The organism is Flavobacterium hibernum (assembly GCF_000832125.1).
Lineage (GTDB): Bacteria > Bacteroidota > Bacteroidia > Flavobacteriales > Flavobacteriaceae > Flavobacterium > Flavobacterium hibernum.
Window position 1 is genome coordinate 1 of record NZ_JPRK01000010.1, and the last position, 57,671, is coordinate 57,671.

Here is a 57,671-nt window from a genome sequence, read left to right on the forward strand (position 1 = left end):
ATTATCAATTGTTAATTAAAAAAGTTACCTCAAGTAACAACGACCTTAAGGTGGTTATTGCGGCGGGGCTCACCTCTTCCCATCCCGAACAGAGTAGTTAAGCCCGCCTGCGCAGATGGTACTGCAGTTATGTGGGAGAGTATGTCGTCGCCTTTCTTTTCAAAAACCCTATCTAATCGGATAGGGTTTTTTTGTTTTTATAGGTTGTTGGGAATATCATCGATAGTTTTCTGTATTTTAAATCAACAATGAAATTTTGCAAGCTTATTATGTACTTCGTGAGAATTCCATATTTGAAAATAAGTAATACTTAATCTCACTGAAGCGATTCTCAGCAAAGTACTATTAAGTGATTTTTTTGGTTTTCATAAATTACACTTACGGCTCAATTTGCTTTTTATAGTATATTTGCTTTTATATTCTCTAATTGGCTTATAGATCATGAAAAATATTTTCCTTAAAAAAGATTCTACTGAAATTATAAATCGCATAAATGATCTTAAAACCGACTCAACAGCAGTTTGGGGTAGTATGAGTGTTGCTCAAATGTTAGCACATTGCAACGTTACCTATGAAATGGTTTATGATAATATTCATCCAAAACCTAATGGTTTCATGAGATTTATTTTGAAATCATTTATAAAAAATGGAGTGGTTAATGAAAAACCATACCCTAAAAACAGTAGAACTGCTCCACAGTTTATTGTTAAAGGCGATCGTGATTTTGAACTTGAAAAAAATCGATTAATTTCTTACATCCTGCAAACTCAAGAATTTGGCGAAAAAGAATTTGAGGGCAAGGAATCTCTATCTTTTGGGAAATTGACTGCAAAAGAGTGGAATAATATGTTTGCTAAACATTTAGATCACCATCTGACTCAGTTTGGAGTTTAATTTTAAAAAGTATTTTATGAAAGTAGTTTTTTTATTTGTCTTCTTTTTGTTTGGATTGAATTGTAATGCACAAAAACAAGATGTTCAAAGAAGTATTGAGATTTTTTTTGAAGGATTTCATCAAAAAGATACAAGTCTAATAAAGTCTGTTTGTGCTGATAAAATGATTTTACAATCGATTAGTGAGAATTCTGTTAAAGGAAATAAATTGTCCGTTGAAACTCCTAATGAGTTTTATAAATCAATTGCTTCAATTCCTTCAACGATGAAGTTTAGGGAGAAGATTTTAAGTTATAACATTCAAATAGATGGATCGATGGCGCATGTTTGGGCGCCATACGAATTTTATTTGAATGATAAATTAAGTCATTCGGGAGTGAATACTTTTACGCTATTTAAAGAAAAAGATAAATGGCAAATTATTTATTTAATCGATACCCGAAGAAAATAATTTCTAAATGACCTCTGTTATATAATAATGACAAGAATCTGCAATCAGGCATTCTTCGCATTTGGGTTTTGGCCTACAAGTTTCTCTACCTAAAAAAGATATTGCCATTCCAATTTCTGACCAAATATTTTTTGGCAGAACTTGCATTAGGTCTTTCTCCACTTTATTACCATCCTTACTTTCTTTAATAATTCCAATTCTTGGCGCTACTCTAATTACGTGTAAATCGGCAATAATGCCTTCTGCAGGTTTGCTGGTTTCTCTTAGTATTACATTGGCAGATTTTCTCCCAATTCCTTTTAAAGCAGTTAATCCTTGCATTGTTAAAGGAATATCTTTGTCATTTTTGATTGTTTTAGCAATTTCTAAAATCCATTGCGCTTTTGTTGGATAGTTGCGAACTTTGCTAATATAAGGAATAAACGTTTCAAGATCTGACTCAGATAAGCTTTTTAGAGTTGGATATTTCTCAAATAAAGGCGGAGTAATCTTATTGATATTGGCATCAGAATCTTGTGCGGATAAAATTACCATAACCAATAATTGGTAGGTGTTTTGATAATCTAGAGGATGTTTCCTTCCTTTATACTTATCCAAAATTGGTTTCAATTTCTCCTCCCAATTTATTGTTTCTCCAAATAAATCCATGTTTCCTATTTTTAGAAGTAAATTTTTAAAATGTAACCATCACAAAATTAGTTACTTTTAATGAAATCTAATATCTTCTTAATGACATTTTGATTTCCTAATATTTTCCTGTGTCCTAATCCTTCTGTTAGATATAAAGTCCCATTTTTGAGGTTCTCATGAATGTGTATACCAGCTTTTACAGGAACTTCGGGATCATTATTGTCATGAATTACCAAAACTGGAATTTTTACTTCTTGAGCAGCTATGTAAGCTGAGAAATCGTTCATCTTTACTTGATATTTCTCTTCAAAACGTTCACGTAAACGCTCGCTAATTTCTGGTTTTAGTCCAAGTTTTGCTATAAAATCGTCTAGAATATCCTGAACAATATCTCCGCTGCCAATGACTATGGCTTTATTTACCTGAAAGCCATCTTTTATCGCATTTAGAACTGACATGCCTCCTAATGAATGTCCAATTGCAAAGTCAAATGGACCAAATTGTTTTTCAATTTCTAATATCGAAGCAATAAATTCGGACATTATGGTAGATTTTCCACTAGATTTTCCATGAGCAGGAGCATCAAAACTTACAGTCGAATATCCGTTTTTTATTAGTTCATCTGCTATTTTAAATAATTGTGTTCCTCGGCCTGACCATCCGTGAACTAATAGTATTTTCTGCTCACTTTTTCCATATTCATATGTTGCAATATTTTTATCAATTGACGGAACATAGATTGTCTTTTGAATACTTTTTTGATCCATATCAAACTCACGTTTAGGGATCTTATGTTTTATAGGTGTTGTGAATAGTTTTGCCACGTATGATGTAACAAGTTTAGTAGAAATAAAAGCACATACTTTACTGGATACAATTATAAACTGCGGAATTTTTAATGAGTCAGTAGGATTAGTTGCCTTTTTTGTCATATTGATAAATTTTATTTGAGGGCTTAATTTTACTTATTTTTTCCTAAATTTAAAAAACATAAAAGTAGCGTTTTAATAAATGTTTACTGAAAAAAATAATTCAGAAATTTTATTTAATTGGTTTATAAAATCGTAGCATGGAAATATTTCACATTAGCGCAGAATGTTACCCAATGGCAAAAGTTGGAGGGTTGGCAGATGTTGTTGGCGCATTACCAAAATATCAGACAAATGCTGGACATAAAGTTCGAGTTGTAGTTCCGTGCTATAGTACGAAGTTTAGAAAAGAGAATGACTTTGAATGTGTTCATTGGGGAAGTGTGAAGTTAGGGAATTTCGATTTTCCTTTTAGCGTTCTTAAAGAAACTACTAACAAACTTGGATATGAATTATATTTAATTGAAATTAATGAATTATTTGATCGTCCAAATGTATACGGTTATGAAGACGATATTGAGCGTTTTTTGGCTTTTCAGATTGCGAGCTTAGATTGGATTTTAATGCGGGAAGATGTTCCTAATATAATCAATTGTCATGATCATCATACAGGATTGATTCCGTTTTTGGTAAAGTACGCTTATAAATATGAAAAATTAAGAAGTATAAGAACGGTCATTACAATTCACAATGGTTTGTATCAAGGCTGGTTTGGTTTTGATAAAATTCATTATTTACCTGAATTTGATTTGATTCATGTTGGTTTTTTAGAATGGAATAATTCTTTAAACTCGTTGGCGGTTGGTATTAAATGTGCGCATGCAGTTACAACTGTCTCTCCAAGTTACTTAAATGAAATAAATATTGCTGCAAATGGACTGGAAACATTGTTTAACTCCGTTCGCAATAAATCAAAAGGAATTTTAAATGGGATTGACTTTGAAGTTTGGGATCCGTCAAAAGATCAAATGCTTGCACATAATTACTCGATTGATACTTTTGAAATTGGTAAACAGAAGAATAAGGAAAAGCTTTGCGAGGAATTTGAATTAGATCCAACAAAACCATTATTTAGTTTTATTGGCCGTTTATTTGAAGAGAAAGGCGGCGATTTATTACCTCAAGCTTCGGCTTTAGCTTTATCTGAAAATTTTGAGAATATAAACATCTTGATTTTAGGTTCTGGAAATTCAGTAATAGAAGAGCAGTTAGTACAATTGCGAAATGATTATAAGGGCAATTACAATGTTTTTATTGGTTATAATGAGGAATTAGCGCATTTGATTTACGCAGGTTCAGATTATATTTTAATGCCTTCCAGAGTCGAACCATGTGGCTTAAACCAAATGTATGCATTGCGCTACGGAACTGTACCAATTGTTAGAAGAACCGGCGGACTTCGTGATACCGTAATTGATTTTGGTGATAATGGAAACGGAATCTGTCATGATCAGGCTTCAGTTGGGGATATATGTTATTCTATAAACCGTGCAGTAAGATTGTACGAGGACAAGTTAAATTTTAATAAAATTATAAAAATTGGAATGGCAACAGATCATTCCTGGGAAAGAGTTTGCCAAGAATACATTGAGATATACAACCTAATAATTGAGAAAAATGAAGTTTAAAAAGAAAAGCGTTATTGCTATTATTTTAGGAGGAGGACAAGGATCCCGTTTATTTCCATTAACAGAAACAAGATCAAAACCCGCAGTTCCGATTGGTGGAAAATACAGGTTGGTGGATATACCCATTTCAAACTGTATCAATTCAGATATTTTTAAAATATTTGTTTTGACGCAATTTAATTCTGCGTCTTTAAATGCCCACATCAAAAACACCTTTAATTTTAGTATATTAAGTCAGTCTTTTGTCGATATTTTGGCGGCAGAACAAACACCGGATAATCCAACGTGGTTTCAGGGAACTGCAGATGCTGTGCGACAATGTATGTCGCATTTCTTAAAACATGATTTTGATTATGCTTTAATTTTATCTGGAGATCAATTGTATCAAATGGATTTTAACGAAATGTTAGAAGCTCATATTGCTGCTGATGCCGAAATTTCTATTGCAACATTACCTGTAAATGCTAAGGATGCACCAGAATTTGGAATTCTGAAAACCAATCATGAAAACTGCGTAGAATCGTTTATCGAGAAACCCGATGCTTCACTTTTGCCTGAATGGGAATCTGAAGTAAGCGAACAAATGCAAGAAAAAGGCAAAAAGTATCTTGCCTCAATGGGAATCTATATTTTCAATAAACCATTATTAGAGGAATTAATGGGGAATCCGGATACCAAAGATTTCGGAAAAGAGATTATCCCGCAAGCAGTTGGAAAACATAAAATACTAAGTTATCAATACGAGGGTTATTGGACAGATATTGGAAATATTGAATCATTTTTTGAAGCCAATATTGGTTTAACAGCTGATATTCCTGAGTTTAATTTATTCGATAATGAAAACAAAATTTTTACGAGACCAAGATTATTGCCTCCGTCAAAATTTAGAAATTCAAATATCAATCAATCCTTAATTTCTGAAGGTTGTATTATTAATGCTAAAGAAATTAAAACTTCTGTTATTGGAATTCGTTCAAGAATTGGCGAAGGTACTGTGCTTGAAAATTGCTACGTTATGGGTAACGATTTTTATCAGGACCTGGATGAATTAAATCATGAAGCAAGTATTAATAAAATTCATATAGGGATTGGAGAGAATTGTTTTATACAAAATGCTTTAATCGATAAAAATGTACGTATAGGAAACAATGTACATATTAGCGGAGGAAAGCATTTAGACAATTTTACCAACGAATTATACAGTATAAAAGACGGAATTGTTGTTATTAAAAAAGGAGTTATTTTATCAGACAATTTTAGAATTGAATAAAATATCAAAAGTTAATTATTGCCATAAAAACCAAATATGTCTAAAGTAATCACGCATTCTTTATTTACTGATTTTGATATTGATTTATTCAAAGCCGGAAAACACTTCAAATTATACGAAAAATTAGGAGCCCATTTAGTTGAAGTTAATGGAGTAAAAGGCGTGTATTTTGCGGTTTGGGCACCAACCGCAGCAACGGTTTCTGTTGTGGGCGACTTTAATTATTGGACACAAGGAGAACATCTTTTGCAAGTTCGTTGGGATTCTTCCGGAATATGGGAAGGATTCATTCCAGATCTTGCAAAAGGTGTACTTTATAAGTATAAAATTCAATCGAATATTGATGGAATTGTTACTGAAAAAGCCGATCCATTTGCTTTATATTGCGAAAAACCTCCACACACGGCTTCGGTTGTTTGGGATTTAGATTATAAGTGGAAGGATGAAAATTGGATGCATTCTCGCAAGGAAAATAATGCGCTGGATAAACCATATTCCGTTTACGAAGTACATTTAGGTTCATGGAAACGCGGAAATAATAATAAGTTTTTAACGTATTTAGAACTGGCCGATGACTTAGTTTCTTACGTAAAAGAAACTGGTTTTACTCACGTCGAATTTATGCCAATTATGGAGTATCCTTATGATCCTTCATGGGGATATCAATTGACAGGATATTTTGCACCAACTTCTCGTTTTGGAAAACCACAGGATTTTATGGTTTTAGTCGATAAACTGCATCAGGCTGGAATTGGAGTAATTTTAGACTGGGTCCCGTCACATTTTCCTGATGACGCACATGGATTAGGGTATTTTGATGGCTCTCATTTATACGAACATCCAGATCGCAGAAAAGGGTATCATCCGGATTGGAAAAGCTTAGTTTTTAATTACGGACGCAACGAAGTGAGAGCATTTTTAATTAGTAATGCTGTCTTTTGGCTTCAACATTATCATGTCGATGGATTAAGAGTTGATGCTGTTGCCTCAATGCTTTATTTGGATTATTCGAGAAAGGAATGGGAGTGGGAACCAAATATTTATGGTGGAAGAGAAAATCTGGATACTATTAGTTTTCTTAAAGAGTTTAATGAAGTTGTCTATGCTAATTTTGATGGAGTTCAGACTATTGCCGAAGAAAGTACTTCTTTTCCTATGGTTTCAAGACCAACTTTTACAGGAGGTTTAGGTTTTGGAATGAAATGGATGATGGGCTGGATGCACGACACCTTAAAATACTTTCAAAAAGAAACTGTTTATCGTAAATACCACCAGAATGATTTAACTTTTTCGATGACTTATGCTTTTACTGAAAATTTTATGTTGCCGTTTTCTCATGACGAAGTGGTTTATGGGAAAAAATCAATTGCTAATAAAATGCCAGGAGACGAATGGCAAAAATTTGCAAATTTAAGATTGCTTTACGGTTACATGTTTACACATCCCGGAACTAAATTATTGTTTATGGGATCTGAATTTGGACAGAGTGATGAATGGAATTTCGAGAATAGTTTAGATTGGCATTTATTGCAATACGATTACCATTCCGGAACAAAAAAGTTAATTACAGATCTAAATCAATTATATAAATCTCGTCCAGCATTGTATGAAAAACAATTTAGTGGCGAAGGTTTCGAATGGATAAACTATTCTGACCATCAAAACGCTGTTTTGTCTTATATCCGAAAAGGAAATAATCCTGACGAAAATGTAATTGTTGTTTGTAATTTTACACAAGTTGTTAGAGAAAATTACAGAATTGGTGTTCCGAAAAAAGGTAAACTAGAAGAAATTTTTAATAGTGATGCCAGTATTTATGGAGGTAGCGGAATAGAAAATCCTAAAACTCTAAAAACAGAAGCAGTATCATATGATGGAAGAGAAGATTCGATCGAATTAATTTTACCTCCATTAAGTGTAACAGTTTATTCTTTTATTTAAAAAACTGCAATTATTTTTTAGTAATACCAATTTATCAATTTAGTGATCTTAAATTATCGATTTATCGGTTTTTTAAGGCGTAATTTAGCACTCATTCAAAAAAAACGTTTTCGTGAATAATCCGTTTATTCATAGCGGTTTACTTAGTTTTTTTGTAAGTTTGAAAGAGAGTTATAATTAGAATAATTAATTTATTAGCGGCATGATTACAAATACATCATTAGAATATAAAGGCGATTTATATCCATCAAAAATCGTGTCATATGAGCAAGAAGGTGACTCTATCTTTTTTAATACAGACAATAAAGTTATTTTAAGAGTCACTATTCTTAGAGACAGTTTAATTCGATTTCGTTTTACAACCAAAGGTTATTTTAGCAACGATTTTTCGTATGCAATAGATAAAACACAGCTTCACGGCTATAATTTTCTGGAACTTACTGAAGAAGAAACCTATTTCTTGATAAAAACCAGTAAAGTAAAATGTAAAATTCAAAAAGCAGATCTTCGCTTATCGATTTACGATTTAAACGATCTTTTAATACTTGAAGATGAACTTGGATTTCATTGGGAAGAAAGTTACGAGTATGGCGGAAATATCGTAAAAATGAGTAAATCCTCTAAAGATGGAGAGTGTTTTTACGGTTTAGGAGATAAAGCCACACAAATGAATTTAAAAGGCAAAAGATTAGAAAATTTTGCTACAGATCAATATGCTTATCAAAAAGAGCAAGACCCTTTATACAAAGTAGTTCCGTTTTATATTGGTTTACACAACAAACAATCTTACGGAATTTTCTTCGATAATACTTTTAGAACTTTCTTTGATTTTTGTCAGGAAAGAAGAAACGTAACCAGTTTTTGGGCTGAAGGTGGCGAAATGAATTATTACTTCATTTATGGCCCACAAATGCAAGATGTTGTAACTACTTATACAGATTTAACGGGTAAACCAGAATTACCGCCATTATGGGTTTTAGGATATCATCAGTGTAAATGGAGTTATTATCCAGAAAGCAAAGTAAAAGAAATCACATCAAAATTTAGAGAACTTAAAATTCCGTGCGATGCCATTTATTTGGATATTGATTATATGGAAGGTTTTCGATGTTTTACGTGGAGTAAAGAATATTTTCCTGACCCCAAACGAATGGTTGCCGAACTGGCAGAAGATGGTTTTAAAACTGTTGTAATCATCGATCCGGGAATTAAAATTGATAAAGATTATTGGGTTTATAAAGAAGCCTTAGAAAAAGATTATTTCTGCAAAAGAGCCGATGGTCCTTATATGAAAGGAAAAGTTTGGCCTGGCGAATGTAATTTTCCAGATTACACAAATCCCGTTGTAAGAGAATGGTGGGCAGGATTATTTAAAGAATTAATTTCAGATATTGGAGTTAAAGGTGTTTGGAACGATATGAATGAACCTGCTGTTATGGAAGTTCCAAATAAAACTTTCCCAATGGATGTTCGACACGTTTACGACGGAAATCCTTGCAGTCATAGAAAGGCTCATAATATTTACGGTACACAAATGGCGAGAGCCACTTATCATGGTGTAAAACGCTTTGCTTATCCAAAACGTCCTTTTGTAATTACAAGGTCAGCTTATTCTGGGGCGCAGCGTTATACATCGTCATGGACTGGAGATAATGTAGCAACGTGGGAACATTTGTGGATTGCCAACATTCAAGTACAAAGAATGTGCATTTCCGGAATGGGATTTACAGGTTCTGATATTGGAGGTTTTGCGGAACAGCCAACAGGCGAATTGTATGCAAGATGGATTCAGTTAGGAGTTTTTCATCCGTTTTGTAGAACGCATTCTTCTGGAGATCATGGCAATCAAGAACCTTGGGCTTTTGATGAAGAAGTTATCAATATTACCAGAAAGTTTGTAAGTCTTCGTTACCAATTATTACCGTATTTATATACCATGTTTTGGCAATATATTGAAGAAGGAATTCCAATGTTAAAACCACTGGTGTATTATGACCAAGATGATACTCAAACGCATTATCGCAATGATGAATTTATCTTTGGAAACCAAATTTTAGTATGTCCAATTCTTGAACCTAATGCTGTAGGTAGACGCATGTATATACCAAGAGGCGAGTGGTATAACTACTGGACAAATGAGTTTTCGATAGGAGGAAGAGAAGTTTGGGTTGATACTAAATTTGATGAAATCCCTGTGTTTGTAAAAGCCGGAGCAATAATTCCAAAATACCCAGTTCAGCAATATGTTGGAGAATTGGAGTTTGACGAATTAACACTTGATTTATATTTCAAAATTGGAAAAGAAAAATCTGTTGTTTATGAAGATGCTCAAGATGGTTATGATTATAAAAAAGGACGTTACAGCTTTCTGTCTTTTAGAACAATTGGAAAAGAAAAGGAATTGATTATTCAGTTGCATAAAGAGGGAAAATACGATACACCTTATACTAAATACAAGATTAATTTAATTGGATTGCCATTTAAAGTAACTGAAATTGAAATTGATAATGAAAAAGTCGAATTTAATAAAATAGAGTTCGAAGCAAACCATTTTTTAATAGTTGATAAAGAATTTAGTGAACTTCATATTACTGGAGAATAAGTAAAAATTATGATATTTTTATAATTAATTATGTAAGAATCTTATTAAGAGTATTTGTATTTTTACCACATATTAATCTATGTTATCATGAAGAATCATTTACTTTTAGCAATTTCTACAGGCCTTCTGGTTAGTGCTTGTGCAACAAATCCAATTACAGGAAAGCAAACTTTAAATTTTGTTTCAAACAGCGAGTTGTTTCCTACATCTTTTCAGCAATACAACACATTTTTGACTGAAAATAAAGTAATTACCGGAACTGCAGATGCAAAAAGAGTTGAAAATGTGGGAATGAAAATTAAAGCTGCCGCCGAGAAGTATTTAGCATACTTAGGGCAGTCGCAATACTTAAAAGATTATCGCTGGGAATACAAATTAGTAGAAAATAAAGAAGTGAATGCTTGGTGTATGCCAGGTGGTAAAATTGTTGTCTATTCGGGTATTTTACCAATAACTCAGGACGAAGCAGGTTTGGCAACAGTTATGGGACACGAAGTATCGCATGCATTAGCAAATCACGGTGCGCAACGTATGAGTGCAGCACAATTGCAACAAATTGGAAGCGCAGCATTAGATGCAGCAACAAGTAATAAATCTGACGCAACCAGACAAATATTCGCGCAAGCTTATGGCGTTGGTTCAGAAGTAGGAGTAATGCTTCCGTTTAGCCGAAGTAATGAAACAGAAGCTGATAAAATAGGATTAACGCTTATGGCAATTGCAGGTTATAATCCAGATGATGCAATTTCATTTTGGACAAGAATGTCTGCCAAATCGGGAGCAGCAGGAACACCTGAGTTTATGAGTACGCACCCGTCTGATGCTACGAGAATTGCTAATTTAAAATCATTGATTCCAGAGGCAAAAGCAACTGCTCTTAAAGTTGGAGTTATTAGATAAGATTTAAATGTAATTTTATAGAATATAAAAGCCGCTCTTTTAAGAGTGGCTTTTTTTGTGGGATTTGCTTTTGAGAATTCTTTAATAATTTAATAATACACGATTTAGATAAAATCTATTTGATTATAATAAAAATTGGATAAATTCGTAACCTGTTAACAAAACCATTTTTATGAAAAACCTACAAAAAGGAGATAAAAAATTATTAAATGCCTGGGCATTTTATGATTGGGCCAATTCAGTTTATACACTTACAATTGCCTCGGCAGTATTTCCTATTTTTTATGAAGCTTTATTCTCAAAACGTGATCACTATATTGATGTTTTTGGTTTACACCTAAAAAATTCTGCCTTAATTAGTTTTATCACAGCTTTTGCTTTTTTGGTAGTTTCGTTTATTTCGCCACTATTATCCGGAATTGCTGATTATGTAGGTAATAAAAAAGCGTTCATGAAATTCTTCTGTTATTTGGGTGCCATCTCTTGCATGGGATTATATTGGTTTAATCTTGATAACATTTATATAGGTTTAGGATTTTATTTCCTTGGATTAATTGGATATTGGGGAAGTTTAGTTTTTTATAATTCGTATTTACCAGATATTGCTTTTGAAGAACAACAGGACAGTATAAGTGCTAAAGGTTATTCATTAGGCTATATAGGAAGTGTTATTTTACTCGTACTTAATTTAGCCATGATTATGAAGCCGGATTGGTTTAGTATTCAAGGAACAGCTACAGAAAGTGCTTCAGATATTGCTATGCGCTATTCGTTTGTAATGGTGGGAGTTTGGTGGGTTTTATTCAGTCAATATACCTATTATTATTTACCAAAAGGAAGCAAGGATACAGACGAAAAATTAACAAAATCTGTTATTTTTAATGGTTTCAAAGAACTAAAAAAAGTTTGGGGATTATTAAAAGAGAATGTTGCTTTAAAACGTTATTTAGGAGGTTTTTTTGTTTCGAGCATGGCAGTGCAAACGGTAATGCTTGTTGCTACCTATTTTGGAGCTCAGGAAATAAAATGGTCATCAAAAGAAGAAGGTACGATTGGACTAATTACTTGTATTTTAATTATTCAATTAGTTGCTGTTGTAGGCGCAGTTTTAACATCTAAAGCTTCTTCAAAATTTGGAAATATACCAACCCTTATTTTTATTAATTGTATTTGGGCAGTTTCGTGCGGATTTGCTTTTTTGATTACTTTACCAATGCATTTTTATATAATGGCAACAGTTGCGGGATTTGTAATGGGAGGAATTCAGGCTTTGTCACGTTCGACATATTCAAAATTATTGCCCGAAACTCTTGATACAGCATCGTTTTTTAGTTTCTATGACGTTGCCGAAAAAATAGGAATTGTTATTGGTATGTGCATATACGGAATTATTGATCAAAGAACCGGAAGTCCGCGTTCAGCTTTTATAGTTTTAGGAGTTTTCTTTGTGATCGCAATTTTTCTATTAAGAAGAGTGCCAAAAAAAGACACCTTAAAAGTGTCTTAAATTAGCAAGATTACTTAAGTAGAAGCTGTGTATTGATTTTGGAAATCATCTGCTTTGCATTATCATTTTGAGGATTAAGTTCTAATGATTTTTGATAGTTTTGTTTGGCAATTTCTAGTTTTCCAATAGTTTCAAATACTTCGCCTAAGCTATCGTAAGCATTTGCAGATTCAGGATATTCAGAACAATTAAGAGAGAAAATTTGAATAGAAAGATTAATTTGTTTTTTATTAAAAACACTATATCCTAAATTATTCAAATTTTCTTCAAAGTTGTATGTTGGATACTTCAACTTTAATTTTTTAAATTGATTTACAGCTATTTCAAAACTATTTTCGCTAAAAATCTCCATTAACTGAGTTTGCGGTGTCCTTATTTTATCTAGAGAAAGTTTTAATTTTTTGTCCGTGTAATCTGGGCGAGAAATAGCTAATCCGTTAAGTTTATTTTTTGCCAAATTAAACTCAATTATATTTGGATAATTTTCAACTTTAAAGCTATTGTTTCCTATATAGTACATTTCATTTTTTTCTACATTAAAACTATCTTTTAAATACGGCGAATTAAGATACAAGAGGTTATTTTCTTCAAATATTTTAGTAACTCCTAATCTGTTGTAGCCATAAAGAATTTCAGTATAATATCCTTTGATAGCTTTTTTTAATGTTGGCGGAGCCGGTTGCAAAGCTGCTTTATTAAAGGGTTTGTTCCAATGTAATTTAGTAATAATTTCATTTTCAATAAAAGACATCACAGGCAAACGGTTGGGTTTGTCACCATTGGCTAAAATTGCAATTCCATTACCATTTTTCATAGTCGCTAACAAATCGCCTCCAGTTCCAGTATTTGATCCGTCATGCGAAAACCATTCCACATTTCCAAAACCTAAACTTCGTTGCCAGCCATAACTCCAGCCACGTGGCCCATTCATTGTAACAATTTTCGTTACTTTTTTTGCAACCGTAGTCGAAATTATCTTATTTCCATTTCCCAAAAGAGCTTTTTGCATTTCGATAGCAATTAATGCTAAATCACTAGGAGTAGACCATAAACCAGATGGTGCAACTTGTGGTGTAATTGGTATTCCTGTTCTAATAATTTCACCTTTACTATTATGAACTTTTGCAATATTGGTTAAAAATCCTTGTTCATTTGGCTGAATCATTGTTGAATTTTGCAATTGTAAAGGATCAAGAAGATTTTCTTTTACAATTTGTGCCAATGGTTTATTAAAGTGATCTTCAAGCGCACATTGAATAATGACATATCCACCGCCACTATATTCCCAATTAGCTCCCGGTTTAAATATAAATTCGATTGGTTTTTTAGATCTCGGCAATAGTTTTCCCTGTAAACTTTGTACAATAGTTGGGATAGAATCTCCCAAATAATAATCTTCAAATCCGCCTTGACTTGTTCCCGCAGTGTGAGATAAAAGTTGTTTCCAGGTTACTTTTGTATCTTTAGTGAAAGTGCTTTCCGGAAGTTTCCATCTTTCAAGATAATTCTCAATTGGGTCATCTAGATTTATTAAACCTTTTTCTTCGAGCATTGCACAAACAATTGCTGTTATTGGTTTTGAAATAGATGCTGTAGAAAAAGCTGTATTTAGATCGATTTTTTCGGAAGAATCAGCAGCTTTAATTCCCCATTGATTTGTCCATATAGTTTTATAATTTTCAAACACAGCAACACTTAAACCTTTTAAATTATATTTTAACATCATTTCTGATGTACTTTTTTTAAGTTCTTCAAAAACGTTAATCTTATTTGTATCTCTCTTTTTTTGCGCAAAAGATAAGGCACAAGAAAAACTCAGAAGGATAATTAATACTGTCCGTCTCATTTTATATAGAATTTTTTAGATTGTTTTTCTGAAGCAGAACTTTTAGTTGTTATTTCTGCTTTAATTCATTCAATAAATTATTGACTGCTGTCTCAAGATAAGTTCCTGAATTTTTATCGCTTTGGTTCATGAGAATTACAAAGCCAAAATTAGATTCAGGGAATATTTTTAAAATGTTTTGAGTTCCAATTGAGCCGCCATCTTTTGCGTAAATAGTGTTGCCATCAATATCAGTTTGAATCTCCCAGAAATAGCCCATATCAGGATTTAATGCAATTTTTCGATGTGATTCTAGTACTATTTTGTTATTTCGATCTAGTTCAAATTTGATGAATTTTGTCAAATCATTAATTGTTGATTTAAGCATTTTTGAAGCGCCCCAAAGATTGCTTGAAAGTGGTGTCATCAATAACTCACTTTCATTGTACCCATTTGCGACTATATCATTTTTATTAAGTTTAATTCTTGTTGAATTCATCTTTAACTTATCAAAAATCACCTGATGCAATTGATCTTCGTAGCTTTCTTTATAAACATTTTCTAAAATATGAGCGCATAATTCAGGTCCAAGCGCACCATATTTAAAGGTTTTTCCTGGTAATGTATCGACTTTCACTTTTCTTAAAGCAATAAAAAAATCACTTTTAGTATATGATTTATCAAGCCTGTTTTTATGAACTAAAAAACTATCAGGACTATATTTTTGACGAATTTCTTTTGTATCAGGAAAAGGAGTTAATATACCAGTTCTATGTGTTAGTAAATCTTTAATTCTAATTGGATTTCCTTTAAAATTTAAATTAGAAAAAGGCTCATTTAAGTATTTTCTGATATCATCATCCAAATTTATTTTTCCTTCAAGAACAGCATTTGCCATTAAGGTTCCAGTAAAAACTTTGGTTACTGATGCTATTTCAAATAGAGTGTTACTATTGGCTTTTCCTTCTTTTCCTTTTTCTAAGATACCAAAATGTCTGATATATGATTTGCCATCTTTTACGATAGCAATAGAAACAGAATTTGCCTTTGAATCTTTTAATAAATTGTTAGCAGTTTTTGTAATTGCTTCAATAATTTCTTTCTTAGAAAAGTTATTTCCTTTTTGCTGACTGTAAAGAGTAAAATTAAAGCTCAATAATAAAAGAAGAATTATTCTGTTCATTTTTTGATATTTGATTAGATGATTTTTATGTAATCTCGTATTATTGAGCTTTAAATACAATTATGCTTTTGAAATACTACCCGAACCAGAAACCTTTACATCCCGTTTCTCAGGGTTTCCAGTATATTTAATATCACCAGATCCTGAAACTCTAGCAGTTAAACTTCCACTACAGTTTACTTTAGTATCTCCAGATCCTGAAACATTAACATCAACATTTTTTGACTTTAAATTTCCAGCGTCAATATCACCGGATCCCGAAAGTTTAGTAGTAAAATTATCAGCTACACCTTTTAAATTTACATCTCCAGATCCGCTTAAATTAAGCTCTAAAGTACTGGATTCAATGGCTAAATTAAAATTGCCTGAACCTGAAAGTTTTGCTAAGAATTTATCATTTTTAATAACGTCTTTTGATTTAATGTCTCCAGAACCAGCCAAGTTTAATTCTGAAATTTTCTCAAACGGAACTGTTATGTGAACTTTTTTACCAAAACTAGAACGGATATTAGTGCTTTTCTTTACATAAATTTTCAAGGTATTATCTTCAACTTCAACAACAATTACTTGTAGAATGTTTTCTTCACCTTTTAAAATAATTTTACCTTCTTTTCCTGCCACTAAATCCACATCAAAAGATCCTGCAATTTTTATAGCATTATATTCTCCGGTTGTTCTGGTATCTGTTGTTACTTTTCCGTTTCCACTAATTTTATTCGATTGTGCATTACCTACAAAACTCACTAAAAACGCACCACAAACTACTAATTGTATTAATTTTTTCATTGCTTTATTTTTTTAAGATTACTGTTTTTTATTTAATGATACGTTTCCATAATTCGAAGTTATAATTACTTTATTTTGACCTTTCTTTTTATTGAAACCACTAAGCCTTTTGCTGGTGTTTTTACTTTCGTTTACTGAAACATCCAAAGAGCTGTCAGTTCTAATACTTCCGTATTTCGTATTAATATCAAAATCAAAAGCATAATTCATGTCATATCCTAACGAAACATCAGAGTAACCCGAAGTGATATTTACGTTATTTGCTTTTTCTTTGATAACACCAACATAAAACTTACTGTAATTAGTATCTAAATTAATACTATTAGAAAGTTCGGCAATCGAAATCGTAAGGTAATTTCCTGATCCTGAGAACGAGTTTACTTTCTGGAATTTTAAGGTTCCGTAATTGCAGTCATATTTAATATTTTGAGTATCAGAAACTGTTAAATCTGTATAATTAGTATCAAGATTTAAGTTACCAGAATCATTAATTTTTAATCCTGAATATCGCGCTTCGATAGTTCCGTTTTTAATATAATCTATAGAAGAACTTTGGCAATATTCAATCTGAATTCGATTATTCGAATTGTTTAATTTTCCCAAATTCACTTTCCCGTATTTACAAGCAATATCTGCTGTTCCTTCTAAACTAAGAACTGAAATGTTTCCATACTTGTTGACCAATTTCACAGTTCCGTTTTTCGGAATTTTTATCACATAATTAATTTCAAAACTATTGCTGCTTCCTTTACTTTTTAAAGATGAAGTTCCTAGTTTAGTAATTGCTGTAACCATCGATTTTAATGCTGTAATGTCAACATCAATACTGTTTAGTTTTTCATTAACCCAGTTTTCATTTCCGCCCGAAACTTTAATCGTGATGTCTAGATCAATTTTATCTTCATCCCAAGTACTTACTGAGATATTTCCGTATCTGTTATCAATGTCAATTCCGGCATTAGAATTAACGATATACGTTTTTTTAATGTTTTTTTGCTTAGTTACGTAAGTATCATCGTTTGAAAATCCCAAAAAAGGAATCAAAAGGAATAAGATTAGTATATTATAATGTTTTTTCATCAGTAGTGTTTTTAAATTTTTCGTTTTCTTCAATGCGCTGTAAAACCGTTTGTAAAAAAGAGATTCTGGTTTGTAAATTGCTAATCATGGCATAAATAATTTGTTTGTTTTCGCCATTCTTTTGCAACTCTGCAATGATTTTTGCGTAATCGGCATCAAAAACTTTCATTTGTTTTAATGCATCATTAATAATTTGTTCGTTTTCAGGAGAACTTTTTTCTTTTAATTTAATCAATTCGTTATCAATTAAAATACTGAAAATAGAATCGGTTCTTTTAGTTTCTTTAGATGCAAATTTGAGTTCTTTAGGTTTCTGTGTATTGTTGTAAAAAAGCGATACACCAAGAAGCACCAAAATTGAAGCAGCAATTGCCCAAACAGCATAATTCTTTTTCTTAGGTTGTTTTTTATTTAGTTTGTTAAAAAAATCAAGCTGATGATCAGAACTCATTTCCTGTACATCCCATTGATTTTCAAATTTTTCAAATAATTGATCTAAATTGTCATTTTCCTTTTTCATATATCCAAAATTTATTTTTTAGAGGTGATATATGGTATCGCCTTTTTATTTATTGGTGTTTGTTTGCACAAACTTTGCTTTAGTGGCGATTTCATATATCTTCTAATTTTTTACGTAAACCTTCTTTTGCTCTGCTCAGCGTAGTCCGGCAGTTTGCATAACTTATATTTAAAATTTCGCTAATTTCTTCCTGGTCGTAGCCCTCAATATAAAAAAGCGTCAATACCATGCGATAATTATCCTTTAAGCTTAAAATGGTATCTAAAACTTGTTTTACCTTTAGTGAATTCAAATCAATATTTTCTGAAAAAAAGCCGTCATTTTCTTCCAGTTTATAGAGTGTTTTGCTTAAATCCTCGACCTGAAATGCATTATTCTTTTTATAAAAATCAATACTATAATTGATAATTATTTTTTTTAACCACGCACCAAACGCTACTTCTTGTTTGTAATCATTGATTTTTGTAAAAGCCTTTAAAAATCCTTCTTGCATGACGTCTTGTGCAAAATGTTCATCTTTAACAATGCGGTAAGCCACATTGTACATCGCTTTACTGTAACGATTGTAAACTTCGAATTGAGCTTTTTGGTTGTTCTCCTTACAAAGTGTGATTAATTCTTCGATATTTTGGTTAGTTATACTCAAGTAGTGGTTGCTTGTTTTTTATAATGACTTTGCTTTTTGGGGTTTGTTACACTTTTGATAAAATTAATTGTAATTTTTTTGAAAATAGACCTTTTTATTATGTTAATTGCCCTTGACATCTCAATTTCAAAACTGCCTTTTTTGGTTTTGGCATAATGATTGTCTATTTTTACGGCCTATCCTGTAAGTGAAACACTTTTACTGTTTTTAGTAAAAACTACAAAAGGTGAACTTATATTTACAGTTAGTATTAAATTTTTAATGACAAAACGACTTATATATTATTATGTCAAACCATAAAATACTTACAATTGACAATCTGTCACTTCAAGAATTTGATTCAGAAGCAGAATTGATTCCATTATTAACTCCAGAAGACGAAGAGGAAATGAATAACGAAGAGCTTCCGCTTTCGTTACCAATTTTACCTTTACGTAATACCGTTTTATTCCCTGGAGTAGTAATACCGATTTCGGCAGGAAGAGATAAATCAATAAAACTAATAAACGATGCCAATGCAGGCGGAAAAATCATTGGAGTAGTTTCTCAAATTAACGAAGAGGACGAAGATCCATCTAAAGATGATATTCATAAAATTGGTACTGTTGCCAGAATTCTGCGTGTTTTAAAAATGCCCGACGGAAACGTTACAGTAATCCTCCAAGGAAAAAAACGTTTTGAAATTGACGAAGTCGTTTCAGAAGAGCCTTATATTACAGCAACTATCAAAGAAGTTTCAGAAGAACGACCTGACGAAAATGACAGCGAGTTTACTGCAATTTTAGATTCAGTTAAAGAATTGGCAATTCAAATTATAAAAGAAAGTCCAAACATTCCATCAGAAGCAACTTTTGCGATTAAGAACATTGAAAGTCAATCGTTCCTGATCAATTTTGTTTCTTCTAATATGAATTTGTCGGTAAAAGAAAAACAAGGTCTTTTGTCTATAAACGGTTTAAAAGATCGCGCGTTAGAGACTTTACGATATATGAACATCGAGCTTCAAAAATTAGAATTGAAAAATGATATTCAGTCAAAAGTTCGTTTTGATCTTGATCAGCAGCAACGTGAATATTTCTTGCACCAGCAAATGAAAACCATTCAGGAAGAATTGGGTGGCGTTTCGCAAGAAGAAGAAATGGACGAAATGGGTCTGAAAGCGAAAACTAAAAAATGGGACGAAAAAACGCAAAAGCATTTCGAAAAAGAATTGTCTAAAATGCGCAGAATGAATCCGCAATCGCCAGATTTTGGAATTCAACGCAATTATTTAGAATTGTTTTTAGAGTTACCTTGGGGGGAATATTCTAAAGATAAATTCGATTTAAAACATGCTCAAAAAATATTAGATAAAGATCATTTTGGACTTGAGGAAGTTAAGAAAAGAATGATTGAACACTTGGCAGTATTGAAACTTCGTAACGATATGAAGTCTCCAATTATTTGTTTAACAGGACCTCCAGGAGTTGGTAAAACATCTATTGGGCGATCTGTTGCCGAGGCTTTAGGTCGTGAATATGTGCGTATCTCATTAGGTGGATTACGTGACGAAGCCGAAATTCGCGGACATAGAAAAACTTATATTGGTGCAATGCCTGGTAGAATTATTCAAAGTTTAAAGAAAGCAGGAACGTCAAATCCAGTATTTATTTTAGACGAAATTGATAAATTATCAAGCGGAAATAGTGGAGATCCATCATCAGCTTTATTAGAAGTTTTAGATCCGGAGCAAAACAATGCTTTTTATGATAATTTCCTGGAAATGGGTTATGATTTATCTAAAGTCATGTTTATTGCAACATCAAACAATATGGCATCTATTCAGCCTGCTTTGCGTGACAGAATGGAAGTGATCAAAATGTCAGGTTATACAATTGAAGAAAAAGTAGAGATTGCAAAAAGACACTTGTTTCCAAAACAATTAGAAGCGCACGGATTAACTTCAAAAGATTTAACAATTGGTAAAAAACAATTAGAGAAAATTGTTGAAGGTTATACACGTGAATCTGGTGTTCGTAATCTAGAAACTAAAATAGCTCAGGTTATTCGTAATGCTGCAAAATCTGTGGCAATGGAAGAGGAGTACAATAAAAAAGTAACTGACGAAGATATTATAAAAGTATTAGGCGTGCCAAGATTAGAGCGCGATAAATACGAAAACAATGATATTGCAGGAGTTGTTACAGGTCTTGCCTGGACAAGTGTTGGTGGAGATATTTTATTTATTGAATCATTAATTTCCGAAGGAAAAGGTTCATTGACAATTACAGGAAATCTTGGAAATGTCATGAAAGAATCAGCTACAATTGCTTTAGAATACATTAAAGCAAATGCTAAAAAACTAGGATTAAGTGTAGAGTTATTCCAAAAATATAATATTCATTTACACGTTCCGGAAGGAGCAACGCCAAAAGACGGACCAAGCGCCGGTATTGCAATGCTGACCTCTTTGGTTTCTTTATTAACACAAAAGAAAGTAAAGAAAAGTTTAGCAATGACAGGTGAAATTACGCTTCGCGGAAAAGTTTTACCAGTTGGTGGAATTAAAGAAAAAATACTTGCAGCTAAAAGAGCAGGAATTAAAGAAATTATTCTATGTCACGAAAACAAAAGTGATATTGATGAAATCAAAGCAGAGTATTTAGAAGGTTTAACTTTTCATTACGTAAAAGAAATGAGTGAAGTTTTAGCTTTGGCTCTTACAGATCAAAGTGTTAAAAATGCGAAAGTATTGAAATAAATTTCAATAGAAATCCCAATATTTTAAAATCCAAATTCCAGGCTGTTAGTTCAGTTTTGGAGTTTGGATTTTTTTTTATGAGAATATGGATATCATTTATTTGATTGGAATTTGGAGTTTAAAACATTGGAGTTTTCCTTTCAAATTAGAGTTTGGAAATTTTTTATTGGAATTTAAATATATTTATTTTTTATAACTTATATAATTTTATCTTCGCATTTGCGTTATTCCCACATAGGAATCGCCCCAAAAGCATGTTAAAACGATTTGTTTTACTTTTTTTTAGTTTGGTTTGTTCGGTTTCATTCGGGCAAATTGGGGGACGTTACACCTATCAATTTCTAAATTTAACAACGTCACCAAGGCAGGCAGCGTTGGGAGGAAAAACAATAACGATTTACGATGAAGACGTCAACCAAGCGATGTCTAATCCAGCAGCTTTAAAAGAAGATATGGACAATCACCTTGCTATGAATTATGGTAATTATTATGGAGAAGCTTCTTATGGAACTGCTTCATATGCTTATACATACGATAGACACGTTCAAACTTTTTATGCAGGGATAAGTTATGTAAATTATGGTTCATTTGAAGGTTATGACGAAAATGGTCAGTCAACATCAAGTTTTACAGGAAGCGAAGGTGCGTTATCCTTAGGATATGCTTACAATGTTCCTTATACAGACCTGCATATTGGTGTAAATGCAAAGCTAATAACTTCGACTTTAGAAAGTTATAATTCAATAGGTGGTGCAATTGATGTGGGAATTATGTATCAAATTGAGAAAAATGATGTAAATTTGGCATTAGTAATCCGTAATATTGGAACACAGTTTACAACCTATTCCGGAATAAAAGAGAATTTACCATTTGAAATCGTTGCTGGGGTTTCGCAAGAATTAGAACACGTTCCTCTTCGTTGGCATCTTTCGTTAGAAAATTTACAACAATGGAATCTTTCTTTTTCGAATCCTGTTCGTGGAGAAACCAACATTGACGGAACAACAAGTGATGAAAAAGTTTCGTTTGTAAATAATGCTTTACGACATGTTGTTTTTGGTGTAGAGCTATTTCCTAAAAAAGCATTTAATGTACGTTTAGGATATAATTTTAGAAGAGGAGAAGAATTAAGAGTTAATGAACAACGTAATTTTTCAGGTGTTTCGTTAGGTTTTGGTTTAAAAGTAAATAAGTTAAAGTTTAATTACTCGTATTCGAGATATACATTGGCAGCAAACACAAGTCTTTTTGGTTTAATTTTAAATTTTCAATAGTTATATGAAAATATTCAGTTTATTTTTGTTCGTAACTGTAGGCTTTTTTTCGGGTTCAAAATCCTACTTAAAAAAGGAAACTACCACAACCAATTTAGAAATAGATAGGATTAACAGTAGAATCGACGATATAAAAGATATGATTTGTGCTGATTCTAAGTACAATACCAAAATTGCTTTTTTCGTTGATATGAGAATACCTTCGGGTAAAAATCGTTTTTTTGTTTACGATCTTGTAAATAATAAAATTATCGATCAAGGTTTGGTAGCTCACGGTTCAGGGTCTGAAACTGGAGCAAAAGGCAATTTGAAATTTAGCAACGAACCAAACTCAAACTGTACTGCATTAGGAAGATATGCTATCGAAAAATGCTATAAGGGTTCTTTTGGAAAATCGTATAAACTAAATGGTTTAGATGAAACTAATAACAATGCTTTAAAAAGAGCTATTGTTTTGCATTATTACTCTGCAGTACCTTATGAAGAACAGGATTATTATATTAGTAATAGTCACGGTTGTCCAATGGTTAATGAGCAGTTCTTTAAACGAATCGAAAAACTAATCGATACCTCAAAATCTAAGATTATTTTAGACGTTTATTATTAAATAAAATTTTATTCTCTAAATTTTAATAAAAATATTATTACTGTTGTACGTTTGTCAACGGTAATTTTTTTTGCCTTTTTTTATTTTTCACTTTAATTTATCAAATCAATTAAGCGGTTATTTATGAAGAAGATTTTTTTTGCTTCTCTTTTGTTACTGTTGTTTTTTATTGGCTATAAGATTGTTGTAAAACGTTATGAGTCATCATCTCTAGAAAAGGAAACATCATTGCTAGCTGATAAAAAAGTTGATCAAACGCAAGTAAAAGAGGTTAAGAGAATAATAAAGTCTAATAAAAAATACAACGAGAAAATTGCATTTTTTATCGATATGAAAATACCCTCAGGTAAGAATCGCTTTTTTGTCTATGATCTAGTAAATAATCAAATTCTAGATCAAGGTTTAGTAGCTCATGGTTCTGGCTCTGAAACTAATATTAAAGGAAAACTTAAATTTAGTAATGTTCCTAACTCATTAAGTACTTCATTAGGAAAGTATTCCATCGGGAAACATTATAACGGAAAGTTCGGAAAAGCTTATAAATTGTACGGATTAGATAAAACAAATAGTAATGCATTTGTGCGGGATATTGTTTTTCATTACTATTATGATGTTCCATATAACGAGCAAAATGGATATATTTGCAACAGTTATGGCTGTCCAATGGTAAATAAAAAGTACTTTGAAAGAATGGCTAAAATAATAGATACTTCTAAATCAGATATTTTGATGAGTATTTACTATTAAATTCATTTGGAAGCTGTAAAGAAATTAAAATTTAAAAAATAAAAAATTGAAAAAAATTACCATTGCAATTGATGGATTCTCATCAACAGGAAAAAGCACTTTAGCCAAACAATTAGCAAAAGAGTTAGGATATGTTTATGTAGATACTGGAGCAATGTATCGCGCTATAACATATTTTGCAATGCAAAAGCAGCTTATAAAAACAGATTTTTTTGATAAAAAATCATTGACAGAAGTTCTGCCTAAAATTCAATTAGAATTTAAGTTTAATGCTGATTTGGGTTTTGCTGAGATGTATTTGAATGATGAAAATGTTGAGAAACAGATTAGAACTATTGAAGTTTCAAATTTTGTTAGCAAAGTAGCCGAAGTTTCTGAAGTGCGATCTAAATTGGTAGAGCAGCAAAAAGAAATGGGAAAAAATAAAGCTATAGTTATGGATGGTAGAGATATTGGAACTGTAGTTTTTCCAGATGCCGAACTTAAAATTTTCATGACAGCCAGTGCTGAAACCCGTGCTCAAAGACGTTTTGATGAGTTACAACAAAAAGGTGATGATGTATCGTATGAAGATGTTTTGAAAAATGTAGTAGAAAGAGATTATATTGATACACACCGTGAAGATTCTCCTTTGGTTATTGCCGATGATGCAATAGAAATAGATAATTCCTACTTAAATAAAGAAGAGCAATTTGCAGCTGTCTTAGATTTGGTAAATGATGTTGTTAAAACGAATTAATTTTTTGTAGATATTATTTTTAATGGTAGTTTTACCGCTTCATTTTTATTAAAAAGACAATTTCATCATATGGGAATTAAAAACAGGTTGATTATAATGAGCTTTCTTCAATTTTTTGTTTGGGGAGCCTGGCTTATAACAATTGGAAATTATTGGTTTGGAACTAAAAATTGGGAAGGAACTCAGTTTGGTCTTGTTTTCGGAACCATGGGAATTGCTTCTTTATTCATGCCAACCTTAACGGGAATTATTGCTGACAGATGGATAAATGCTGAAAAATTATATGGTTTTTTACATATAGTTTATGCTTTAGTTTTATTTGGTATTGCGCATGTAACTACGCCGGATAATTTTATTTATGTAATGTTTGCTGCAATGTGTTGTTATATGCCAACAATTGCGTTGAGTAACTCTATTTCGTACACTTCATTAAAATTAAACAATAAAAACATTGTAAAAGATTTTCCCCCAATTCGTGTTTGGGGAACTATTGGTTTTATTGCGGCAATGTGGATTACGAATTTAAGTGGAAGTAAAGCAACAGAATATCAATTTTATATCGCTGGTGTTGGAGCCTTAATTCTAGGGATTTATGCCTTTACTTTACCAAAATGTGAACCACAGCGTTTGACTAAAGAAGACGCAACCTTGACTGAAACTCTTGGTTTAGAGGCTTTCAAATTGTTTGGAAATTATAAAATGGCTTTGTTTTTTGTGTTTTCTATGTTTTTAGGAGGAGCATTACAATTAACAAACGCTTACGGAGATGTGTTTTTGGATGAATTTAAGCATTTTCCAAAATATGCCGATTCTTTCGTGATTAAATATTCGACTATTATTATGTCGATTTCTCAAGTATCAGAAACTTTGTTTATCTTGGCAATTCCGTTTTTCTTAAGACGTTTTGGAATCAAACAAGTAATGTTAATTAGTATGTTGGCTTGGGTTTTACGTTTCGGATTATTTGCTTTTGGAGATCCTGTTGGAGGTTTATGGATGATCATTATGTCTTGTGTAGTTTACGGAATGGCATTCGACTTCTTTAATATTTCAGGTTCTTTATTTGTAGAAAGTAATACTGATTCAAAAATACGTTCATCTGCACAAGGATTATTTATGATGATGACCAACGGGGTAGGTGCAGTTCTGGGAAGTTTAACTTCTGGTTGGGCAATTGACCGTTTCTTTACAAAATCATTCAGCAATACAACTGAATTAGCTGGATTTTTACAAACAGATACAACAAACTCTAAGATGTTAGAATTTGTAAAAGGACAGGGGAATTCTGTTTCTACTGACGGAATTTTTACCAATCCAATTTTAATGAAAGATTGGCATACAATCTGGTTATCATTTGCTGCTTATGCATTAGTTATCGCAATTGCATTTGCCGTTTTGTTTAAACATAAACATGATCCAAAGGAAATTGAGAATTTGAGTCATTAAAAAAAGATTGGATCAATTATGGTTTAGTTTTTTTAATAACGAATAATAAGCAATATTATAACACCACAAAAGTTTCTTGATTTAGAAGTTTTTGTGGTGTTTTTATTTAAATTCTGTATTGTGAAAAAAGTTAATAAAACGAATAATTATGTTTTTTAAATTCAAAAAAATAATATTGTTTACTGCTAAAGAATTTGTTTTAAGGCCTGATTTAACTTTTAATGAAGTCTATACGAATCTTGAAAGGGATATTGATTTTGTTGATAATTCGGTTTTTAGGCATGGACTCTTTGCTAAAATTAGAAATCAAAAATTTGAAGGAGAACTTACAAAAGAAGATTTTAGGATTCAGAGGATAACTGACTACAGAAATGGATTGGCACCAATAATTAATGGATATTTTGAAACAGAAAACTCTAAACCTGTTATCTATGTTGAAATTAAATCTGGGCTAGCTATTGTTGTAATATTTTATATCTTATTATTTAGTATTGTTTTTACCATTCTCAAGTATTCTATTTTTGTTTTGGATGTCAATATATTAGTACCATCAATTTTTGCAATGATTTTTATGATTTATGGTGTCCTAATGTATCATAATGAATGTGATAAAGCAATCGAAGAATTAAAGGAGATTCTAGAAATAGAAGACTTACAATAAGTATAATTTCAATTGAAAGTAATGAACCAATCCTGTTAAATTTACGCCTGTAATTTTTTGAAAACCTTGCAACAGATTAGTAGAAGTTTGGCAGAAAACCATGATTTTACGTACTTGATGACAATTGACTGATAATCATTTGGAATTGTTTTGCTATTACAAATAAATGTATTAATTTTGCAAACCTTTTGGCAGAGAAGAGTTTCCATTAGGTATCAACTATTTATGTAAAACAACTTCTGTTTTTTCTATCGCTTTGAGAAACTCAAGAAAAACAGAATACAAATTTTTTATCAGCATGTCTGAACAATTAAAATCACAAGAAGAGTTTTTAGCAAATTTTAACTGGCATAACTTCCAAGAAGGAATTGATGCAGTTGATGAGAAAAACTTACAAGAGTTTGAAGAACTAGTATCTAAAACTTTCATCGCTACAGATCAAGAAGAAGTAGTTGAAGGAGTTGTTGTTAGAATTACAGATAGAGACGTTATCGTTGATATCAATGCTAAATCTGAAGGTGTTATTTCTTTAAACGAATTCCGTTACAACCCAAACTTAAAAGTAGGTGACAAAGTAGAAGTATTAATCGACATCCGTGAGGACAAAACAGGTCAATTAGTATTATCTCACAGAAAAGCACGTACTATTAAATCATGGGATAGAGTTATTTCTGCAAACGAAACAGGAGAAATCGTTAATGGTTTTGTAAAATGCAGAACTAAAGGTGGTATGATCGTTGACGTTTTCGGAATTGAAGCTTTCTTACCAGGATCTCAAATTGACGTTAAGCCAATTAGAGACTACGATGTATATGTAAACAAAATGATGGAATTCAAAGTGGTAAAAATTAACCACGAATTCAAAAACGTTGTTGTATCTCATAAAGCGCTTATCGAAGCTGATATCGAAGTACAGAAAAAAGAAATCATCGGTCAATTACAAAAAGGACAAGTATTAGAAGGTGTTGTTAAAAACATTACTTCTTATGGTGTGTTCATTGACTTAGGTGGTGTTGACGGATTAATTCACATTACTGACCTTTCTTGGAGTAGAATCAACCACCCAAGTGAAGTTCTTGAATTAGACCAAAAATTAAACGTTGTAATTCTTGATTTCGATGATGAGAAAACAAGAATTCAATTAGGATTGAAACAATTAAACGCTCACCCATGGGATGCTTTAGATGCTAATTTAACTATTGGTGATAAAGTAAAAGGTAAAGTAGTTGTAATCGCTGATTACGGTGCATTTATCGAAGTTGCTGAAGGTGTTGAAGGTTTAATCCACGTTTCTGAAATGTCATGGTCTACTCATTTACGTTCTGCACAAGATTTCGTAAAAGTTGGAGATGTTGTCGAGGCTGTTATCTTAACTTTAGATAGAGATGACCGTAAAATGTCATTAGGTATCAAACAATTGACTCAAGATCCATGGACTGATATTACTTCTAAATACCCAGTAGGTTCTAAACATACAGGTATCGTTAGAAACTTTACAAACTTTGGTATTTTCGTAGAATTAGAAGAAGGAATTGATGGATTAATCTACATTTCTGACCTTTCTTGGACTAAGAAAATCAAACACCCATCTGAATTTGTAAATGTTGGTGAAAAACTTGATGTAGTTGTATTAGAATTAGATGTTGAAGGACGTAAATTATCTTTAGGTCACAAACAAACTACTGCTAATCCTTGGGATCAATACGAAGATTCTTTCGCTGTAGGAACTATCCACAATGGTGAAATTTCTGAAATCGTTGACAAAGGAGCTACTGTAGAATTCGGAGATGATATCGTTGCTTTCATTCCTACTCGTCACCTTGAAAAAGAAGACGGAAAGAAATTGAAAAAAGGTGATACTGCTGATTTCAAAGTAATCGAATTCAACAAAGAATTCAAAAGAGTAGTTGCTTCTCACACTGCTATCTTCCGTGAAGAAGAAGAGAAAAACGTGAAAGCTGCAACTGAAAATACTTCATCTAACTCTTCTACTAATGCACCAGCTGCAACTTTAGGAGATAATAATGATGTATTAGCTGCATTAAAAGCTAAAATGGAAAAAACTGAGAAAAAATAATTCTTAGTTTCCTTTAAATAGAAAGTCCCACAGCAATGTGGGACTTTTTTTTATCACTTATTTTTTGTTTCGAGTTTCATGACTTACGTTTGTCAGTTCAAGTGGAGTCGAGAACTTGTATACATTTCAACTTCGCTCAATGTGACAACCAAGCTTGATAAGTATACTATTTTTAAAAGTGATGAAGTCGAACGATAAAAATTATGGAAAAATCATTGTTAATTTTCAGCCACCAATTTTGATTCTTCTGGAGTAAATTCATTTACGATTGTGTATGTGTCTATTTTTGCAATTGCCATTTCATCTAAAATATCAACCAAATTTTTAAAGTTGGTTTTTTTACTTGGTTTTATAATTACAATCGCTCCTCGATTTGACCTTCCAAATTTTGCAGAATACTCTAAAATAGTTTTATTTCTATTGAATAACTCTTGGCGAATTCCATTTTTGCCATATTTGATTTCTTTTGGACTATCAGATTCAAATCCTAGAAGTCCGTGATAAAGTATTATTTTATCATTATCACCTAATAAAACGGTTATAATACGGTCACTCATGCCAACTCCACAGGTAATAACACCTGCTATTTCGTAGTCTTTATTAGGCAAGCTTAAATCTATAACTTTAGGCTTAGATAATTCACCAACAACCATAAAAAATATAATCAACAAAAACGAAATACTAACCATTGCTGTTAAATCTACTCTTGCGTTCAACTTTTTACTTCTGATTTTTTTAGGTAAATTTTGCATGTTAGTAAGTTTTAATTTTTTAAAGAAATTTTAATTAGAAGCCAATAATTTTTCTTCCTCAGGTGTAAATTCATTTACGATTGTGTATGCTTCAATATTTGCAAGTCTCATTTCTTCAATAATATCGACTAAATCACCATACGTACTTTTTTCAGATGGTTTTATAAATACAATAGCACCTCGATTAGGTTTACCAATAGCGGTTGAATATTCTAGTATTCTTTTATTAGTAAATCTTAAATTGGCACGAAATTCATTTTTATTATAATTATTCTTTTTTATTGGAGTATACAAACCATCATAAGTAATTATTTTATTATTGTCTCCTAGTAAAACAGTGTAAAAACGTTCTCCTCTATAGCAGGCAATTGGTCCTCCACCACATCCTTGATCTCGATCTGGTAAACTTACCTCGATAGTTTTTGGTTTTGATAATTCACCAACAACCATAAAAAATATAATTAACAAAAAAGAAATGCTAACCATCGCAGTTAAATCAACTCTTGTGTTTAGTTTTTTGCTTCTGATTTTTTTAGGTAGATTTTCCATGGCTTTAAGATATTTTATTTAGAGGTCAATAATTTAGATTCTTCAGGTGTAAAGTCTTTTACAATTGTGAAATTTTCAATATTAGTAATTGTCATTTCATCTAAAATATCAACTAAATTTCTATAGGTTGATTTTGCACTGGGCTTTATGATTACAATTAGTTTTTTAGGTCTAGAAACTTTTGACGAATTTTCAAGTGAACTTTTATTTTGTTGAGTTAACTCTTTTCGTATGCCATTTTCGCCGTATTTTGTTTCTGTTGGTGAAATTATTGGAGAATCTAAAGAACCTCCATAATAGATTATTTTATTGTTTGCACCAAGTAGGATCGTCATTACATTATGTTCGTCAAGTGTTGAATGGTTAATATTCTCACTTGTTTTGGGTAAGTTTAAAGTCATTACTGTCGGCTCTGACAGTTTTACAGTTACTACAAAAAACACTACAAAAAAAAGACAAATACCGAAAATAGTAATTACTGTGTTTTTTATTGTTCTATTTTGACTTTTTGTTTTCTCGTGTAAATTCTCCATAAAAAAAGATTTTTAATATTAAAGTTAACAATAAAATTAACATATTGATAAGCTAAGATTTAAAATTTATAAAAATATTTTCTAGTATTAACCGCTTGTTTTACAGTCTTCTTTGTGAATATTTTAATGTTACTAATTTTTTTTTGAAGATTTAGTAAAACCAAAACTATTATTACCGCGTAAATGAGCTTATAACTTAAAACATTCATTATGAAAACTAGAAAATTTTTAGCAGTAGCTATTTTAGCATTAGGATTTGGATTTACAGCATTTGCACAAAAAACCGTTATGGTTGGTGGAGCTGCAATGTATCCTAATAAAAATATTATTGAGAACGCAGTAAACTCAAAAGATCACACTACACTTGTAGCTGCTGTAAAAGCTGCCGGATTAGTTGAAACACTAGAAGGAAAAGGACCATTTACCGTTTTTGCTCCAACAAATGCAGCATTTGATAAATTACCAAAAGGAACTGTTGAAACATTATTGAAACCAGAAAACAAAAAACAACTTCAAACGATCTTGACCTATCATGTTGTTGCTGGTAAATGGAATGCTTCAGATATCGCAAAAGCAATTAAGGATGGTAAAGGAAAAGCCACTATTAAAACTGTAAGCGGTGGCACTCTAATAGCTTGGATGAAAGGAAAAGATTTATACATTAGTGACGAAAGTGGAAATAAAGCTAAAGTTACAATTGCAGATGTGAATCAATCTAATGGTGTAATTCATGTAATTGATACTGTATTGTTACCTAAAAAATAATTAGAATAAAAGACTCCAAAAACAAAAAAGTCCTGTAAATACAGGACTTTTTTTTATGAAAAGTTTTGGAATCTTTATTTTATCTTTTAGCTGTCAAAGTCGATCCAACAGATGCTGTAACAACGCAAACAACAGCTAATATTTCATAGAAACTTAAATGTTCCTGTAAAAAAATAAAAGCACAAATTGATGCTGCAGCAGGCTCTAAACTCATTAAAATACTAAAAGTACGTGGAGGAAGTTGTCCTAATGCTTTCATTTCGAGTGTAAAAGGGATAGCGCTTGATAAAAGTGCAAGAGCGACACCCATTCCCAAAAATTTAGGAGTAAGATTTGCCAATCCGTTTTCGTAGAATCCAAAAGGTAAGATTAAAATCGCAGCAAATAGCATTCCGGTTGAAACGGCTTGACCGCCATTCATAATTTTAGAAACTTTTCCACCCAAAACAATATAAGCTGCCCAGAATCCACCTGCTAAGAGTGCGAATATAACTCCAAGTAAATCAACATTTTTATTACTCCACGGAGCGATTAAAGCGATTCCAATTGCTGCCAATACAACCCAACAATAATCAATCAAGCGTCTTGAGCCAATTATTGCTACTAATAATGGACCAACAAATTCTAAAGTAACAGCCAATCCAATAGGAATTCTTTCGATTCCTAGATAAAAGATTAAATTCATCGCACCTAAAGACAAACCATAAGGAATAACAATTTTCCATTGATTGGGTGTAATTTGCTTTAAGTTAGGTCTATATGCCAATAATAAAATTATAGCCGAAATTCCAATTCTAATCGATGCGGTTCCAGCAGCTCCAATTGCTGGAAATAAAGTTTTAGCAATTGCCGCACCGCATTGAACACTAACAATAGCGAGCAATACAGCATAAATAGGAGGGATATTGAATTCTTTGTTTTTCATGGTAATCTATCGAATGCGAAATAAGAGATCTGTTTTTAGGAACAAAAAAAATCTAATTTCTAAAGAGGGTTGTTGAGATTAATTTCAACTAAATAGTAAGTAATATGTTTTTATTATTCTAAAGCTCGTTTTGTCACAAAAGCTCGATAGCCAATAATAGCCATTTGCCATTTTTTGGCTTTTGAAATATCTAAACCTTGCTTGGTAAAACTAGGTAAGAGAACTTTATTGATTTTGGCTAAGATTTTGTACATAGGGAGATTATTTTGCTCAAAGATATAAAAAAAAGACCTTGCGTTAAGCAAAGTCTTTTTCTGGTTGTGTAAGGATGTAATAACTTAGTTATTTAGTTTTTTGAAATTGGTTTTATACTTAATGAAAATTGTTTTATGATCTTTTGCTTTCTCTTTCTTTTCTCTTTAATTCTTTTTCATAAAGTTTCATAGCCTTATCATGTAGCTTCATATTTTTATCAAGTTGCCTCATATCAATGTCATGTCGTCTCGTATCTAATTCATATTGCTTCATATTGATTTTGTATTCCTTTGAATCTTTACCATATTTCTGCTCTATTTCTTGGTTAAATTTCTCCATGTCTGCGTTGAATTTTTCCATTGCAACTTCATATTTCTGCATTTCTTTATCGTAGATAGCTTCTCTTTGAGACATGATTTCTTCTATCTGTTTCTCATAAGCAGACATATCAGGTTCAAAAGCCTCCATTTTTTTGTCGAACTCAGCAATTTCTTTATCAAATTTTGCCATAGCTACTTTATCTTTTGTATTTGCAGGTACAACCGGAGGTTTTGGCATTTTAGACATATCAACTGGTGGTGCTTGTGGTATTGGTCCTCCTGGAAATACCGGTGGAATTGGAGGTGTAGGCGGAGTTGGTGAGGCGACACTATTATTGTTGTTTTCTCTAATCTCTACAATTCGATTTTTGATTACTATTGGCTTCTCGATTTCGTCATCTGTAAGAATTCCAATTTTTTCTTTACCATTATCTTCTGTCGTTACAATGATACCGCAACTTTTAATAGCTTCGTCGCCTTCGATCTCAAGAGTTTGAGTTCCGTTACTTCCTTTTTGAATGTTAACTTTGATTGCTATTAATTCATTTTTAGCATTTCTTTTCACATCAGATATTACAACATCAACATTGTGATTTAGCTTTAGCTTCTCAGCCATTTCCTTTAATTCTTTATCTGTTGTATTCTTTTGGATTTTAAAAACAGCGATTGGATCAACCTTTTTAGTTACTTCCTGAACTTCTTTTCTTTCTTTCTCTTGTGCTAGGGTTTTTATTTGAAATAGAAACACAAAAACTACAAGTGCCGGAATTATTGCATAATACTTCAAATAATTACGCTTTTTTGATTGATTTTTGTTTAACATGACAATTCGTTTTTTGATTAATGATTGATAAAAATGATTGGTGATTGCAACACATGATTCGTGCGTTGTTATTTTTAAAAGCGTGTATTGATACGCTTTTTTGTCGGATATTTTTTTGGCAGCCTCATTGTCCGCAATAAATTCAAGGTTCTGAAGAATGGCTTTTTTATACAGCCAAATAATCGGATTAAACCAAAATAGGACACAAAATATTCTGGAAACCAAAACGTCAACAGTGTGGTTCTGATCGCTGTGTACTTTTTCGTGCTCAATTATATTTTCTAATTCTAATGGCGTATACATTGATGAGTTGTACACGATATAATCAAAATAAGAAAAAGGAGCAATGTTTTGATCGATATCAACGAACTTAAAATCTGCTTGTTGATGTACTTTTTTACCTTTTAAAACTGTATTTAAACTATAAAAATCGATCGCAAATTTTATTAATAAGGCTAAGAAACCAATACAGTAAACGGCCAGGATAATGTAGTTCCAATTTATTTCAAAAGAACTATTTTCAATAACATGACTATTCGGAACATAAAGTTGCGAATATTTCATAGTTGGTGTATAACTTGGTTCTGGAGTTGGCTCAATCCAAACTATTTTGGTATATACCAAAAATGGGAGTATTACTGAGGTTACTAAACCTGCCAACAGAAACCATCTATTACTATTAAAAAATGTTTCTTTGCGCAACAAAAAGTAATAAGCACAATAAAACAGTACTAATAATCCACTTGATTTTGCGATATAAATTAAGAGTGTTTCCATAACGATTATTTTGCTTCTTTTGGAGTTTCGATCATTGCCAGGATCTCACGTAATTCTGCTACTGAAATTTTTTCTTCTTTAGCAAAAAATGAAACCATGCTTTTGTAAGAGCTATTAAAGTAATTGTCAATAGCTATATTCATAAAACCTTTACTGTAATCTTCAATGCTTACAACAGGATAATATTGATGAGTATTACCAAATGCAAAATGACTCACATATCCTTTTTCTTCCAAATTTCGAACAATTGTTGAAAGTGTATTATAATGCGGTTGATCTTCAGTAATTTCTGTTTGAATTTCTTTTACAAAAGCCTTTTTTAGCTTCCATAAAATATGCATGATTTCCTCTTCTTTGTTGGTTAACTTTTGCATGTTTTAATTTTTATGGTTAGTAAAAATAGGATTTTTTTGAAATACTACTTTTTAGTTTCAATAACAATAACGCCGTTTTTGCCTTCTTCGCCGTATTTAGATATTGCATTAGAACCTTTAAATACACTCATTGTTTTTATAGGAAGCTTTTGAAGCTCGTCAGTTGTCATTCCTTCAGCAACAACGCCATCAACAATAATTAATTTATCTGATGTTATGCGAATATTAGGTTTAGAACTTGGAGAAATTATAATATTTGCGGTTGTTTCATCATCATTGCTTACTGTAATATTTGTACTTGTATTTACAACAGTATTAGTGTTAGTATCGCAATTAACTTTTGTGCTAGTATTAGAATTAGTGTTAACATCAGTATTTGTTTTTGAGTTTGTAACTTTTATGATTTCTACTCTGTGCTCTTTGTCAGTTGCATTGGATAGAGCGATTTTATCTTCTGCGATTAAATTAATTTTTTTCGTTCCATTGTCATCCGTTGTAACGATAATTCCACAGTCTTTAATGCCCTCAGAACCTTTAATCTGAAAGTTCTGAGTTTTTGTAGTACCACTTTTTACATCGACTTTTATGGCTGTTAATTCGTTTTTTGAATTTCGTTTCAAATCGGAAATCTTACAATCGACATTGTGAATTCGTTTTAGATTTTCTGCAATAACTTTAAGTTCATTATCTGTCGTAGTTTTCTTGATTTTGTAAACATCAACAGATTTAATTTCTTTTTTAGAAATTCCAACATTTATTCCATCTTTTTCTTTTGCAATTACTTCGACTTGAAATAAAAGTACAAATGCAACTAGAGCAGGAATTACAGTGTAATACTTCCAAGCATTACTCTTTTTTGATTGATTTTTGTTTAACATAACGATTCGTTTTTTGATTAATGATTGATAAAAATGATTAGTAATAGCGAGACAATTCTCGTGTGTCGTAATTTTTAAAAGCGTGTATTGATAGGCTTTTTTATCTGATATTTTTTGAGCAGCTGCTGCATCAGCAATAAATTCAAGGTTTTGAACGATTGCTTTTTTGTAAAACCAAATAAGTGGATTGAACCAAAATAGTACACAGAAAGCTCTGGAAACCAATACATCAAATGTATGATTTTGATCACTATGAACTTTTTCATGTTCTAAAATGCTTTCCAATTCTGATTCGCTATACAGTGATGAGTTGTAAACGATGTAATCAAAATAAGAAAATGGAGCAATGTTCTCTTTTATATCTACAAACTTAAAATCAGCCTGCTGTTGTATTCTTTTTCCTTTTAATATTGAGTTTAAACTATAAAAATCGATGGCAAATTTTGCAACAAAACCAATTAAACCAATACCATAAACAGCAACAAAAATTAAACTCCAATTGATTTGTAATGAATCGTTTATTGTGTTTTCTGGTAATATTTGAGTATAGTTTAAATCTGAAATAGGAGCAGAGTCTATCAAGACTATTTTAGTAAAAACAAAAAAGGGCAATACAATAGAAGTTATTAATCCAGCTAGTAAAAAAAATCTATTACTATTGAAGAATGTTTCTTCGCGTAACAAAAAATAATAAGCCGAATAGAATAGAAGTAATAAACCGCTTGATTTTGCTATAAATATAAGAAGTGCTTCCATAAACGGTTATTTTTCTTGTTTTGGATTTTCGATCATTGCTAAAATTTCACGTAATTCTGCTGCTGAAATCTTTTCTTCTTTAGCAAAAAATGAAACCATATTTTTATAAGAACTATTAAAGTAATTGTCAATTGCAGTATTCATAAACTTTTTGCTATAGGCTTCTAATGTAACAGTTGGATAATATTGATGTGTATTTCCAAACGCGTTGTGCGCTACAAAACCTTTTTCTTCCAGATTTCTAACAATAGTCGAAAGTGTATTGTAATGCGGTTGATCCTCTGTAATTTCTGCTTGTATTTCTTTTACAAAAGCTTTTTTCAACTTCCATAAAATGTGCATGATTTCCTCTTCTTTGTTGGTTAACTTTTGCATGTTTTCTAATTTTAATTCAAACCTACAACTATTTTTCTAGTTACACAACTATAAAAGTAGTTATTTAACTAAAAAACACGTTTTGATGCTTTTTGGGTACGAGATATGCTAAATTATTTACCGCAAAGTTCGCTAAGTTTATATTTTAGGAAGCAAATGTAAGATGCATAAAAGGCAAAGTTCGCAAAGCTTTACAGATAAAGCTTTGCGAACTTTGTGCTTATTAAAAGTCTTTTATATTTAAAAACCTTGCGAACTTTGCGTTAAAATTAACATCGCATAAGGATTCTAGCTCATTTTCTCTTTAGCTAGTGCTTTCTTAATCCAGACGCAACAAAGTGTTGCAATAACTCCAATAGAAGCCATAAAGAACCAATTGATTTGATATCCATGACGGGTTATGATTTCGAAACTAACTTTCGAGCTAATAATGTGTGCTAAACTAAAACTCATGGTATACAATGCCATATATCGGCCTTCTTGCCCGCGTGGGGCGCGACTCAATGCGAAAGCATTCGAAAAAGGGAAGGTTAAAATTTCTCCAATAGAAATACAAATCATGCTAATTACCAAAATTCCTGCCCAAACATTAATTAACAGCAAGAAGAAACTTGATGCCATTACAAATGATCCTACTATAATGATTTTAATTTTAGGGAAGCCTTTTCGCTCCATAAAACCAACTGTTGGCATCTCTAAAGCAAAAATTAGAAGTCCGTTAAGCATCATTAGTAATCCGCTTTGAAATGCCGTTAAATTAAATTTCTCTTGATGGTATAAAGGTAAAGTTGTAAAAAGTTGAAAGAAAATCATTGCTGTTATGAAACTCACAAACAAGAAAACCCAAAATATTTTATCATGAAAAACTGAATTTGATTCTCCGGCACTTTCTATTTTATCATCGTGAACTACTTTTTTCTTCTCTTTAACTAACAAAGCAAATATGGAGATTGCAATGATACACGAAGCACCATCTATCCAGAATAAACCGGAATACCCCATTCCCATAATAATTAAACCTCCTAAAGCCGGTCCCGCAGCAAAACCAAGATTTACCGCTAAACGTACCAAAGTCAAGGCACGAGTTCTGTTTTCGGGCTTTGCATATGCGCCAAGAGAAACAAACATTGCAGGTCTAAACATATCTGCAATAGTCATTAATACAAACATTGCAGCGCAAAGTGCCCAAAAAGTAGTAATATATTGTATAAAGAATAATGAAACTCCGCTGGTAAATAAACTAAAGACCATGATTTTATAAAAACCAATTTTGTCTGATAATTTTCCGCCCAACCATGAACCCAACATAGACCCAAATCCAAAAGCAACCATAATCCAACCCACCTGATTATAAGTAAACTGTAAGTCTTCTTTTAAATATTTAGATAAAAAAGGCAATACCATTGTTCCTGCACGATTGATAAAAGTGACGATGGCAAGTATCCAAATTTCTCTAGTAAATCCTTTAAAATTATTAATGTAGTGACTAAAAGCGGTTTTAAGCATTCTAAAATAAGTTATTTGCCACAAAGTTAGGAAACTTTGTCGGTTAGAGAGGTTGCTGCTTTGTTACTTTTAAACTATTTTTGCTCAAAATTTTAAAGATGAAAAATGTTATTGCTTTTCTAGTATTGCTTGCAGTTAATTTCTGTTTTAGTCAAAATAAATTTAATCAAAAAGAAGCTGAAAATTTTCAGAAGAAGATCAATTCAGAATATGCTGATCCTAAGACAAGTCCGTTAATGCAAGAAGATCTTAAAACCTTCAAAACTTTAGATTTTTTCCCTATGAACAGTAAGTATTTTGTAGTCGCGAAGTTTGAAAAAGCAGAAAACGAAAAAGTTTTCGAAATGAAAACTACAGGAACAAGAACTCCAAAGTACATTAAATACGGAACATTAAATTTTACGATCGACGGCGTGGCGCTTAAATTAAACGTCTATCGTAATATTGAACTTTCTAAAACAGCAGAGTATAAAGACCATTTATTCCTGCCTTTTTCAGATTTAACTTCTGGTAAAGAAAGTTACATTGGAGGAAGATATATTGACTTAAAAATTCCGAAAGGAAATACAATTGCAGTCGATTTTAATCAGGCTTATAATCCTTATTGTGCTTACAATCATAAGTATTCTTGCCCAATTGTGCCTTTAGAGAATGATTTAAATGTTGAGATCAAAGCCGGAGTTAAAACATTTCATTAATGGAATTCTTTAATTTTCATACACATCAATTTACAAATCAATCCAATATTCTGGAATTGGTCAATCAATATCCGCAAGATTTTGATGCTTCAATTCCGTTTTATTCCATTGGAATTCATCCTTGGTACATTAAGGAAGCGCAAATTGATACCGATTTGAAGATTATCGAAGAGAAATTGCAAACCAAGAATTGTTTAGCATTGGGAGAATGTGGTTTAGACAAAAGAATCGAAATTCCGTTGGAGCAACAAATATCGGTTTTTGAAAAGCAATTGGCTTTAGCCGAAAAATATAATAAACCTGTTGTAATTCATTGCGTTGCTGCATTTCAGGAAGTAATCGAAATCAAGAAAAGATTGAAGATTTCGGCACCAATGATAATTCACGGATTTTCAAAGAATAGTCAAATTGCAAGTCAACTTATAAAAGAAGGATTTTATATTTCTTTTGGAAAATATTTGCTTAAAAATCCAGATTTGAAAGCGGTTTTTCAGAATGCACCAAATGATCGGTTTTTCCTGGAAACAGATACTATTGAAGAAAGTATTCAGCAAGTGTATGACTTAGCAGGTCAGTATAAAAATATTACAATTAAAGAGTTACGGGCGATTATTTCAAGTAATTATAAAGATGTGTTTGTTAGAAGTAAAGAATAAAGAGCTTTTGACATCTCACCCTGAGCGTCCCGAGAATTCGGGAGAAGGGTATTCCTATTAGAAACGAGACTTAGACTTTGATTAGCTTGAAAAGCTTGTAATAAAAAATTTAAAAAAATTTAAAAAAAATAAACTAAAATAACAAAAGAATATATGGCAGAGTGGACAGAAAGAGCCGAGCTTTTATTTACTAAAGAAGGATTACAAAACTTGCAAAACTCTAATGTTTTGGTTGTTGGATTAGGCGGTGTTGGATCGTTTGCAGCTGAATTTTTAGCTAGAGCAGGAGTAGGAAGTATGACAATTGTTGACGGTGATGTTGTTGATATTACCAATATCAACAGACAGTTACCTGCTTTGCATTCGACAGTTGGACAGCCAAAAATTACGATTGTGGGAGATCGTTTAATGGATATTAATCCTGAGTTGAAATTAACTCGTGTTCAGGAATTTCTTTCTCCAGAAAGAGCTTTTGAAATTGTGTCTCCAGAATTTGATTATGTTTTGGATTGTATTGACAGTATTACGCCAAAATTAAATTTAATTATTGCCGCAAAACGCAAAAGAGTAAAAATCATTAGTAGCATGGGCGCTGGCGGAAAAATGCTGGCTTCTAAAGTAAAAGTGACTGATATTTCTAAGACTATCAATTGTTACTTTTCTAAAACTATTAGAAAACGTTTAAAAGCTGAAAAAATAAACAAGTTAAAAGTTGTTTTCTCTTCTGAAATTCAAGACGAAAAAAGTTTGAAATTAACTGACGGAAAAAACTTCAAAAAATCGTTTTACGGAACGAATAGTTATATGCCAGGATTATTTGGTCTTCATGTCGCAGAAACTGTAATTAGACACTTACTTACCAAAGAGTAGACTTTTTGTTTCAGGTTTTAGCTGGTCTTGTATTGAGATAACTTTTTTAAAGTTTTAAACTTGGAAAAAATTACTGCAAAAAGAGAATCTGAGACCTAAAAGACGCACTGCTGTGCGTCTCTACAAAAAACCTTTGTCCCTTTGTAACTTAGAACCTTAGCACCTTAAAAAAAATGATAAAAACAGTAATTTTCGATATGGATGGTGTAATTGTTGACACTGAACCAGTTCATCGTTATGCCTATTACCAACAATTCTCAGAACTAGACATCACTGTAACCGAAGAAATGTATACTTCGTTTACCGGTTTTTCAACTAGAAATACGTTTCAGACTCTGAAAGGTTTTTTTCCTAGTATTGAGCACGAAGTCGAAGATTTGATTCAGCGAAAAAGAAGTATCTTTAATGATGCTTTTGATACCAAAGAAGATCTGTACCTTTTAGAAGGTGTTGAGGATTTAATTAAAGATTTGTACGCTAACGGAATACAATTGATTTTAGCATCTTCGGCATCAAAAGTTACGATTGAGCGTGTTTTTACAAGATTTAGTTTGCATCAATATTTTACGGATATTGTTAGTGGAGAAGATTTTCCGCAATCAAAGCCAAATCCCGCTATTTTTGTGCATGCAGCATCTTTATCAATAGCTCCAAAAGATGAGTGCATTATTATTGAAGACAGTACAAATGGTATAAAAGCTGCAAAAGCTGCCGGTATTTTTTGCGTTGGTTATAATAGTGAACATTCAAAATTACAAGATTTATCAGATGCTGATTTGATTATCAATCACTTCAATGAATTAGACGCTCAAAAAATATCACAATTAGGCTCTTGAATTAAGTTAAATTTAACATTTGTTCGCTAATTGAATTTGTAAATTTGAACAAACAAATAAACTCATATAATGAAAAAACTACTTATTGCATTCGCCCTTATTTTGGCGTCATTTGCTACAGAAGCACAAATAAAAACTCCACAAGCAAGTCCTAAAGGATACATTAAACAAACAGTTGGTTTGACAGATGTAGAAGTTACGTATTCAAGACCAGGCGCTAGAGGAAGAGCTGTTTTTGGTAATTTAGTTCCGTTTGGTAAATTATGGAGAACTGGAGCTAACGAAAATACGATCATTAATTTTAGTGATGATGTTGTTATTGACGGTAAAACTTTGAAAAAAGGTAAATATGCGATCTATACAATTCCTAAAATTGAAAGCTGGGAAGTTATTTTTTATCTTTCTACTGATAACTGGGGATTACCAGAAAACTGGAGTGATGCATATGTTGCTTTAAGAACTACTGTAAAAGAAGATGCTTTACCAACTCCACTTGAGACATTTACAATTGGAATTAATGGTTTAGATCCAAATTTTGGTTATTTAGAAATGGCATGGGAAAACTCACATGTTGCTTTAAAATTTGAAGTTCCAACTGCGAAAATTGCAACTGCAAGTATTGAGAAAGTTTTGGCTGGACCAACTTCAAATGATTATTTTGCTGCTGCTCAATATTTATTTCAATCAAACGGAAACATCGAAACTGCAAGAACTTATGTAGATAAATCGTTAGATATGGTTACTGAAAAACCATACTTTATTTTAAGATTAAAATCGCAGATTCAAGCAAAACAAGGTGATAAAAAAGGAGCTGTTGAAACTGCTAAAGCTTCACTTGCTGCTGCAGAAACTGCTAATAATCAAGATTACGTAAAATTAAACAAAGATAGTATTGCTGAATGGAGTAGATAATATTTCAGATTTCAATATCTTGAAAATCCAAATTTTAAAGTTTAGGCTTTAGAATTTGGATTTTTTTTATTTAATGTAGAATAAATTTGAGCGCAGAAAAGTTTTTTTGTCATTTCGAGGAACGAGAAATCGCACTTGTAATTCCGCAAAGAGAATCGACAATCGTTGACGAGATTCTAGTGCTATTTCTCGTTCCTCGAAATGACAATACTGTCGAAAATTTGAAGCTAAAACTTAACAAATATTAAAAAAGCTGAAAGACTTTAATTCAAACTTGGTGGTTCAGGAATTTTTATAGTTCTCTTGATTTTCTTAACGATTAAAAGGTAGAAAGTAATTCCGCCCAAAATAATAAGTAATGCAATTTGAAGCTGTCCAAGACTATCGTTTTTGCTGTACAAAGCATTGGCACTGGCTAGTTTTGCTTTTCCTTCCTGAATCTGAATTTGAGATAAAGATTCTAATGTTTTTAAAGCTTCGGTACTTAAGACAATAATTTTGCTCCAATTTTTATTTGTAACCTGTTTGTCTATTTCTTTGCAGGAAGCCAAAAAGGTATCAAAATATTGTTTTTCCTTATTGGTCAAAACCGTCTTTGCATACAAATCATCAATATTATGAATAACGCTTAAGGTTTGAATAATTTCGTCCTTTTTGGTTGTATCACTTAGATCTAACTTTTCGGCTTCGGCTTTTATAAAATGGAGTTCTTTCGAATACTGAAAAATATAATGTGCCACAACTAATCTATCGTTAAAAATGGCATTTATATTTTCGTTCACGTTTTTAGAATTTTGTAATGTATTAAAGTTTCCCAACAAAATAATAAGCATTACAACAAGTAAAATAAAGGCAGCTTTTGTTTTATTGCTGTATCTTTTTAAATCTTTCATAGTAACGCGTTTTTTTAAATTAAGTTGAAAATGACTTTATCAAATACATTATGGAGTTAATTTTTGTAAAGAATTTAATTTTATTTTGAGACAAATCCTGTTTTTAAATTACTCTCAATATTTTTTATAGATGCAAGTGGTGTAATTTTTATAATTTTAGTTCCTTTTTGAATATAAAAATAATAAAGACTATTACAGCCAAGTAAAAAAATCTGCTCGGATTCACCGGTTGTATAATTAAGTTTTGAATTGTATTGTGCAGTATTATTTTTAATACGTTCTAAAGCAAAATGTCCATTACCAATTCCTGTTCCCACAAAAAAATATAATAATACCGAGGCAAGCAATTTTAACGTAAGAGTGTTGTAGTAATTTATTGTTTCCTGTTCAGATAATTCGTCTGTAGGTTTTAATTTGAAAAGCTTCTGAACTGATTTTTTGTGGTTATATTTCTGTAATATTTTTGGCAGATAGATGTGAAATATAAAAATTAATACAATGGTTACTAAAGTTATAGGATTTGACATGAAATCTGCAATTGGACTTATTAAGATGTCCATAATAGTGGAGTATTTCAAAATGTTAATTCCAAATTGATAATAGAAAAAACTCTCTTTTAATATTCCCAGTACCACAAGATAAATGTAACCAAGTGGAAGTAGTTTTTGTATTTCGTCTGAATATTTCATTTAATAATTTTGGTTTTGGCGAATACTAAAATAGTACTTTTTTATTACAAATACTTGTTAGATATATTCCAAAGAAAATTATTTGACGAGAATCACAAGGTTTTATTTTTCTTAATTAAGAATCTTGTTTGGTTATTAACGATTTCCGCTGCTTTTCTTAGAAATGGTGGGCTTGTACATTCTGCGTAGCTAATGTAAACGATGCGATCGTCGTCCTGGAGGTTTTCATTTTTCTTTTTTTCTTCCAGATAACTATCCATTCCCATAATTAGTATAACTGGATTTCCCTCCAGATAAAGTTGAGTAGCAATTCCAACTAATCGACCTTCCCCCATAAGCTGTACTTCTTTATCTTGAAAACTCAAGAGCATCATGCAAGTCATTAAAGAACAAATTTTTGTATCTCTCCACTTGGGGTTTTTTTCTAAAAATTCAGCACCATAATTTAAGTTTTCAAAACATTTCGTAAAAAGCTGAGTTGAGATTGAATTGTCTACAATTTCTTCATTCTCAACAGAATTTTGACTTTTAGCTTGAAGACTAAGACAAACAACTAAAATTAAGACAAGTTTTTTAAACATAATTTTTAGTTTTCTCAATTTAGTTTGGGGAATAAAGTGCTAAAATTCTCAATTAATCCAAAATTACTTCATCTAAATCCTTTTCTTTTCTAAAAAATATAATTTGCATTAAGAACGCCAGAATAATAGTTAATATGGCTCCAATAAAATTCAGCCATAAATAACCTAATTTTTCCTGACCGCTTGGATATATTGCAATCATAAAATAGTAAATGATGAATATCGTGATTTGACTAATAATTGCACTGTAAAACATGGCTTTTGCTTTTACGCGACGCGTATAGAATCCTACTAAGAAAATCCCTAAAACTGTTCCGTAAAAAATAGACCCAATTATATTTACAAGCTGAATTAAATTCTCGAACAAAGTTCCAACACAAGCAAATAAAATGGCTACAATTCCCCAGAACAGCGTAAAAAATTTAGTAGCATTTAGGTAATGCTTCTCTGATTTTACGGTTTTTAAGTTTCGCTTATAAATATCAATAGCAGTTGTCGATGCCAATGCATTTAGTCCTGAAGCTGTTGATGACATTGCTGCCGAAAGAATTACAGCTAATAATAAACCTATCAAGCCTTTTGGTAAATAATGTAAAATAAAGTGGAAAAAGACATAATCTTTATCGTTGGTTTCGCTATTTGGATCGGCTTTTAAAATAATTTCTTTAGCACGATCGCGCAGATCTTTTTCTTTATTAGATAAAGTAACTAATTCTTTTCGTAAGATTGGATTATCAAAATCCTGATTTAATTGATCGATGTACAGAAGATTAATCACTTTTTTGTCTTCAGAAAGTGTACTTAGCTTTTTTTCTAAAGCGTGATATTCTTCTTTATAAGCTGATTTTTCTATTACGGTTTTGTTATTCGGATTAAAATTTAAAGGAACTGGATTGAACTGAAAGAATACAAATACCATAACTCCGGTTAATAGAATAAAGAACTGCATTGGAACTTTTAAAAGTCCATTCATAATTAATCCCATTTGGCTTTCTCGAACTGATTTTCCTGATAAATATCTTCCAACCTGAGATTGGTCTGTTCCAAAATAGGCGAGGGCAAGAAAAAAACCTCCCGTAATTCCGCTCCAAAAAGTATATTTTTCCTCTGGATCAAAAGAGAAGTTAACAATGTTCATTTTATCATTAGCACCCGCAATATGTAGTGCGCTGGTAAATGTCATGTCGTTTGGTAAATAATGCAGTATTAGAAAAAATGTAATAAACATTCCTAACATGATTATAAACATCTGTTGTTTTTGCGTTACGTTTACCGCTTTTGTTCCTCCCGAAAAGGTATAAATAATTACTAAAACACCAATAATAACGTTCATTAAGGTTAAATTCCAACCTAAAAGTGCCGACAGAATAATTGCAGGAGCATAAATGGTAAGTCCCGTTCCTAAACCTCTTTGTACGAGAAATAGAATCGCAGCGAGTGAACGTGTTTTTAAATCAAATCGTTTTTCCAGAAATTCGTAAGCGGTAAATACTTTGTTTTTATGATAAAGTGGAATAAATGTGATGCAAATAACAATCATAGCGATTGGCAATCCAAAATAGAATTGCACAAAACCCATTCCGTCGTGATAAGCTTGCCCTGGAGTAGACAAAAAGGTAATAGCACTTGCTTGTGTCGCCATTACCGAAAGTCCAACGGTGTACCAAGGCGTTTCGTTATTTCCTAAAATAAAATCCTCGACGTTTTTACTTCCTTTTGTTTTCCAGGAGCCGTATCCAACAATAAATAAAAGTGTAACAATCAGTACGATCCAATCAAATAGTTGCATAGGTTATGAATATAATTGCATGATTAAGAAAAAAATCAGAATGTAAATGGCGTTCGCTACCAAAACGTAGGTGTAGCTTTTTTTCCATTTTTTTGTTTTTTTAAGTTCCATTTTATGAATGTTTTATTTCTTCAATTCTTGTTTTGGAGCTTCTACTGGTTGCTTTAGCGAAATCATATTCGATAATAATCGATATGCTCCGGCAACACCTTCTGGTAATTCTCTAAAAAAGCTCAAACCGGTGTAAATATAGTATCCTTTTCCGTATGGCGCTACCAATAAAGCTCCATTTTTTGGAGATTCGCCTTTATCATGCGACGATAGAATAGGAGTAAAGGCGGCATCATATTGATCAGGATAATACAATCCTTGTTCTTGTGTCCATCCTTCAAAATCTTTCGTGCTAATTTTGTTAGGTGTGTTTAAAATTGGATGATTTGGTGCTAGAAAAGTAATTTTTGCATTCTCTTCGGTCACACGGTCATTTGATATTTTTAACGGATACGGCGCAATTTGATCTGTAACAGTTTTACCATAAGTATTATACTGTACAATCATGTTTTTTCCGCTTTTTACAAAATTAAAAAGTATATTTTGTTTGTTTGCCAAAGCATTTACGGTATTGTAAGCGCGTACTCCGGTCATTACAACATTGAATGAGTCTAATTTTTCGGGCGTAATTTCCTCTGGTTTTATAATGGTTACTTTATATCCCATTTGCTCTAAACTTTCAGGAACTTCGTCTCCAGCTCCCATAATATAAGCAATAGCATCACCATTTATCTTTAGGTCAATACGAATACATTTTGATTCAGCAGGTTTTAAGACCATTTGTTTGGTAATATGACTATAATCGATAATAGTCTGATCTTTGTCAAAACGTTTATTATCGACAGTGACAATACTTTTGGCAACGGTTTCCTCAGGATTTACTGGTGGTGTAACCTCAAAATAAAAGATTTGTTCATTTCCTTTTTTCTCTAATGCAAAAGGAATTTCTTTTGGCGAAACAGTCCAGCTTTTTGGTAAATCCAGTTGTAAATTACCTTTTATACCATCTTTTCCTGCACGCACTTTTACGGGAACCATTTTACTTTTTGTAGTTCCAAAAATTAAAACTTTCTCTAGAATTGACGTTGTCACTTCAGGAACGATATCAAGAAAATTATACATTTCTCCTTTTACGCCATCATTATATTTGTAGACTACTGTACGCTCAAACGGAAATTCAACTCCATTCATTTTAACATTAAAAACTACTTTTACTTGTCTGATAATATCCGGAATACCAATATTTTCTTGGTTTGAAACGGTATACATTCCTACGCTTGCTTTTTCTTTCAGCCAATAGGGTTGCGTGTATTCAATATTATTAGGAAGTTGAATTTGAAGGTTTATTCTTTTATCATTGTTATTTTTTAAAAGAATGTTTTGTGGTGTATTTTTATTATCGGGTAAAGAAGTTACACTAGCCAATTGCATTTCTATTGGAGATCTGTTGATTGCTTCCAGCGTTAGTTTAATAGTACTTCCAGGAGTCGCTTCTTGTTCAGTAGCAACGGCTTCGAGATACAATCCTGCGCAAGATGCAATTATGTTTTTTATAGCAGCAGATTTTAAAGATTTCCAGTGATCATCTTCTAAAGCTTCAATCATTGTATATGCTTTTACTAAATCTGGAATACTTGCTGACGGATTACTAAAATCATATTTCGCAATAATATTAGTGATCAAATCACCAATTGGTTTTCCGTTTTTAACGCGATTCCACGAAGTATCAATTCCGTCAAATAAATTATCGCGATCTATAGGTGAATCACCTTTTATAAGTTCTAAATATTCCGTTTCTTCACCACGAGCACCTGTACTTCCAAAGCCTTGCGATTGATGACGGCTTCTGCTTAAAGCTGCAATTTCCTGATTTGATTTTCCAATTCCGGTATAGTAAACTCCTGTTTCTAATCTGGTAAATTTTGATTTATCGGCAGCATCAAATCTTTCCTGACTTCCATAAAACCACCACGACGGATTGAAAAACAAACGTTTAACTTGCCAAGGTTTTACATATTTTAATTGTTCCGGAAATATTTTAGGGTCGTTTGTTAATTTAAAACTTTCTACACTCAACATTGCCGATGACGTATGATGTCCGTGCGTTGTGCCTGGTGATCTATGATCAAATCTATTGATAATTACGTCTGGTTGAAATTTTCTAATTGTCCAAACTACATCTGCGAGCACTTTATCTTTATCCCAAATTTCTAAAGTTTCGTCTGGGGTTTTTGAATAACCAAAATCATTCGCTCGCGAAAAGAACTGTTCTCCACCATCAATTTTTCTGGCTTCTATTAATTCCTGGGTTCTTATTACACCTAATAATTCGCGTAATTGCGGACCTATTAAATTCTGACCTCCATCACCTCTGGTTAAGGATAAGTAGCCTGTTCTGGCATTCATTTCATTTGCCATATAAGAAATCAAACGGGTATTTTCGTCGTCTGGGTGAGCTGCAACATAGAGTACAGAACCTAGAAAATTTAATTTTTTTATTTGATTGTAAATTTCAACAGAACTTGGTTTTTGTGGTTGTTGTGCAAAAGAAATGGAAATCCCAGTTAAAAAAATAATAAGAATTTGTATCTGAATTTTTCGCATAGTTTGGTTAGTTGTTTTTTGAAAGTGCCTCAAAAATACTAATTATATCCTTGAAGAGTATTTAAATGAAATGTTAATGTTTGGTTATTGATTTCTAATTTTAAGAAAAAAAAAGAGAGTACCAATGTTTTGATACTCTCTTTTTTGAAAATTATTGATCGACCAAAATTATCTTCTTCCGTGTCCATTTCCACGTCCGTGATCGTGATCATCGTCTCTATCATGTCTGTCGTGTTTTTTATAATGTTTGTCGTAGTGTTTATCATGACGATCATTATAACCATAAACAGGTCTATCTCTATAAGGTCTTTGAGGTGCACCGTGGTAACCTTTGTAATATTTTACTCTGTGTCTGTCAAAGTAAGCATAAGGAGTTCTACCGTGATAATCGTTTAAAACTACTTTATAACCTCCGTATAAATCATAATTACTATATTGTCTTGGTAAACGTGATGTTCTTACCCATCTTCCTCCACCAAAATAAATAAATTGTGAAGCTCTTACATCATAATATGCTTCGATGTCTGGCAAATAATAATATTCCATTTCGGCATATCCGGCAGGTCCCCAAGCAGGAGGATTTCCAATATTAACATTAATTGATACTTGAGCTTGTGTGGCATTTGCAACCAAAAGAACTAATCCGGCGATTGCTATTTTTAGTGTTTTCATTTTTTTTAATTTTAAATGTTATTCTTGTTTTAGAATATTCATATACTGTGCCAAAAATGAAAAGCAAATGTATTTCATCGGATAAATTAGTATTTTAACGAATGGTTTTTGAGTGGTTTTTATATAATGTTCTGATTTTTAAAACGTTCTATAGAGTTAGGAAACTAATAAAAAAAAAGTTTTTTTTAGTCTATTTGTATTCAACAGGTCTTGGTTTTGCAAGTTCAAAGCTTTGCAAACCATAATCGGTAGTTTCAAAAGTATTTGTTTTAAAAACATTGTCGCCTTGAAAAGGAATAGTTGGATAATATGATAATGAAAGCTGAAATGAACTAAACACCAAATAATCATTACTAATCAATAGCCCTATAGTGATTTTCGAATAAGCTTTATTTTTTTCCATTGGATTATTTGGAGTTCCTAAGCCTGCGATCGAATAATTAAAGAAGGGATTCATACGAAATCCTAAAACAGAATAAGGAGAATAGGTTTGCGTTTGAAGCGACAGTACCATTTTATTAGTTCCATATACCGCACTATTAAAACCGGCTAAACCATTTTGTTCGTTTATATTAAGCTGATCTCCAATTATATCTTCATGGTTTATACCAATAATTAGTTTAGGATTCACAAATTGTCTTAGTTTCCATCTGCCAATTGTGTAAAGTTTTGTAAAATAATTGGTTTCCATCGAGAAGGCTGTCTGATAGGTTTTTGACTGATGAAAAAACGTCCCAGCTTCAAAATTCATACTTAAAAAACCTAGTCTATAGTAATTTCCAAAAGAGAATTGCGCGCCAACATACGGACGCCAGAAGGTATTTTTGTATTGATAACCTAATGTAATTCCATAAATCCGACCAATAGGAACATCTTCCGTTTGTCCATTTCTAAAAATATAACTGTCTTTTATAAATTTACGTCTGTTAAGTCCAATACCACTTAAGATAAATTTTTCGTCGGAATAAAAGTGGGTAGGATCATAGAGTTCAGTTGGAGATTCGGTATAATCAACATTCAAAAAGCGAGCAGTGGTTACTAAATTTGTTATACCACTTTCATCTTCAAATACTTTAGTAGCTTTTCCTGCCCAAAAATCCTGAAAGTTATTTTTAAAGGGCTGATAAGCAAAAGATTTGTCTGGAGCTTGCAAAGTATCTTTTCTAAAATTCTGTCCTATATAAACACCGCCTGCCCATTGGGTTAGAGGAGAGTAGAAGAGACGTTCTGTATTAATACTTTTAATGTAATTATTGTCAAGATCTATTTTGTAATGCAAAGTTGTACCTATATAAGTATTCTTGATATTTGGTACAGTATAAGTAACATCATTGGCATTACGTCCATCATCAAATCTATTCGTGAATTGATATTCGAGTTGCTGTCCTGATCCAAAAAAATCTTTTTCTTTTATTCCAACAGAAACCTGATTACTCGAGATGGCAAATTTTGGAATGGTACTCCAGGAATCCAAAACACGAATCGTAACATCTACAGAATCTGAAGCAAATCCTGCAAGTTTATTTGTTACTCTAACTGCCGTTACATATTTCTGTGAACGTATCAAACGCTCAGATTCCTGTACTTTGTAAGTGTTATAAACCGAATTCCGTTTAAAAAGTAATAGATTATAAATAGCAATTTTTTTGGTTTTCAGATGCAATCTGTTTCCGGTTCTTTCTCCCCAATTTTTTGGCACTTTGGTAGTGTCTGAAATAGAATGCCCAAAAGGATCTAATGTTACAATATTGATGTTTCGAATAATTTTTCCATCATAATTTGTAGTGTCATTTTGTACAAGAATTTCTTCTTTTTTATGAGGTTTATTGGATCTAAAAAAGAGCTTGTGAACCGTTTGTGTAAATTTATTTTTTTTAGAGTAATTTCTAATTTTATTATAAATTTCGGTACTGTCTTTCTTTTCTTTAGCGTCTTTTTTAACGACTTGACCGTAACTATTTTGCAAGCAAAAGCATAATAAAAGAAAAACTACTATTTTTTTGTTTACAAACATTTTTTTTACTGGCTTTCAGATGAATTTTACTATGAATATAAGGAATTTGTAGCACTATTTTTAAAATAGTTAAATTTTAATTCTCAACTTTAATTTTTCGAGTTCTCCAAACAAAACGTTTAGGCATATGATTTCCCATTAAGTAACCCCAAGGTTCTAATGATTCGATTCGTTCAAATATAATTTTTAAAATTGCTAAAAGCGGAATTGCCAAAAACATACCCGATATTCCCGCTGCCGCCCCGCCAATAATAATTCCTATAATGGAAACAAAGGCATTGATTTCGACTTTTGAGTTAATAATTAAGGGAACTAATATATTATTATCAATTAATTGAACCACAACGTTTACAATTAAAATTCCTAGAATTATTGATGTTTCTGGAGTTCCTGTTAAAGAGGCAACTACTGTAATTATTCCTGCAATTAAAATACCTATGTAAGGAATCATATTTAGGATTCCGGTGATCAATCCTAATAAAATAAAGTATTTAATGCCTATAATCCACAAGCCTAAACTTGTTAAGACTGAAACTACAAACATTTCGAAGATTAAGCCAAGGATATAATTGTTTATAGAGGCTTTTATTTGTGCCAAAATATCTTTTAAAACTACATGGTCTTCTTTATTGATCAATTTTGCCAAGAACAAAATAAAATGGTCTTTGTACAAAAGAAATAAAAAAGTATAAATAGGGATAATGGTGCAGTCTAGAAGTAAGTCTGTTATGGATAAGATTGCAGATCCAATTGTTGCTTTCCCGTTTTGAACGGAGTCTTTGGTAACATTGTCCAGGTATTTTTTTTGTTCTCCAATACTTACATGGAAATTATCTTTTATAAATTTATGAATGTCTGTAATAAACGAATTTGCATTTTTCTTGATCGCATCAAAATCGCTGGCTATATCACTAACCTGATAGGATATAAATGCTAATATGCCAACAATTACTAAAGCAAAAAGTAAAATACACGATGCAGCAGCAAGATGTCTTGGGAATTTAAACTTTGTATGTAAAAAAGTAAAAATAGGAACTAATAATACTGCAAATAAAAATGCTAGTAAAACGGGCGTAATAATATCTTTTCCGATGCAAAAAATAAAAGCAAAACTAATAAGACTTACCAATATAAAGGCAAGTTTAGCATAAAATGGTAATTTTACAGATAGTGTCATTTTGTTGGTGATTTTAGTAAAACTAGAAATTGGTTAAGCAAATATGATACATTATTAAATTAATAACGTTGTAGCTTTTACCGTATAGTTTACAAAATTCCCATTGAAAATATTTAGTCAAAAAACTCTTTATCTTCGTAGTGCGCCGGCATTATCGAAATACCTTTTTGCAGTAATAAATTGTTTGGAAAAATAATTTTCTCGCCGTCCTTTGTTCTTAAGTTAACATGAAAAGCACTAATATCTTCGATTTCGGCTTCGATAGGGAAGTCTTTGTCATGAATTTTGATTGTATCTCCAATTTTAAATGGAAACGAAAAGAATAAAATCATTCCAGAAGTAATATTGCTCAAAATAGACCATTGTGCAAACATTGCAACACCAATTACGGTTGCAATCGACGAAACAGTTATAAAAATATCCTTTGTTTCAACGCCCCAAATTATTATTAAACTAATGGTGACCAATATATTCATTAATATATGAATGTACTTAATTACTAAGTTAGTCCGATGCTCAAGCAACTGACTTGTACTGGCGTAACGACGCACCAATTTGGCTATAATTACTCTTAACGCAACGAGCGTAATTAAGATAATTATTGTAGTTAAAATTTCGTGGCTATATTCTTTAAAAGAAAACATAAATAATTTTTTATACTAAAGTACTCAAATATTCATAAACTTTAGCTGTTGGTAATCCCATTACATTTGTGTATGAACCTTCGACTTTTGCAACTGCCATAAAACCAAACCATTCCTGAATACCGTAAGCTCCGGCTTTATCATAAGGTTTGTAATTTTCGATATAATATAAAATAGCTTCGTCAGACAAATCATTAAAAGTTACTTTAGTCATATCATTTATTATAGTAGAAGCAGCGTTGGTTTTAAAACAAACAGATGTAAATACTTCATGCGTAGCATTGGACATCGATTTAATCATTTCAAAAGCTTCCTCAGCATTTTTTGGCTTTCCCAACGCTTTATTATGATGCCAGACTATAGTGTCGCTTGTAACTAAAATTTCGTTTTCTTTTAATTCTCCATCAAAGGCATTTGCTTTTAATTGAGCCAAAAAATCCGTTATTTCGACTGCTTTTAATTCTGGAGGATAAATCTCTTCAACATCTTTTAATCTAATTTCAAAATCAAGATTTAAATCTTTAAAAAACTGTTGTCTACGTGGAGATCCTGATGCTAAAATTAAAGTATATTTCTTAAGTTTTTCTTTAAGCATTGTATTTGATGTTTAAGTTGATAACTAAAATGGATAAAATTCCAAAGAATAAAATCAATTTTAAAATAGTACTCAAATGATGAAAATCTTTTTGAGTTTTTGCCGCAAATATTTTTACAATAAAATATAAAAGTGGCGCAAGAACAAAGGCAAAAGCGTAAAACGTAGCGATAAAAAGTCCGTATTCTACAAAATAGGTTTTAATATAAAGTGTGCAAAGAATTAAAGGAATTATAGCAATTCCTAATGCGATTTTTGCTGAACGACTAATACCAATTGCAATAGGTAAAGTATTCATTCCTTGGTTGTAATCTCCATTTACATCTTCGATATCTTTAACTATTTCACGAACGAAGTTAATCATGAAAGCAAATAAGGCATAATCTAATAATATAGAAAAAAGAGCAGCCATTTGCGCTTGATTTGCCGCATCTGTAGCCGGAAAAAGATCGTAAACACCAATAATAAGAACACTTATCGAAAGTAATAGAGCAACAACAAAATTACCTAAAATCATTATTTGCTTTAATGTTGTTGCATAAAAGTAGAGTAGGGAAGCAATCAGAATAAAAAGTGATGCAAAACCAGGTCTTAAAATAATATTTGATAAAAGAAAACCAAGAGCAACTCCAGTAATATTAAGCGCGATGTAAATGTTGTAAGCCGCGGTTTCTGAGATTCCTTTTCCAATTACAACATCATTTGGTTTATTGATTGTATCTGAAGCAACATCATAAATATTGTTGATTACATAACCAGCTGCTGCCAATAAAACAGTGCTTAAAACCAATAATCCATATTGCCAATCTGCCAATGCTAAAGGAATATTTTGCTGCTTTAAAAAAGCATAACGAAATAATACTTGCATAAAAGCAAGCATCAAGAGATTTTTATATCGAATGAGTTTGAGGAATTTCATTTTTTGTCGAGTTACAAAGGTTCAAAGCAACAAAGGTTCAAAGGTCTCGGCTTATAATTAACAATTGATAATTAAAAATTCACAATTAATTAATCGTGTTTGCCGCTAAAATGTTCCATCCATTTCCCTTGTACTTTCATTACTTGTTCTATAACGTCACGAGCAGCACCTTTTCCACCTTTTACGTGTGAGATATAACGACAAATATTTTTAATTTCAGGGCTTGCATCTTGTGGACAAGTTGGTAATCCAACCAATTTCATTACATGAAAATCAGGAATATCGTCGCCCATATATAAAACTTCTTCTGGTTTAATATTATGTTTTTCAGTGTATTCTTGAAAAGTTTGAACTTTATCCGGAGTTGCCAAGTGAATTTCTGAAATCCCTAAATTACGTAAACGAATGCGAACGCCTTCATTGCTTCCGCCAGAAATAATGCATACATTATAACCACTTTCAACAGCCGCTTTCATTGCATAACCATCACGAATATTCATCGTACGAAGCATTTCTCCTTCATTGGTTACAAAAACAGAACTGTCTGTAAGTACGCCATCAACATCAAAAACAAATGTTGTGATGTCATTCATTATTTCTTTATAACTTTTTGCCATTATTTTGTATAGATTGTGTTAGTATTTTATAAATATTCTTTTGATTTTCATTCGATAAATACTCCAAATGCGCATCAATTGTAGTAGAATCATGGCGTTTTGCCGGTCCTGTTTGCGCATCAATTGGAGTTAATGTATTTATTTTCTCTGCAGTTTCCTGAATTAAAGGTTTTAAAACTTCAAAAGGAACTTTGTGCTCATCGCAAATTTCCTGACCTATTTGATACAGGTGATTGGTGAAATTATTTACGAAAACTGCGGCAACGTGCAGCGCCTTTCTTTGATCTGAATTTATTGCAAAAACTGCATTTGAAATGCTTTTGGCTACTGTTTCTAAAACCCTAAAGTCAAATGTATTCTCGGCTTCTAGACACATTGGAATGGTAGAAAAATCAATTTCTTTGTTTTTAGAAAATGTTTGAAGTGGATAGAAAACGCCTTTTCTATTTTTAGGATCTAAAACATCTAGTGAAGCAGCTCCCGAAGTATGAACCACAACTCGGTTTTGAAAAGGTAATTGCTTAGAAACTTCAGAAATAGCTTTATCTGAAACGGCAATAATGTATAAATCGGCTTCTTTTAAACTCTCGTAATCATTTACAATTTTATCAAAATCAATTAAAGAAGCCAAAGTTTCTTTTTTTCTCGAAAATACCTGTACAATTTCAACAACTTCACTTTTAGCGAAAGCTTTTATCAAATGTTGTGCAACATTTCCGGAACCAATTAGGGTTATTCGAATCATATCGCAAAATTAGCATTATTTTTTTAAGGATAATTATTCAAATAAATTTTTGCCACAGAATATAAGGATTAAATGATTTTAGACATCGTTAAGAAAAGCGAAGAATTAGCTAAAATCTTTTTAATCTGTAAAATTTGTCTCTAAAGTGAATATAAAATAGAAGTAACTAAATTTGTAAAGGTAAGCGTACATTTTTATCAAAAAAGCAAAAAACAATGCTTGATATTTGGTTTTTATTAACAAATTACACTTACCTCAAATCAACATTTTTAAGTATTTTTGTGCCACTTTTATACAATGTAATTCCTTAAAAATGGATAAAAAAATATTCTCTTTTTTGTTTTCTACAAGATTAATGGCCGTTCTTTTTTTAGCATTTGCAATCGCGATGGGTGTTGGTACTTTTATCGAAAGTAAGTACAACACAGATACAGCCCGAATTTTAATTTACAATACATGGTGGTTCGAGGCAATAATGGCCGTTTTTGTGCTTAACTTCTTCGGAAACATCAAACGTTACCAATTATTAAAAAAAGAAAAATGGGCAACTCTATTACTTCACGTTGCTTTTATCTTTATTCTTTTAGGAGCTTTTATTACGCGTTATATTAGTTACGAAGGTATGATGCCAATTCGTGAAGGCGCTGCCGAAAATCAGATTTATTCAGACAAAACATTCTTAACTGTCTTTGCAGATGGAGAATATAAAGGTCAAATGAGAAGAAGACCTTTTGAGAAAGATCTTTTATTATCTCCGGTTACCAATAATAATTTTACATTATCAGGGAAATTTGATGAAACTCCTTTTGAAGTGAGTTATGTAAATTATATTATGGGAGCTAAAGAAACCGTAAAACCTGATCCAAATGGCGTACTATACTTAAAATTAGTCGAAGCTGGTGCAGGCGGTCGTGAAGAGCATTACCTTAAAGAAGGAGAGGTTCAAAATATTCACAACGTATTATTTGCTTTAAACAAACCTACTGAAGGCGCTATAAACATTAATACAACTGGCGAAAAATATACTATTCAAACTCCTTTTGAGGGTGAATTTATGCGAATGGCAGATAAGTTAAAAGGTACTGTAACTAAAGATAA

The 57,671-nt window shown here is 31.7% G+C and carries 54 protein-coding genes and 1 rRNA gene (1 of these 55 running past the window's edge); 24 read left to right on the forward strand and 31 right to left on the reverse strand.

Annotated elements, in window-relative coordinates; genetic code table 11:
• Positions 1–46 precede the first annotated feature (46 nt).
• The 3 genes from rrf (at position 47) to IW18_RS12330 (ending at position 1,345) form a co-directional block, all read left to right on the forward strand.
• Positions 47–156 (forward strand): 5S ribosomal RNA (gene rrf / locus IW18_RS12320).
• 285 nt (positions 157–441) lie between these two features.
• On the forward strand, positions 442–894 hold the full coding sequence (locus IW18_RS12325; protein ID WP_041518113.1) for a DUF1569 domain-containing protein: 453 nt from the start codon (positions 442–444) through the stop codon (positions 892–894).
• 16 nt (positions 895–910) lie between these two features.
• Positions 911–1,345 (forward strand): 3-methyl-2-oxobutanoate hydroxymethyltransferase, encoded by a 435-nt coding sequence (locus IW18_RS12330; RefSeq protein WP_041518286.1) that lies wholly within the window; start codon positions 911–913, stop codon positions 1,343–1,345.
• A 3-nt stretch (positions 1,346–1,348) separates the two neighbouring features.
• Here IW18_RS12330 and IW18_RS12335 read toward each other — a convergent pair whose 3' ends face one another.
• On the reverse strand, positions 1,349–1,993 hold the full coding sequence (locus IW18_RS12335) for an endonuclease III domain-containing protein (protein ID WP_041518115.1): 645 nt from the start codon (positions 1,991–1,993) through the stop codon (positions 1,349–1,351).
• A gap of 47 nt (positions 1,994–2,040) precedes the next feature.
• Positions 2,041–2,907 (reverse strand): alpha/beta fold hydrolase, encoded by an 867-nt coding sequence (locus tag IW18_RS12340; protein ID WP_041518117.1) that lies wholly within the window; start codon positions 2,905–2,907, stop codon positions 2,041–2,043.
• A 137-nt stretch (positions 2,908–3,044) separates the two neighbouring features.
• On the opposite strand from IW18_RS12340, the gene IW18_RS12345 reads away from it, so the two are divergent.
• From IW18_RS12345 to IW18_RS12370, 6 genes are all read left to right on the forward strand, one after another.
• The gene (locus tag IW18_RS12345) at positions 3,045–4,472 is read left to right on the forward strand and encodes a glycogen synthase (protein WP_041518119.1); all 1,428 of its coding nucleotides are present in this window, start codon (positions 3,045–3,047) and stop codon (positions 4,470–4,472) included.
• Complete coding sequence (locus IW18_RS12350; protein ID WP_041518287.1) at positions 4,462–5,742, forward strand: glucose-1-phosphate adenylyltransferase; 1,281 nt, start codon at positions 4,462–4,464, stop codon at positions 5,740–5,742. The genes IW18_RS12345 and IW18_RS12350 overlap by 11 nt, the downstream gene beginning before the upstream one ends.
• Positions 5,743–5,778: 36 nt before the next feature.
• Entirely contained in the window at positions 5,779–7,683 is a 1,905-nt protein-coding gene (glgB, locus tag IW18_RS12355) for a 1,4-alpha-glucan branching protein GlgB (RefSeq protein WP_041518120.1), read from the forward strand.
• A 202-nt stretch (positions 7,684–7,885) separates the two neighbouring features.
• Positions 7,886–10,285: a glycoside hydrolase family 31 protein gene (locus IW18_RS12360; protein WP_041518122.1), complete on the forward strand. Its 2,400-nt coding sequence runs from the start codon at positions 7,886–7,888 to the stop codon at positions 10,283–10,285.
• Positions 10,286–10,372: 87 nt separating this feature from the next.
• Positions 10,373–11,185: a M48 family metallopeptidase gene (locus IW18_RS12365; protein ID WP_041518124.1), complete on the forward strand. Its 813-nt coding sequence runs from the start codon at positions 10,373–10,375 to the stop codon at positions 11,183–11,185.
• 172 nt (positions 11,186–11,357) lie between these two features.
• Positions 11,358–12,692, forward strand: coding sequence for an MFS transporter (locus tag IW18_RS12370; protein WP_041518125.1), 1,335 nt, complete (start codon positions 11,358–11,360; stop codon positions 12,690–12,692).
• 10 nt (positions 12,693–12,702) lie between these two features.
• Here IW18_RS12370 and IW18_RS12375 read toward each other — a convergent pair whose 3' ends face one another.
• The 6 genes from IW18_RS12375 to IW18_RS12400 all read right to left on the reverse strand — a co-directional run bounded on the left by IW18_RS12375 (position 12,703) and on the right by IW18_RS12400 (position 18,732).
• A complete protein-coding gene (locus IW18_RS12375; RefSeq protein ID WP_052480157.1) occupies positions 12,703–14,538 on the reverse strand; it encodes a serine hydrolase in 1,836 nt (611 codons plus the stop codon).
• Positions 14,539–14,587: 49 nt separating this feature from the next.
• A complete protein-coding gene (locus tag IW18_RS12380; RefSeq protein WP_052480158.1) occupies positions 14,588–15,700 on the reverse strand; it encodes a serine hydrolase domain-containing protein in 1,113 nt (370 codons plus the stop codon).
• A gap of 60 nt (positions 15,701–15,760) precedes the next feature.
• Positions 15,761–16,486, reverse strand: a complete 726-nt coding sequence (locus IW18_RS12385) for a head GIN domain-containing protein (RefSeq protein WP_041518127.1) — start codon at positions 16,484–16,486, stop codon at positions 15,761–15,763.
• 18 nt (positions 16,487–16,504) lie between these two features.
• Positions 16,505–17,566: a DUF4097 family beta strand repeat-containing protein gene (locus IW18_RS12390; protein WP_041518129.1), complete on the reverse strand. Its 1,062-nt coding sequence runs from the start codon at positions 17,564–17,566 to the stop codon at positions 16,505–16,507.
• The gene (locus IW18_RS12395; protein ID WP_041518131.1) at positions 17,550–18,086 is read right to left on the reverse strand and encodes a hypothetical protein; all 537 of its coding nucleotides are present in this window, start codon (positions 18,084–18,086) and stop codon (positions 17,550–17,552) included. The genes IW18_RS12390 and IW18_RS12395 overlap by 17 nt, the downstream gene beginning before the upstream one ends.
• Before the next feature lie 91 nt (positions 18,087–18,177).
• A complete protein-coding gene (locus IW18_RS12400) occupies positions 18,178–18,732 on the reverse strand; it encodes an RNA polymerase sigma factor (protein ID WP_041518132.1) in 555 nt (184 codons plus the stop codon).
• A gap of 286 nt (positions 18,733–19,018) precedes the next feature.
• Here IW18_RS12400 and lon point away from each other — a divergent pair, with 286 nt between their 5' ends.
• The 8 genes from lon (at position 19,019) to rpsA (ending at position 29,023) form a co-directional block, all read left to right on the forward strand.
• A complete protein-coding gene (gene lon / locus IW18_RS12405; protein ID WP_041518133.1) occupies positions 19,019–21,472 on the forward strand; it encodes an endopeptidase La in 2,454 nt (817 codons plus the stop codon).
• A gap of 254 nt (positions 21,473–21,726) precedes the next feature.
• Positions 21,727–22,746, forward strand: coding sequence for a type IX secretion system protein PorQ (gene porQ / locus IW18_RS12410; protein ID WP_041518135.1), 1,020 nt, complete (start codon positions 21,727–21,729; stop codon positions 22,744–22,746).
• Between the two features lie 4 nt (positions 22,747–22,750).
• The gene (locus IW18_RS12415; protein WP_041518136.1) at positions 22,751–23,353 is read left to right on the forward strand and encodes a murein L,D-transpeptidase catalytic domain-containing protein; all 603 of its coding nucleotides are present in this window, start codon (positions 22,751–22,753) and stop codon (positions 23,351–23,353) included.
• A 123-nt stretch (positions 23,354–23,476) separates the two neighbouring features.
• The gene (locus IW18_RS12420) at positions 23,477–24,100 is read left to right on the forward strand and encodes a murein L,D-transpeptidase catalytic domain-containing protein (RefSeq protein WP_041518138.1); all 624 of its coding nucleotides are present in this window, start codon (positions 23,477–23,479) and stop codon (positions 24,098–24,100) included.
• A 46-nt stretch (positions 24,101–24,146) separates the two neighbouring features.
• The gene (gene cmk / locus IW18_RS12425) at positions 24,147–24,839 is read left to right on the forward strand and encodes a (d)CMP kinase (protein ID WP_041518140.1); all 693 of its coding nucleotides are present in this window, start codon (positions 24,147–24,149) and stop codon (positions 24,837–24,839) included.
• 69 nt (positions 24,840–24,908) lie between these two features.
• The gene (locus IW18_RS12430) at positions 24,909–26,285 is read left to right on the forward strand and encodes a nucleoside permease (RefSeq protein ID WP_041518141.1); all 1,377 of its coding nucleotides are present in this window, start codon (positions 24,909–24,911) and stop codon (positions 26,283–26,285) included.
• A gap of 148 nt (positions 26,286–26,433) precedes the next feature.
• The gene (locus tag IW18_RS12435; RefSeq protein ID WP_041518143.1) at positions 26,434–26,946 is read left to right on the forward strand and encodes a hypothetical protein; all 513 of its coding nucleotides are present in this window, start codon (positions 26,434–26,436) and stop codon (positions 26,944–26,946) included.
• A gap of 298 nt (positions 26,947–27,244) precedes the next feature.
• Positions 27,245–29,023 carry a 30S ribosomal protein S1 gene (gene rpsA, locus IW18_RS12440; protein WP_041518144.1) on the forward strand — a complete coding sequence of 593 codons (1,779 nt, stop codon included), beginning with the start codon at positions 27,245–27,247 and terminating at the stop codon, positions 29,021–29,023.
• Between the two features lie 218 nt (positions 29,024–29,241).
• On the opposite strand, the gene IW18_RS12445 is transcribed toward rpsA, so the two are convergent.
• Genes IW18_RS12445 through IW18_RS12455 form a run of 3 tightly spaced genes read right to left on the reverse strand, consistent with a single transcriptional unit; the run spans position 29,242 to position 30,857 of the window.
• Positions 29,242–29,775 carry an ExbD/TolR family protein gene (locus IW18_RS12445; protein WP_041518145.1) on the reverse strand — a complete coding sequence of 178 codons (534 nt, stop codon included), beginning with the start codon at positions 29,773–29,775 and terminating at the stop codon, positions 29,242–29,244.
• 30 nt (positions 29,776–29,805) lie between these two features.
• Positions 29,806–30,324, reverse strand: a complete 519-nt coding sequence (locus IW18_RS12450; protein ID WP_041518147.1) for an ExbD/TolR family protein — start codon at positions 30,322–30,324, stop codon at positions 29,806–29,808.
• 14 nt (positions 30,325–30,338) lie between these two features.
• Positions 30,339–30,857 (reverse strand): ExbD/TolR family protein, encoded by a 519-nt coding sequence (locus IW18_RS12455; protein WP_041518148.1) that lies wholly within the window; start codon positions 30,855–30,857, stop codon positions 30,339–30,341.
• Positions 30,858–31,067: 210 nt separating this feature from the next.
• Between IW18_RS12455 and IW18_RS12460 the strand changes: the two genes are divergently transcribed.
• Entirely contained in the window at positions 31,068–31,622 is a 555-nt protein-coding gene (locus tag IW18_RS12460) for a fasciclin domain-containing protein (protein WP_041518150.1), read from the forward strand.
• A 79-nt stretch (positions 31,623–31,701) separates the two neighbouring features.
• On the opposite strand, the gene IW18_RS12465 is transcribed toward IW18_RS12460, so the two are convergent.
• The 7 genes from IW18_RS12465 to IW18_RS12495 form a co-directional block, all read right to left on the reverse strand.
• The gene (locus IW18_RS12465) at positions 31,702–32,547 is read right to left on the reverse strand and encodes an EamA family transporter (protein WP_041518152.1); all 846 of its coding nucleotides are present in this window, start codon (positions 32,545–32,547) and stop codon (positions 31,702–31,704) included.
• Positions 32,548–32,660: 113 nt separating this feature from the next.
• Positions 32,661–32,801 (reverse strand): hypothetical protein, encoded by a 141-nt coding sequence (locus IW18_RS12470; RefSeq protein ID WP_041518154.1) that lies wholly within the window; start codon positions 32,799–32,801, stop codon positions 32,661–32,663.
• Between the two features lie 133 nt (positions 32,802–32,934).
• Positions 32,935–34,722 (reverse strand): M56 family metallopeptidase, encoded by a 1,788-nt coding sequence (locus IW18_RS12475; protein ID WP_041518156.1) that lies wholly within the window; start codon positions 34,720–34,722, stop codon positions 32,935–32,937.
• Between the two features lie 5 nt (positions 34,723–34,727).
• On the reverse strand, positions 34,728–35,096 hold the full coding sequence (locus IW18_RS12480) for a BlaI/MecI/CopY family transcriptional regulator (RefSeq protein ID WP_041518157.1): 369 nt from the start codon (positions 35,094–35,096) through the stop codon (positions 34,728–34,730).
• 44 nt (positions 35,097–35,140) lie between these two features.
• On the reverse strand, positions 35,141–36,730 hold the full coding sequence (locus IW18_RS12485; RefSeq protein ID WP_041518159.1) for a M56 family metallopeptidase: 1,590 nt from the start codon (positions 36,728–36,730) through the stop codon (positions 35,141–35,143).
• 6 nt (positions 36,731–36,736) lie between these two features.
• Positions 36,737–37,105 (reverse strand): BlaI/MecI/CopY family transcriptional regulator, encoded by a 369-nt coding sequence (locus IW18_RS12490; protein ID WP_041518160.1) that lies wholly within the window; start codon positions 37,103–37,105, stop codon positions 36,737–36,739.
• A 288-nt stretch (positions 37,106–37,393) separates the two neighbouring features.
• Positions 37,394–38,611: an MDR family MFS transporter gene (locus IW18_RS12495; RefSeq protein ID WP_041518162.1), complete on the reverse strand. Its 1,218-nt coding sequence runs from the start codon at positions 38,609–38,611 to the stop codon at positions 37,394–37,396.
• Positions 38,612–38,709: 98 nt separating this feature from the next.
• Here IW18_RS12495 and IW18_RS12500 point away from each other — a divergent pair, with 98 nt between their 5' ends.
• The 5 genes from IW18_RS12500 to IW18_RS12520 all read left to right on the forward strand — a co-directional run bounded on the left by IW18_RS12500 (position 38,710) and on the right by IW18_RS12520 (position 42,583).
• Complete coding sequence (locus IW18_RS12500) at positions 38,710–39,309, forward strand: DUF1684 domain-containing protein (RefSeq protein ID WP_041518164.1); 600 nt, start codon at positions 38,710–38,712, stop codon at positions 39,307–39,309.
• Positions 39,309–39,965, forward strand: a complete 657-nt coding sequence (locus IW18_RS12505; protein WP_041518166.1) for a TatD family hydrolase — start codon at positions 39,309–39,311, stop codon at positions 39,963–39,965. The genes IW18_RS12500 and IW18_RS12505 overlap by 1 nt, the downstream gene beginning before the upstream one ends.
• Positions 39,966–40,118: 153 nt before the next feature.
• The gene (locus IW18_RS12510) at positions 40,119–40,835 is read left to right on the forward strand and encodes a tRNA threonylcarbamoyladenosine dehydratase (protein ID WP_041518167.1); all 717 of its coding nucleotides are present in this window, start codon (positions 40,119–40,121) and stop codon (positions 40,833–40,835) included.
• Positions 40,836–41,008: 173 nt separating this feature from the next.
• Positions 41,009–41,671, forward strand: a complete 663-nt coding sequence (locus IW18_RS12515) for an HAD family hydrolase (RefSeq protein ID WP_041518169.1) — start codon at positions 41,009–41,011, stop codon at positions 41,669–41,671.
• Between the two features lie 69 nt (positions 41,672–41,740).
• A complete protein-coding gene (locus IW18_RS12520) occupies positions 41,741–42,583 on the forward strand; it encodes a DUF2911 domain-containing protein (protein WP_041518171.1) in 843 nt (280 codons plus the stop codon).
• 263 nt (positions 42,584–42,846) lie between these two features.
• Here IW18_RS12520 and IW18_RS12525 read toward each other — a convergent pair whose 3' ends face one another.
• The 13 genes from IW18_RS12525 to IW18_RS12585 form a co-directional block, all read right to left on the reverse strand.
• Positions 42,847–43,476 carry an MCP four helix bundle domain-containing protein gene (locus IW18_RS12525; RefSeq protein ID WP_041518172.1) on the reverse strand — a complete coding sequence of 210 codons (630 nt, stop codon included), beginning with the start codon at positions 43,474–43,476 and terminating at the stop codon, positions 42,847–42,849.
• A gap of 80 nt (positions 43,477–43,556) precedes the next feature.
• The gene (locus tag IW18_RS12530) at positions 43,557–44,165 is read right to left on the reverse strand and encodes a hypothetical protein (protein WP_041518174.1); all 609 of its coding nucleotides are present in this window, start codon (positions 44,163–44,165) and stop codon (positions 43,557–43,559) included.
• A gap of 92 nt (positions 44,166–44,257) precedes the next feature.
• Positions 44,258–44,746, reverse strand: a complete 489-nt coding sequence (locus IW18_RS12535) for a hypothetical protein (protein WP_041518176.1) — start codon at positions 44,744–44,746, stop codon at positions 44,258–44,260.
• Positions 44,747–44,798: 52 nt separating this feature from the next.
• Positions 44,799–46,535, reverse strand: a complete 1,737-nt coding sequence (locus IW18_RS12540; RefSeq protein ID WP_041518178.1) for a sodium:solute symporter — start codon at positions 46,533–46,535, stop codon at positions 44,799–44,801.
• A 123-nt stretch (positions 46,536–46,658) separates the two neighbouring features.
• Complete coding sequence (locus IW18_RS12545; protein ID WP_041518180.1) at positions 46,659–49,190, reverse strand: PIG-L family deacetylase; 2,532 nt, start codon at positions 49,188–49,190, stop codon at positions 46,659–46,661.
• A 168-nt stretch (positions 49,191–49,358) separates the two neighbouring features.
• Entirely contained in the window at positions 49,359–49,862 is a 504-nt protein-coding gene (locus IW18_RS12550; RefSeq protein WP_041518182.1) for a hypothetical protein, read from the reverse strand.
• A gap of 190 nt (positions 49,863–50,052) precedes the next feature.
• Positions 50,053–51,876 (reverse strand): hypothetical protein, encoded by a 1,824-nt coding sequence (locus IW18_RS12555; RefSeq protein WP_041518184.1) that lies wholly within the window; start codon positions 51,874–51,876, stop codon positions 50,053–50,055.
• 76 nt (positions 51,877–51,952) lie between these two features.
• Complete coding sequence (locus IW18_RS12560) at positions 51,953–53,053, reverse strand: AI-2E family transporter (protein WP_041518186.1); 1,101 nt, start codon at positions 53,051–53,053, stop codon at positions 51,953–51,955.
• Between the two features lie 113 nt (positions 53,054–53,166).
• On the reverse strand, positions 53,167–53,697 hold the full coding sequence (locus tag IW18_RS12565; RefSeq protein WP_041518188.1) for a mechanosensitive ion channel domain-containing protein: 531 nt from the start codon (positions 53,695–53,697) through the stop codon (positions 53,167–53,169).
• A 10-nt stretch (positions 53,698–53,707) separates the two neighbouring features.
• Entirely contained in the window at positions 53,708–54,292 is a 585-nt protein-coding gene (locus tag IW18_RS12570; RefSeq protein ID WP_041518190.1) for a Maf-like protein, read from the reverse strand.
• A complete protein-coding gene (locus IW18_RS12575) occupies positions 54,285–55,211 on the reverse strand; it encodes a geranylgeranylglycerol-phosphate geranylgeranyltransferase (RefSeq protein ID WP_084607949.1) in 927 nt (308 codons plus the stop codon). Before IW18_RS12575 ends, IW18_RS12570 begins: the two co-directional genes overlap by 8 nt.
• 89 nt (positions 55,212–55,300) lie before the next feature.
• Positions 55,301–55,828 (reverse strand): KdsC family phosphatase, encoded by a 528-nt coding sequence (locus IW18_RS12580; RefSeq protein ID WP_041518193.1) that lies wholly within the window; start codon positions 55,826–55,828, stop codon positions 55,301–55,303.
• Complete coding sequence (locus IW18_RS12585) at positions 55,812–56,573, reverse strand: Rossmann-like and DUF2520 domain-containing protein (RefSeq protein WP_041518195.1); 762 nt, start codon at positions 56,571–56,573, stop codon at positions 55,812–55,814. Before IW18_RS12585 ends, IW18_RS12580 begins: the two co-directional genes overlap by 17 nt.
• A gap of 313 nt (positions 56,574–56,886) precedes the next feature.
• On the opposite strand from IW18_RS12585, the gene ccsA reads away from it, so the two are divergent.
• A protein-coding gene (gene ccsA / locus IW18_RS12590) for a cytochrome c biogenesis protein CcsA (RefSeq protein ID WP_041518196.1) crosses the window boundary here: on the forward strand, positions 56,887–57,671 show its start. It continues 2,428 nt past the right edge of the window; only the first 785 of its 3,213 coding nucleotides appear in the window; it begins with the start codon at positions 56,887–56,889; its stop codon lies off the right edge, out of view.

What these genes read in the sequence shown, in the direction of transcription:
- IW18_RS12325 (WP_041518113.1), top strand. Translation starts at nt 442, where the DNA reads ATGAAAAATATTTTCCTTAAAAAAGATTCTACTGAAATTATAAATCGC.
- IW18_RS12330 (WP_041518286.1), top strand. Translation starts at nt 911, where the DNA reads ATGAAAGTAGTTTTTTTATTTGTCTTCTTTTTGTTTGGATTGAATTGT.
- IW18_RS12335 (WP_041518115.1), bottom strand. Translation starts at nt 1,993, where the DNA reads ATGGATTTATTTGGAGAAACAATAAATTGGGAGGAGAAATTGAAACCA.
- IW18_RS12340 (WP_041518117.1), bottom strand. Translation starts at nt 2,907, where the DNA reads ATGACAAAAAAGGCAACTAATCCTACTGACTCATTAAAAATTCCGCAG.
- IW18_RS12345 (WP_041518119.1), top strand. Translation starts at nt 3,045, where the DNA reads ATGGAAATATTTCACATTAGCGCAGAATGTTACCCAATGGCAAAAGTT.
- IW18_RS12350 (WP_041518287.1), top strand. Translation starts at nt 4,462, where the DNA reads ATGAAGTTTAAAAAGAAAAGCGTTATTGCTATTATTTTAGGAGGAGGA.
- glgB (WP_041518120.1), top strand. Translation starts at nt 5,779, where the DNA reads ATGTCTAAAGTAATCACGCATTCTTTATTTACTGATTTTGATATTGAT.
- IW18_RS12360 (WP_041518122.1), top strand. Translation starts at nt 7,886, where the DNA reads ATGATTACAAATACATCATTAGAATATAAAGGCGATTTATATCCATCA.
- IW18_RS12365 (WP_041518124.1), top strand. Translation starts at nt 10,373, where the DNA reads ATGAAGAATCATTTACTTTTAGCAATTTCTACAGGCCTTCTGGTTAGT.
- IW18_RS12370 (WP_041518125.1), top strand. Translation starts at nt 11,358, where the DNA reads ATGAAAAACCTACAAAAAGGAGATAAAAAATTATTAAATGCCTGGGCA.
- IW18_RS12375 (WP_052480157.1), bottom strand. Translation starts at nt 14,538, where the DNA reads ATGAGACGGACAGTATTAATTATCCTTCTGAGTTTTTCTTGTGCCTTA.
- IW18_RS12380 (WP_052480158.1), bottom strand. Translation starts at nt 15,700, where the DNA reads ATGAACAGAATAATTCTTCTTTTATTATTGAGCTTTAATTTTACTCTT.
- IW18_RS12385 (WP_041518127.1), bottom strand. Translation starts at nt 16,486, where the DNA reads ATGAAAAAATTAATACAATTAGTAGTTTGTGGTGCGTTTTTAGTGAGT.
- IW18_RS12390 (WP_041518129.1), bottom strand. Translation starts at nt 17,566, where the DNA reads ATGAAAAAACATTATAATATACTAATCTTATTCCTTTTGATTCCTTTT.
- IW18_RS12395 (WP_041518131.1), bottom strand. Translation starts at nt 18,086, where the DNA reads ATGAAAAAGGAAAATGACAATTTAGATCAATTATTTGAAAAATTTGAA.
- lon (WP_041518133.1), top strand. Translation starts at nt 19,019, where the DNA reads ATGTCAAACCATAAAATACTTACAATTGACAATCTGTCACTTCAAGAA.
- porQ (WP_041518135.1), top strand. Translation starts at nt 21,727, where the DNA reads ATGTTAAAACGATTTGTTTTACTTTTTTTTAGTTTGGTTTGTTCGGTT.
- IW18_RS12415 (WP_041518136.1), top strand. Translation starts at nt 22,751, where the DNA reads ATGAAAATATTCAGTTTATTTTTGTTCGTAACTGTAGGCTTTTTTTCG.
- IW18_RS12420 (WP_041518138.1), top strand. Translation starts at nt 23,477, where the DNA reads ATGAAGAAGATTTTTTTTGCTTCTCTTTTGTTACTGTTGTTTTTTATT.
- IW18_RS12430 (WP_041518141.1), top strand. Translation starts at nt 24,909, where the DNA reads ATGGGAATTAAAAACAGGTTGATTATAATGAGCTTTCTTCAATTTTTT.
- IW18_RS12435 (WP_041518143.1), top strand. Translation starts at nt 26,434, where the DNA reads ATGTTTTTTAAATTCAAAAAAATAATATTGTTTACTGCTAAAGAATTT.
- rpsA (WP_041518144.1), top strand. Translation starts at nt 27,245, where the DNA reads ATGTCTGAACAATTAAAATCACAAGAAGAGTTTTTAGCAAATTTTAAC.
- IW18_RS12445 (WP_041518145.1), bottom strand. Translation starts at nt 29,775, where the DNA reads ATGCAAAATTTACCTAAAAAAATCAGAAGTAAAAAGTTGAACGCAAGA.
- IW18_RS12450 (WP_041518147.1), bottom strand. Translation starts at nt 30,324, where the DNA reads ATGGAAAATCTACCTAAAAAAATCAGAAGCAAAAAACTAAACACAAGA.
- IW18_RS12455 (WP_041518148.1), bottom strand. Translation starts at nt 30,857, where the DNA reads ATGGAGAATTTACACGAGAAAACAAAAAGTCAAAATAGAACAATAAAA.
- IW18_RS12460 (WP_041518150.1), top strand. Translation starts at nt 31,068, where the DNA reads ATGAAAACTAGAAAATTTTTAGCAGTAGCTATTTTAGCATTAGGATTT.
- IW18_RS12465 (WP_041518152.1), bottom strand. Translation starts at nt 32,547, where the DNA reads ATGAAAAACAAAGAATTCAATATCCCTCCTATTTATGCTGTATTGCTC.
- IW18_RS12470 (WP_041518154.1), bottom strand. Translation starts at nt 32,801, where the DNA reads ATGTACAAAATCTTAGCCAAAATCAATAAAGTTCTCTTACCTAGTTTT.
- IW18_RS12475 (WP_041518156.1), bottom strand. Translation starts at nt 34,722, where the DNA reads ATGGAAACACTCTTAATTTATATCGCAAAATCAAGTGGATTATTAGTA.
- IW18_RS12480 (WP_041518157.1), bottom strand. Translation starts at nt 35,096, where the DNA reads ATGCAAAAGTTAACCAACAAAGAAGAGGAAATCATGCATATTTTATGG.
- IW18_RS12485 (WP_041518159.1), bottom strand. Translation starts at nt 36,730, where the DNA reads ATGGAAGCACTTCTTATATTTATAGCAAAATCAAGCGGTTTATTACTT.
- IW18_RS12490 (WP_041518160.1), bottom strand. Translation starts at nt 37,105, where the DNA reads ATGCAAAAGTTAACCAACAAAGAAGAGGAAATCATGCACATTTTATGG.
- IW18_RS12495 (WP_041518162.1), bottom strand. Translation starts at nt 38,611, where the DNA reads ATGCTTAAAACCGCTTTTAGTCACTACATTAATAATTTTAAAGGATTT.
- IW18_RS12500 (WP_041518164.1), top strand. Translation starts at nt 38,710, where the DNA reads ATGAAAAATGTTATTGCTTTTCTAGTATTGCTTGCAGTTAATTTCTGT.
- IW18_RS12505 (WP_041518166.1), top strand. Translation starts at nt 39,309, where the DNA reads ATGGAATTCTTTAATTTTCATACACATCAATTTACAAATCAATCCAAT.
- IW18_RS12510 (WP_041518167.1), top strand. Translation starts at nt 40,119, where the DNA reads ATGGCAGAGTGGACAGAAAGAGCCGAGCTTTTATTTACTAAAGAAGGA.
- IW18_RS12515 (WP_041518169.1), top strand. Translation starts at nt 41,009, where the DNA reads ATGATAAAAACAGTAATTTTCGATATGGATGGTGTAATTGTTGACACT.
- IW18_RS12520 (WP_041518171.1), top strand. Translation starts at nt 41,741, where the DNA reads ATGAAAAAACTACTTATTGCATTCGCCCTTATTTTGGCGTCATTTGCT.
- IW18_RS12525 (WP_041518172.1), bottom strand. Translation starts at nt 43,476, where the DNA reads ATGAAAGATTTAAAAAGATACAGCAATAAAACAAAAGCTGCCTTTATT.
- IW18_RS12530 (WP_041518174.1), bottom strand. Translation starts at nt 44,165, where the DNA reads ATGAAATATTCAGACGAAATACAAAAACTACTTCCACTTGGTTACATT.
- IW18_RS12535 (WP_041518176.1), bottom strand. Translation starts at nt 44,746, where the DNA reads ATGTTTAAAAAACTTGTCTTAATTTTAGTTGTTTGTCTTAGTCTTCAA.
- IW18_RS12540 (WP_041518178.1), bottom strand. Translation starts at nt 46,535, where the DNA reads ATGCAACTATTTGATTGGATCGTACTGATTGTTACACTTTTATTTATT.
- IW18_RS12545 (WP_041518180.1), bottom strand. Translation starts at nt 49,190, where the DNA reads ATGCGAAAAATTCAGATACAAATTCTTATTATTTTTTTAACTGGGATT.
- IW18_RS12550 (WP_041518182.1), bottom strand. Translation starts at nt 49,862, where the DNA reads ATGAAAACACTAAAAATAGCAATCGCCGGATTAGTTCTTTTGGTTGCA.
- IW18_RS12555 (WP_041518184.1), bottom strand. Translation starts at nt 51,876, where the DNA reads ATGTTTGTAAACAAAAAAATAGTAGTTTTTCTTTTATTATGCTTTTGC.
- IW18_RS12560 (WP_041518186.1), bottom strand. Translation starts at nt 53,053, where the DNA reads ATGACACTATCTGTAAAATTACCATTTTATGCTAAACTTGCCTTTATA.
- IW18_RS12565 (WP_041518188.1), bottom strand. Translation starts at nt 53,697, where the DNA reads ATGTTTTCTTTTAAAGAATATAGCCACGAAATTTTAACTACAATAATT.
- IW18_RS12570 (WP_041518190.1), bottom strand. Translation starts at nt 54,292, where the DNA reads ATGCTTAAAGAAAAACTTAAGAAATATACTTTAATTTTAGCATCAGGA.
- IW18_RS12575 (WP_084607949.1), bottom strand. Translation starts at nt 55,211, where the DNA reads ATGAAATTCCTCAAACTCATTCGATATAAAAATCTCTTGATGCTTGCT.
- IW18_RS12580 (WP_041518193.1), bottom strand. Translation starts at nt 55,828, where the DNA reads ATGGCAAAAAGTTATAAAGAAATAATGAATGACATCACAACATTTGTT.
- IW18_RS12585 (WP_041518195.1), bottom strand. Translation starts at nt 56,573, where the DNA reads ATGATTCGAATAACCCTAATTGGTTCCGGAAATGTTGCACAACATTTG.